Annotated in this window: 49 protein-coding genes, 3 tRNA genes and 1 pseudogene (1 of these 53 running past the window's edge); 34 read left to right on the top strand and 19 right to left on the bottom strand. The window is 51.7% G+C overall.

Going from position 1 to position 57,671, the window contains the following annotated elements; all coding sequences use genetic code 11:
• A protein-coding gene (gene frdA / locus J1781_RS08270; RefSeq protein ID WP_129954232.1) for a fumarate reductase (quinol) flavoprotein subunit crosses the window boundary here: on the bottom strand, window positions 1-378 show its 5' end (the start). The gene continues 1,422 nt to the left of window position 1, outside the view; 378 of the gene's 1,800 nt are visible here — the first part of the coding sequence; its start codon is at window positions 376-378; its stop codon lies beyond the left edge, outside the window.
• A 283-nt stretch (window positions 379-661) separates the two neighbouring features.
• Between frdA and epmA the strand changes: the two genes are divergently transcribed.
• Window positions 662-1,639, top strand: a complete 978-nt coding sequence (epmA, locus tag J1781_RS08265) for an elongation factor P--(R)-beta-lysine ligase (protein ID WP_129954234.1) — start codon at window positions 662-664, stop codon at window positions 1,637-1,639.
• Between the two features lie 97 nt (window positions 1,640-1,736).
• Here the strand turns inward: epmA and mscM are convergent, their stop codons facing one another.
• The 3 genes from mscM to rsgA form a co-directional block, all read right to left on the bottom strand.
• Window positions 1,737-5,105 carry a miniconductance mechanosensitive channel MscM gene (gene mscM, locus J1781_RS08260; RefSeq protein WP_129954236.1) on the bottom strand — a complete coding sequence of 1,123 codons (3,369 nt, stop codon included), beginning with the start codon at window positions 5,103-5,105 and terminating at the stop codon, window positions 1,737-1,739.
• A 46-nt stretch (window positions 5,106-5,151) separates the two neighbouring features.
• Complete coding sequence (asd, locus tag J1781_RS08255) at window positions 5,152-6,120, bottom strand: archaetidylserine decarboxylase (protein ID WP_217138290.1); 969 nt, start codon at window positions 6,118-6,120, stop codon at window positions 5,152-5,154.
• A 181-nt stretch (window positions 6,121-6,301) separates the two neighbouring features.
• Window positions 6,302-7,339 carry a small ribosomal subunit biogenesis GTPase RsgA gene (rsgA, locus tag J1781_RS08250; protein WP_129954240.1) on the bottom strand — a complete coding sequence of 346 codons (1,038 nt, stop codon included), beginning with the start codon at window positions 7,337-7,339 and terminating at the stop codon, window positions 6,302-6,304.
• A gap of 126 nt (window positions 7,340-7,465) precedes the next feature.
• Here rsgA and orn point away from each other — a divergent pair, with 126 nt between their 5' ends.
• The 4 genes from orn to J1781_RS08230 all read left to right on the top strand — a co-directional run bounded on the left by orn (window position 7,466) and on the right by J1781_RS08230 (window position 8,663).
• Window positions 7,466-8,011, top strand: a complete 546-nt coding sequence (orn, locus tag J1781_RS08245) for an oligoribonuclease (RefSeq protein WP_129954242.1) — start codon at window positions 7,466-7,468, stop codon at window positions 8,009-8,011.
• A gap of 304 nt (window positions 8,012-8,315) precedes the next feature.
• Window positions 8,316-8,391, top strand: a tRNA-Gly gene (locus J1781_RS08240).
• Window positions 8,392-8,450: 59 nt separating this feature from the next.
• A tRNA-Gly gene (locus J1781_RS08235) sits at window positions 8,451-8,526 on the top strand.
• A gap of 61 nt (window positions 8,527-8,587) precedes the next feature.
• Window positions 8,588-8,663: transfer RNA gene (locus tag J1781_RS08230), tRNA-Gly, on the top strand.
• 313 nt (window positions 8,664-8,976) lie between these two features.
• On the opposite strand, the gene queG is transcribed toward J1781_RS08230, so the two are convergent.
• Window positions 8,977-10,131, bottom strand: a complete 1,155-nt coding sequence (gene queG / locus J1781_RS08225; RefSeq protein ID WP_129991645.1) for a tRNA epoxyqueuosine(34) reductase QueG — start codon at window positions 10,129-10,131, stop codon at window positions 8,977-8,979.
• On the opposite strand from queG, the gene nnr reads away from it, so the two are divergent.
• The 15 genes and pseudogenes from nnr to J1781_RS08150 all read left to right on the top strand — a co-directional run bounded on the left by nnr (window position 10,130) and on the right by J1781_RS08150 (window position 28,493).
• The gene (gene nnr, locus J1781_RS08220; protein WP_217233426.1) at window positions 10,130-11,644 is read left to right on the top strand and encodes a bifunctional ADP-dependent NAD(P)H-hydrate dehydratase/NAD(P)H-hydrate epimerase; all 1,515 of its coding nucleotides are present in this window, start codon (window positions 10,130-10,132) and stop codon (window positions 11,642-11,644) included. The genes queG and nnr overlap by 2 nt on opposite strands.
• A 10-nt stretch (window positions 11,645-11,654) precedes the next feature.
• Complete coding sequence (tsaE, locus tag J1781_RS08215) at window positions 11,655-12,122, top strand: tRNA (adenosine(37)-N6)-threonylcarbamoyltransferase complex ATPase subunit type 1 TsaE (protein WP_129991643.1); 468 nt, start codon at window positions 11,655-11,657, stop codon at window positions 12,120-12,122.
• A 7-nt stretch (window positions 12,123-12,129) separates the two neighbouring features.
• Window positions 12,130-13,902 carry an N-acetylmuramoyl-L-alanine amidase AmiB gene (gene amiB, locus J1781_RS08210; RefSeq protein ID WP_238483279.1) on the top strand — a complete coding sequence of 591 codons (1,773 nt, stop codon included), beginning with the start codon at window positions 12,130-12,132 and terminating at the stop codon, window positions 13,900-13,902.
• Window positions 13,903-13,933: 31 nt separating this feature from the next.
• Window positions 13,934-15,871, top strand: coding sequence for a DNA mismatch repair endonuclease MutL (gene mutL / locus J1781_RS08205; protein ID WP_217138287.1), 1,938 nt, complete (start codon window positions 13,934-13,936; stop codon window positions 15,869-15,871).
• Window positions 15,864-16,805 (top strand): tRNA (adenosine(37)-N6)-dimethylallyltransferase MiaA, encoded by a 942-nt coding sequence (miaA, locus tag J1781_RS08200; protein WP_129954254.1) that lies wholly within the window; start codon window positions 15,864-15,866, stop codon window positions 16,803-16,805. The genes mutL and miaA overlap by 8 nt, the downstream gene beginning before the upstream one ends.
• A gap of 113 nt (window positions 16,806-16,918) precedes the next feature.
• Entirely contained in the window at window positions 16,919-17,227 is a 309-nt protein-coding gene (gene hfq / locus J1781_RS08195; RefSeq protein ID WP_095923701.1) for an RNA chaperone Hfq, read from the top strand.
• A gap of 98 nt (window positions 17,228-17,325) precedes the next feature.
• A complete protein-coding gene (gene hflX, locus J1781_RS08190) occupies window positions 17,326-18,630 on the top strand; it encodes a ribosome rescue GTPase HflX (RefSeq protein WP_217233425.1) in 1,305 nt (434 codons plus the stop codon).
• A 33-nt stretch (window positions 18,631-18,663) separates the two neighbouring features.
• Window positions 18,664-19,956: an FtsH protease activity modulator HflK gene (gene hflK, locus J1781_RS08185; RefSeq protein WP_217138286.1), complete on the top strand. Its 1,293-nt coding sequence runs from the start codon at window positions 18,664-18,666 to the stop codon at window positions 19,954-19,956.
• A gap of 2 nt (window positions 19,957-19,958) precedes the next feature.
• The gene (gene hflC / locus J1781_RS08180) at window positions 19,959-20,957 is read left to right on the top strand and encodes a protease modulator HflC (protein ID WP_013573766.1); all 999 of its coding nucleotides are present in this window, start codon (window positions 19,959-19,961) and stop codon (window positions 20,955-20,957) included.
• A gap of 94 nt (window positions 20,958-21,051) precedes the next feature.
• Entirely contained in the window at window positions 21,052-21,252 is a 201-nt protein-coding gene (locus J1781_RS08175; RefSeq protein WP_129954259.1) for a DUF2065 domain-containing protein, read from the top strand.
• 144 nt (window positions 21,253-21,396) lie between these two features.
• On the top strand, window positions 21,397-22,695 hold the full coding sequence (locus tag J1781_RS08170; protein WP_013573768.1) for an adenylosuccinate synthase: 1,299 nt from the start codon (window positions 21,397-21,399) through the stop codon (window positions 22,693-22,695).
• 227 nt (window positions 22,696-22,922) lie between these two features.
• On the top strand, window positions 22,923-23,348 hold the full coding sequence (gene nsrR / locus J1781_RS08165) for a nitric oxide-sensing transcriptional repressor NsrR (protein ID WP_129954261.1): 426 nt from the start codon (window positions 22,923-22,925) through the stop codon (window positions 23,346-23,348).
• A gap of 41 nt (window positions 23,349-23,389) precedes the next feature.
• Window positions 23,390-25,888 (top strand): ribonuclease R, encoded by a 2,499-nt coding sequence (gene rnr, locus J1781_RS08160; protein ID WP_217220204.1) that lies wholly within the window; start codon window positions 23,390-23,392, stop codon window positions 25,886-25,888.
• Between the two features lie 96 nt (window positions 25,889-25,984).
• Entirely contained in the window at window positions 25,985-26,728 is a 744-nt protein-coding gene (rlmB, locus tag J1781_RS08155) for a 23S rRNA (guanosine(2251)-2'-O)-methyltransferase RlmB (protein ID WP_014411562.1), read from the top strand.
• A gap of 134 nt (window positions 26,729-26,862) precedes the next feature.
• A pseudogene (locus J1781_RS08150) lies at window positions 26,863-28,493 on the top strand (isovaleryl-CoA dehydrogenase).
• A 7-nt stretch (window positions 28,494-28,500) separates the two neighbouring features.
• Here the strand turns inward: J1781_RS08150 and bsmA are convergent.
• On the bottom strand, window positions 28,501-28,812 hold the full coding sequence (bsmA, locus tag J1781_RS08145; RefSeq protein ID WP_129954269.1) for a biofilm peroxide resistance protein BsmA: 312 nt from the start codon (window positions 28,810-28,812) through the stop codon (window positions 28,501-28,503).
• Between the two features lie 96 nt (window positions 28,813-28,908).
• A complete protein-coding gene (locus tag J1781_RS08140) occupies window positions 28,909-30,858 on the bottom strand; it encodes a methyl-accepting chemotaxis protein (protein WP_217233424.1) in 1,950 nt (649 codons plus the stop codon).
• Window positions 30,859-31,136: 278 nt separating this feature from the next.
• Between J1781_RS08140 and yjfP the strand changes: the two genes are divergently transcribed.
• The 5 genes from yjfP to rplI all read left to right on the top strand — a co-directional run bounded on the left by yjfP (window position 31,137) and on the right by rplI (window position 33,476).
• On the top strand, window positions 31,137-31,886 hold the full coding sequence (gene yjfP, locus J1781_RS08135; RefSeq protein ID WP_129954273.1) for an esterase: 750 nt from the start codon (window positions 31,137-31,139) through the stop codon (window positions 31,884-31,886).
• A 150-nt stretch (window positions 31,887-32,036) separates the two neighbouring features.
• Window positions 32,037-32,429: a 30S ribosomal protein S6 gene (gene rpsF, locus J1781_RS08130; RefSeq protein ID WP_013573776.1), complete on the top strand. Its 393-nt coding sequence runs from the start codon at window positions 32,037-32,039 to the stop codon at window positions 32,427-32,429.
• Window positions 32,430-32,434: 5 nt separating this feature from the next.
• Complete coding sequence (gene priB, locus J1781_RS08125; RefSeq protein WP_013573777.1) at window positions 32,435-32,752, top strand: primosomal replication protein N; 318 nt, start codon at window positions 32,435-32,437, stop codon at window positions 32,750-32,752.
• 4 nt (window positions 32,753-32,756) lie between these two features.
• On the top strand, window positions 32,757-32,984 hold the full coding sequence (gene rpsR / locus J1781_RS08120) for a 30S ribosomal protein S18 (protein ID WP_002210155.1): 228 nt from the start codon (window positions 32,757-32,759) through the stop codon (window positions 32,982-32,984).
• Between the two features lie 39 nt (window positions 32,985-33,023).
• Window positions 33,024-33,476: a 50S ribosomal protein L9 gene (gene rplI / locus J1781_RS08115; protein WP_129954277.1), complete on the top strand. Its 453-nt coding sequence runs from the start codon at window positions 33,024-33,026 to the stop codon at window positions 33,474-33,476.
• 98 nt (window positions 33,477-33,574) lie between these two features.
• On the opposite strand, the gene J1781_RS08110 is transcribed toward rplI, so the two are convergent.
• On the bottom strand, window positions 33,575-34,285 hold the full coding sequence (locus J1781_RS08110; protein WP_217220210.1) for a LysM-like peptidoglycan-binding domain-containing protein: 711 nt from the start codon (window positions 34,283-34,285) through the stop codon (window positions 33,575-33,577).
• A 255-nt stretch (window positions 34,286-34,540) separates the two neighbouring features.
• Here J1781_RS08110 and fklB point away from each other — a divergent pair, with 255 nt between their 5' ends.
• Complete coding sequence (gene fklB, locus J1781_RS08105) at window positions 34,541-35,161, top strand: BamJ family beta-barrel-assembly machinery protein (protein WP_129954281.1); 621 nt, start codon at window positions 34,541-34,543, stop codon at window positions 35,159-35,161.
• A 65-nt stretch (window positions 35,162-35,226) separates the two neighbouring features.
• On the opposite strand, the gene ytfE is transcribed toward fklB, so the two are convergent.
• Entirely contained in the window at window positions 35,227-35,892 is a 666-nt protein-coding gene (gene ytfE / locus J1781_RS08100) for an iron-sulfur cluster repair protein YtfE (protein WP_217138281.1), read from the bottom strand.
• A gap of 124 nt (window positions 35,893-36,016) precedes the next feature.
• Window positions 36,017-37,966 (bottom strand): bifunctional 2',3'-cyclic-nucleotide 2'-phosphodiesterase/3'-nucleotidase, encoded by a 1,950-nt coding sequence (locus J1781_RS08095; RefSeq protein WP_129954285.1) that lies wholly within the window; start codon window positions 37,964-37,966, stop codon window positions 36,017-36,019.
• A 198-nt stretch (window positions 37,967-38,164) separates the two neighbouring features.
• Here J1781_RS08095 and cysQ point away from each other — a divergent pair, with 198 nt between their 5' ends.
• On the top strand, window positions 38,165-38,911 hold the full coding sequence (gene cysQ, locus J1781_RS08090; protein WP_129954287.1) for a 3'(2'),5'-bisphosphate nucleotidase CysQ: 747 nt from the start codon (window positions 38,165-38,167) through the stop codon (window positions 38,909-38,911).
• A gap of 36 nt (window positions 38,912-38,947) precedes the next feature.
• Here cysQ and J1781_RS08085 read toward each other — a convergent pair whose 3' ends face one another.
• Window positions 38,948-39,505: a YtfJ family protein gene (locus J1781_RS08085; RefSeq protein ID WP_217219316.1), complete on the bottom strand. Its 558-nt coding sequence runs from the start codon at window positions 39,503-39,505 to the stop codon at window positions 38,948-38,950.
• 303 nt (window positions 39,506-39,808) lie between these two features.
• Here J1781_RS08085 and J1781_RS08080 point away from each other — a divergent pair, with 303 nt between their 5' ends.
• A complete protein-coding gene (locus tag J1781_RS08080; protein ID WP_014333674.1) occupies window positions 39,809-40,015 on the top strand; it encodes a stringent response modulator YtfK in 207 nt (68 codons plus the stop codon).
• A 113-nt stretch (window positions 40,016-40,128) separates the two neighbouring features.
• Here J1781_RS08080 and J1781_RS08075 read toward each other — a convergent pair whose 3' ends face one another.
• Together J1781_RS08075 and msrA are read right to left on the bottom strand one after the other, a co-directional pair.
• Window positions 40,129-41,478 (bottom strand): polyamine export protein PaeA, encoded by a 1,350-nt coding sequence (locus J1781_RS08075; RefSeq protein ID WP_129954291.1) that lies wholly within the window; start codon window positions 41,476-41,478, stop codon window positions 40,129-40,131.
• A 227-nt stretch (window positions 41,479-41,705) separates the two neighbouring features.
• Entirely contained in the window at window positions 41,706-42,341 is a 636-nt protein-coding gene (gene msrA, locus J1781_RS08070) for a peptide-methionine (S)-S-oxide reductase MsrA (RefSeq protein WP_408004151.1), read from the bottom strand.
• 271 nt (window positions 42,342-42,612) lie between these two features.
• On the opposite strand from msrA, the gene tamA reads away from it, so the two are divergent.
• The 3 genes from tamA to J1781_RS08055 are packed head-to-tail and all read left to right on the top strand — an operon-like array spanning window position 42,613 to window position 48,546.
• Window positions 42,613-44,349, top strand: coding sequence for an autotransporter assembly complex protein TamA (tamA, locus tag J1781_RS08065; RefSeq protein ID WP_129954295.1), 1,737 nt, complete (start codon window positions 42,613-42,615; stop codon window positions 44,347-44,349).
• The gene (gene tamB, locus J1781_RS08060; protein WP_217233423.1) at window positions 44,346-48,161 is read left to right on the top strand and encodes an autotransporter assembly complex protein TamB; all 3,816 of its coding nucleotides are present in this window, start codon (window positions 44,346-44,348) and stop codon (window positions 48,159-48,161) included. The genes tamA and tamB overlap by 4 nt, the downstream gene beginning before the upstream one ends.
• Window positions 48,162-48,192: 31 nt before the next feature.
• Window positions 48,193-48,546, top strand: coding sequence for a gamma-glutamylcyclotransferase family protein (locus J1781_RS08055; protein WP_013573790.1), 354 nt, complete (start codon window positions 48,193-48,195; stop codon window positions 48,544-48,546).
• Between the two features lie 116 nt (window positions 48,547-48,662).
• Here J1781_RS08055 and ppa read toward each other — a convergent pair whose 3' ends face one another.
• Window positions 48,663-49,193, bottom strand: coding sequence for an inorganic diphosphatase (gene ppa, locus J1781_RS08050; RefSeq protein ID WP_129954299.1), 531 nt, complete (start codon window positions 49,191-49,193; stop codon window positions 48,663-48,665).
• Window positions 49,194-49,509: 316 nt separating this feature from the next.
• Between ppa and J1781_RS08045 the strand changes: the two genes are divergently transcribed.
• Window positions 49,510-51,081 carry a methyl-accepting chemotaxis protein gene (locus J1781_RS08045; protein WP_129991637.1) on the top strand — a complete coding sequence of 524 codons (1,572 nt, stop codon included), beginning with the start codon at window positions 49,510-49,512 and terminating at the stop codon, window positions 51,079-51,081.
• A gap of 125 nt (window positions 51,082-51,206) precedes the next feature.
• Here J1781_RS08045 and fbp read toward each other — a convergent pair whose 3' ends face one another.
• Window positions 51,207-52,211: a class 1 fructose-bisphosphatase gene (gene fbp, locus J1781_RS08040; protein ID WP_129954303.1), complete on the bottom strand. Its 1,005-nt coding sequence runs from the start codon at window positions 52,209-52,211 to the stop codon at window positions 51,207-51,209.
• Between the two features lie 167 nt (window positions 52,212-52,378).
• Between fbp and mpl the strand changes: the two genes are divergently transcribed.
• Window positions 52,379-53,764 (top strand): UDP-N-acetylmuramate:L-alanyl-gamma-D-glutamyl-meso-diaminopimelate ligase, encoded by a 1,386-nt coding sequence (mpl, locus tag J1781_RS08035; RefSeq protein ID WP_217218898.1) that lies wholly within the window; start codon window positions 52,379-52,381, stop codon window positions 53,762-53,764.
• Between the two features lie 307 nt (window positions 53,765-54,071).
• Here the strand turns inward: mpl and yhcN (J1781_RS08030) are convergent, their stop codons facing one another.
• From yhcN (J1781_RS08030) to argR, 3 genes are all read right to left on the bottom strand, one after another.
• Window positions 54,072-54,335 (bottom strand): peroxide/acid stress response protein YhcN, encoded by a 264-nt coding sequence (yhcN, locus tag J1781_RS08030; RefSeq protein ID WP_129954307.1) that lies wholly within the window; start codon window positions 54,333-54,335, stop codon window positions 54,072-54,074.
• A 201-nt stretch (window positions 54,336-54,536) separates the two neighbouring features.
• Window positions 54,537-54,800 (bottom strand): peroxide/acid stress response protein YhcN, encoded by a 264-nt coding sequence (gene yhcN, locus J1781_RS08025; RefSeq protein ID WP_129954309.1) that lies wholly within the window; start codon window positions 54,798-54,800, stop codon window positions 54,537-54,539.
• Between the two features lie 452 nt (window positions 54,801-55,252).
• Window positions 55,253-55,723, bottom strand: a complete 471-nt coding sequence (argR, locus tag J1781_RS08020) for a transcriptional regulator ArgR (RefSeq protein WP_095923673.1) — start codon at window positions 55,721-55,723, stop codon at window positions 55,253-55,255.
• Between the two features lie 463 nt (window positions 55,724-56,186).
• On the opposite strand from argR, the gene mdh reads away from it, so the two are divergent.
• The gene (mdh, locus tag J1781_RS08015; RefSeq protein WP_129954311.1) at window positions 56,187-57,125 is read left to right on the top strand and encodes a malate dehydrogenase; all 939 of its coding nucleotides are present in this window, start codon (window positions 56,187-56,189) and stop codon (window positions 57,123-57,125) included.
• Window positions 57,126-57,169: 44 nt separating this feature from the next.
• Here the strand turns inward: mdh and J1781_RS08010 are convergent, their stop codons facing one another.
• A complete protein-coding gene (locus tag J1781_RS08010) occupies window positions 57,170-57,442 on the bottom strand; it encodes a helix-turn-helix domain-containing protein (protein ID WP_129954313.1) in 273 nt (90 codons plus the stop codon).
• Between the last annotated feature and the right edge of the window lie 229 nt (window positions 57,443-57,671).

Below are 57,671 nucleotides of genomic sequence, written 5' to 3'. Positions count from 1 at the left end.
CCACGTACGTTCGATCTTCATCCCGCCGAAGCGGCGGACATTGACGGAACCATCATCTTTACGGCTCCAGGGGCAACCCCACAGTTCTAGCTGGGCCATTTCAGTCGGGCATTGATGCACGAAATGATCCACCACGTCTTGCTCACACAGCCAGTCGCCTCCGGAAACAGTATCCTGGAAGTGAAAATCAAAGCTGTCGTGATCTTGTGTCACTGCGGCAGAACCGCCTTCGGCAGCGACCGTGTGGCTGCGCATTGGGTACACTTTCGAAATCAACGCGATATTCAGGTTGGGATTGGCTTCCGCTGCGGCTATTGCTGCGCGTAAACCCGCCCCACCTGCACCTATAATTGCAATGTCGGCGTTAAAGGTTTGCACTGCATTCCTCCACTATCATCAATGAGATCGGGTTTGAAACACCCGCGAAAAGCTCTTCATATTCGAAGAGTTAGTGAACCCCGATGACATACAGGCGCTGTCCCGATGGCTGATATTCTTATTGTTTGTAAGGGAATTATGATACCAAAGGGGTAGAAGCGGTAATTTGATGTGAATGCAGGTTTGGGCTTTCTCTGCTTTTTGCTTCGCAAAATGAGATAATTGTTTGCCTGCGGGGATGCGGGTAGACTGCATGACTTTTCTGAATTCGGAGTAAATCACCATGAGCGAAACAGCAAGCTGGCAACCCAGTGCTTCTGTCGCCAATTTGTTGAAGCGTGCGGCAATCCTCGCTGAGATCCGACGTTTCTTTGCCGATCGCGGCGTACTGGAAGTTGAAACGCCAGCGATGAGTCAGGCCACGGTGACCGACATTCATCTGGTACCGTTTGAGACGCGTTTTGTCGGGCCGGGTGCGGCTGACGGCATGACGCTGTATCTGATGACCAGCCCGGAATATCACATGAAACGTTTGCTGGCAGCGGGCAGCGGGCCGATTTACCAGATGGGCCGCAGTTTCCGTAATGAAGAAGCCGGACGTCATCACAACCCGGAGTTCACCATGCTGGAATGGTACCGTCCGCGTTATGACATGTACCGCCTGATGAATGAAGTGGATGATCTGCTCCAGCAGGTACTCGATTGCGACAGTGCTGAAACCTTGTCTTATCAGCAGGCATTTACCCGCCATTTAAGTATTGATCCCCTCTCTGCCGATAAAACTGAGCTGCGCGAAGCGGCGGCAAAACTGGATTTATCCAATATTGCCGACACCGAAGAAGACCGCGACACCCTGTTACAGTTGTTATTTACGATGGGCGTGGAGCCGCATATTGGCCGCGATAAGCCGACATTCGTCTATCACTTCCCGGCGACGCAGGCATCTCTGGCAGAAATCAGCACGGAAGATCACCGCGTGGCCGAGCGTTTTGAGGTGTATTACAAAGGCATTGAGCTGGCAAATGGTTTCCGTGAACTGACAGACAGTCGTGAACAACGTCAGCGTTTCGAGCAGGACAACCGTAAACGCGCGGCACGCGGCCTGCCGCAGCATCCCATTGATAACAATCTGCTGGATGCGTTAGCGCACGGCATGCCGGAGTGTTCTGGTGTGGCGCTGGGCGTTGACCGTCTGATTATGATTGCACTGGGTGCCGCCAGCCTGAGCGATGTGCTGGCCTTCCCGGTGACGCGCGCCTGATCCTGATTCTGCTGTTCAGCCCTGACCTCAGGGTCAGGACTTTGTCAGCAATCTGAAAGGGCAGAAGGATCTGCCCTTTTTGCTTTTCTTTTGGCTTTTATAAGTCGCCCGGTGAGCGCGAACTGTTTCCGCTGCGACCACTGCCGCTGCTGCTGGTAAAGGTCGCGTTATTGCCATTTTGCGCGCGGTGCAGTGTTTCCATACGCACCTGGAATGGCGGGAACGGCAGCGTAATGCCATGCTCGCGGAATCCGGACAGGATCAGCTGATGGATTTCATGGCGCAGCGGCATACGGTGTGCCATTTCAGCGGCATGCATACGCAGCTCGAAAATCTGAATCCCCTGCTGGAGATCCACCAGATAGGCTTCCGGCGCAGGCATGTCCAGCACCAGCGAACAGCGGTGCGCGGCACCGAGCAGAATTTCGGTCACTTCTTCACTGTTGGCTTCCGACGGCGCAGGCACAGTCAGCACCACACGGGTAACGGAATCTGACAACGACCAGTTGATGAACTGTTCGGTGATAAAGGCCTTGTTGGGCACAATAATCTCCTTACGGTCCCAGTCGGCGATCGTTGTGGCGCGGGTATTGATCCTGGTGATGCTGCCGGTCAGGTTGCGGATCGTCACGGTATCGCCGATACGGATCGGTTTTTCAAACAGGATAATCAGGCCGGAAATAAAGTTAGCGAAAATTTCCTGCAAACCGAAGCCGAGACCGACACCAAGTGCTGCCACCAGCCATTGTAGTTTTGCCCATTCGATCCCGATCAGCGAGAAACCTGTCAGGCCGCCAATCAGCAGCAACACATATTTGGTCACGGTCAGCACGGCATAACCGGTGCCCGGCGTCAGATCCAGATGTTGCAACAGCGCCAGTTCCAGTAGCGCGGGCAGATTACGCACCAGTTGCGTCGTGATAATCAGCACCAGAATGGCGATCAACACCGATCCCAGTGTGATCGGCTGCATGCTCTCTACGCCCTGAACCGTAGACGCCACCTGCCAGAGATGAATATTTTCCAGGAACGAGAAGGCCGAGTGGATCTCAGACCACAGGAAGATCACCGAGATCAGGGCGATCAATGTCAGCAGGGAACGTACCAGTCGCAGTGATTGCGCGGAGATAGCATCCAGATCCACCACGGGTTCTTCAATCTCAACCGTCCCTTCATTACTGGTACTGACCTGATGGGCATCGTCCTCACCGCGGGCACGCTGATTCAGCATTTCTGCCCGGCGCTGCTTGGCGCGTTCGAACGCAATACGACGGCGCTGGATCAGCATCCAGCGCCGGATAATGTGGTAAATCACCAGTAATACGAACCAGATGGCTACCGAGGTTTCCAGGCGTGCCAGCAGCGCCTGTGAGGTCGCGAGGTAGCCCATCAGCGAAGCCAGTGCGGCCACAACGGGCGCGCCCAGCAGCATCCACCATAAGGCTTTGTTGATGACGTTTTCGCTGTTGCCTTTTTTATCGTGATACAGCGGAATTCCCGCGCGTTTCAGGCTGTGGGTGACCAGCGCGACCACCAGACACAAAATAACAAAGCACAGCCGCCCCAGCGTATTTGAGAACTCCCGATCGTTAAGATTATCGAAGGTAATCAGCGCCATAATTAACGGCACCAGCACCCAGATCGACAGCGCATAGTAGCGAAGGGCACGTGATACCGCACGTTGCGGCCAGCCGAAGTGGGCGACAAATAACCCTTGCGGATGCGCCAGCGCGGCACTGACCATAAATGCCCACAGGATTGGCAGGGTTGCGGTGACACCATCGCCGATCGCAACTGCAATCGGGTACGGCCACGCGCTTTGCAGCCCGAAGCCCAGCGCTGCCCACAGCACCGGCAACGGCATGGCGACCAGAATCGACCAGAACACGGTGCGCAGGGTCAGCGAGAAATGATCCTGTGTGACCTTACCCACTTTACTGCTGGCACGTGCCAGGAACGCGTAATAATGTTTGCGCGAACTGATGCTGATAATCACCAGAATCAGTGCTCCAAATAATGGCAGCAGCGTTTCTTTGCTGGTGACCATCATCATCGACGCACCGCCAAGCTGACTGAGTGAATCCAGTGAAAGCAGACGTTTCAGATCATGCGCGACCTGCACCGGGTAAGAAATGCCGATGGCGCTGACGTCTGCCACCCAGAACAGATAACGGTGGGCGGCATCATGAACATCATTCAGCGCTTCCACCAGCTGGCTGTTCGCCACTTTCAGCTTGGTGAGTTCAAGAATTTGGGTATCGCAACCTGAAAGCAGGGAATTGAGCAAATCACGCTGCGTCCGCAACTGTGCATCCAGAATTTTTTGCTGAGCCGCAGTTAGCGGTTTTCCGTCATCCTGCCTTGCCTGGCGATAAATAGCCTGCTTATCCAGTAAATCTTCATAGTGCAGGCGCTGCACGCGCAACTGGCCCATATCGCGGTCAAGCTGTTGCGGTTTCGGCATATCCGGCAGACGCGCAACCTGCGCCCGCAGTGTTTCGCCAAGTAAATTAGACGCGCCAAGCCACTGTGCCTGTTCGCGAATGGTATTAATCGCCTGACGTACCTGTTGAGTTTGTGCAGCGGCCTGACGCTGCTGAGAGGAGATCAGGTCCATCCGCTGCGCCTGCTGATTCAGTGCCAGCGACAACTCACGGTTGGCCTGCAACTGCTGACTGATAGAGTGCGGCAATTCACCACTCTGTTCGGCCAGCAGCTCGGTTTTTTCCAGCGCCTGTTCAGCTTCCCGCTGGCGTTGGTTATTCAGTGTATTGCGTAAGGCCTGTAATTGCTGATCAAGAAAGTCGGCGCGTTTTTTGTAGAGATCTGTGCGCATTCGTGACAGTTCCTGCCGGTTATTGGCAGAAAGCTGAGCCAGTTCCAGTTCATCAACCTTGGCTTTACGCGCTGCAGATTCGGCCTGAAGTGCGCTGAGCTGGGCCTGTGCCAGCGGTGAGGAGATTGCCGTCGCGGTCGCCGCCTGTATGCGCTGATCGATGTCGCTCAGCGCGTTGCGGGCTTCGGATTGCTGTTGCGGGATCAGACTCAGTGAGTCGCTGATGTCGCGGGAGCGGTCCTGCTCCTGACGCAACTGGCGGGTTTCTTCCAGCTGCTGACTGCTGACTTGCAGAATTTGTTGCTCGAGCTGAGCCGTGGAGATGCTGTCATCCAGCGCGGGCGGCTTGTCAGGCTGATTTTGCAATTCCTGGCGCAGGGCCTGCGTCAGTTTTGGAAAGTCATCAATGACCTTTTGATATTCCGCCGAGCGCCCGGCTGAAACGCTGGCTTCATTCAGCCAGTTGAGTGCGCTTTGCAGCGCCTCAACCACCTGCGTCTGATTGGCCATTTCTTTATTGGCTTCCGCCTGTTTCAACTCTTGTTTGAGCTGATCTTCAGTCGGTGCTGCACCCGCCATCAATGGCAGGGACAGCAATAAACTCATCAGCAAGGCGGGGAACAGGCGCACTCGGTCATATCCTTTTTTCAGTTCTGTATGTCAGTTCAGCGCGAACTTAATAATCTTTCGGAGCCTGCGGTTCAGCGGTTGCGACACCTGCTGGCGCTTCTGTAGTGACAGAGGCTTCTGCTACCACAGGTTCCGCTGCTGCTGCCGGAGCACGCAGAGCTTCGGCGAACGGTTCGCCCATGCGGGTCACCGTGCCATTACTCAGATTCGGCATGAAGCGAACCTGATTAGCGGCAAACAGGTTGATCACCGTGGAACCCAGTTTGAAACGGCCCATTTCCTGACCTTTTTCCAGCGCGATGGCACCTTCTTCACCGGCTGCCGGATAAGTCCAACGCTTGATAATGCCTTCGCGCGGCGGCGTGACGCAGCCTGCCCAGACGGTTTCAATGCTGCCGACAATCGTTGCGCCAACCAGAATCTGTACCATCGGCCCGAATTCAGTATCAAAGACGCAGATGACGCGTTCGTTACGGGCAAAAAGATTGGGTACATTCGCAGCGGTCAGCGGATTGACTGAAAATAAATCTCCCGGGACATAAATCATTTCACGCAGCACGCCGTCGCACGGCATATGCACCCGGTGATAATCACGTGGTGCCAGATAAACAGTGGCAAACTGTCCGTCTTTGAATTGCTCTGCCAGCAAATAGTTACCTGCCAGCAATGCTTCTAAACTGTAGAAATGACCTTTAGCCTGGAACAGTTTGCCCCCGGTAATTGCCCCTAACTGGCTGACTGCACCGTCGGCTGGCAGGCAAAGCATATCCAGACCACTGACCACCGGACGTGCGCCCTCGCGCAGCGGACGCACGAAGAATTCGTTAAACGTGGCATATGATTTGAGATCCGGATTTTGTGCTTCTTTCATGTCGACGTTATAAAAACGGGCAAATGCTCTGATCACCCAATGTGTCAGCGTGGCAGCACGCTTATCTGCGCCCCAGCCAGCCAGACGGGTCAGTCCTTGTTTAGGAAGTAAATATTGAAGTTTGATTTTGATACTGTCCAGCACGGGGAAAACCTCTTGAATGATATGAATGACCGGCGTACCGGCCATTTTGCAGGCGCCCCCGAATGGTATTCAGGGGCATGCAGTGTTGTATGGCGGAGGATTGTAACGGGGTGAAATCAACGGTTCAACTTCCGTTAACGTTACCCGATTGCCATTAACATATTAATTCAACCACTTAGTATTAAAGTGCGTCGAAGTTTTTACGTGTTTTTACGTCTTCCATGCTTTCCAGAATACGGTGGTAATTGTCGAAACGTTCTTCGGCTATTTCACCACGGTCTACGGCATCACGGATTGCACAGCCCGGATCACTGCCATGCTTGCAGTCGCGGAATTTACAGTAGCCGAGGAAAGGGCGGAATTCGACAAAGCCCTGGGTGATCTGTTCTGGCGCAAGGTGCCATAAACCGAATTCACGCACGCCCGGGGAGTCAATAACGTCACCGCCATGCTGGAAGTGATACAAACGCGCCGCTGTCGTGGTGTGCTGACCCAGGCCTGAGTTATCGGACACTTCATTCACCAGAATTTGTTTTTCATCCGGTGGCAGCAGGGCGTTCAGCAGACTGGATTTACCCACGCCGGACTGACCGGCGAAAATACTGATGCGGTCAGTCAGCGCCTTTTCAAACGCAGGCATACCTTCACCGGTCTGGCTCGACACTTCGAGGACGCGGTAATTTATTTTGCGGTAGATATCCATCATGCCCTGAACGAATTGACGGCCTTCGTCGTCGAGCAGATCGATTTTATTGAGCACAATCAGCGGCTCAACTTCAACCGTTTCGCACGCCACCAAGTAGCGATCAATAATATTAAGCGACAGTTCCGGCAGGATGGCGGAGACAATCACGATCTGGTCAATGTTTGCGGCAATGGGTTTGACGCCATCATAGAAATCAGGGCGTGTGAGAACGGAAGTTCGTTCATGGACCGCCTCGACGATACCTTTCACACTGGTATTTTCGCCGGCGCGCCATACCACGCGGTCACCGGTCACCAGAGAACGGATGGTTCGGCGGATATTGCAACGGTGCTGGCTGCCGTCGGCCGCTTCAACGTCCGCATGCATCCCGAAACGGCTGATGACGACGCCGTCCTGCGGTTCGCCATGCAGAGAATCGTCCAGCTCTTTGCGTTTGTCCGTCTGTGTCAGACGACGCTGATGGTTAGTCTGAACGCGACGTTGTTGCCCTTTAGACAGTTTTGATTTAGTCACTGCGCCTCACTTGACTGGCTTTAATCGCTCGGTGCGACCAAAACGACTATGATACCAGCTATTTTATATTAATTGCCCGAATGACGGAGAACTCCGTCAACTCTCTACTTTGTAACAGGACACATCATGGCCGCTAATGACTCGAATTTAATTTGGATTGACCTGGAAATGACCGGTCTGGATCCTGAACGTGACCGTATTATTGAGATTGCGACGCTGGTGACCGACGCGCATCTGAACATTCTGGCCGAAGGCCCGGTCATGGCAGTCCATCAGTCTGACGCGCAGCTGGCGCTGATGGATGACTGGAATGTGCGCACCCACACCGGCAGCGGTCTGGTTGATCGCGTCAAAGCCAGTCCGTTTGATGACAATGCCGCCCAGCAAAAAACTATCGACTTCCTGCGAGAGTGGGTTCCTGCGGGCAAATCGCCGATTTGCGGCAACAGCGTCGGCCAGGACAGACGTTTTCTGTTTAAATATATGCCGGAGCTGGAAGCCTATTTCCATTACCGTTATCTGGACGTCAGCACGCTGAAGGAACTGGCGCGTCGCTGGAAACCGGAAGTACTGGGTGGTTTTAAGAAGCAAAATACTCATCAGGCGCTGGATGATATCCGTGAATCTGTGGCTGAACTGGCGTACTACCGCGAACATTTTATTAATCTTTAATCTCCGTCATCCTTCAGGCTGCAGATGCGTTGGCTGCACTCTCTCACCTGAATCACTGACCGATTTGTTGTGAGTTTGCCGCCTTCCTGCAACCTGAATGATTTAGGCGATTTATTTTAAAAAACGTTAAAAAGGCATACGGAGCACAAAATCATCGCGTTTCGCTGATTAAATCGTCGCTTTGATGGTTTAATCGGCACTTGAACGAAAAAAACGTTTTTTTGCTTTCAGGGGCTTGCGGCAAAAAGGATTTCTCGTATAATGCGCACCCCGTACCGATGAAGAATTTCGTTGAGTGCGCAGAGCGGGAATAGCTCAGTTGGTAGAGCACGACCTTGCCAAGGTCGGGGTCGCGAGTTCGAGTCTCGTTTCCCGCTCCAAATTTTTAAGCTTTTGAGATTTAAAGATTTAAGACGTAAATAATGCAGTGCCATGCGACGCGGGAATAGCTCAGTTGGTAGAGCACGACCTTGCCAAGGTCGGGGTCGCGAGTTCGAGTCTCGTTTCCCGCTCCAAAATTTCAAAGCCTGTACATTTATGGCAAATGCCAGTACAGCAGATGTCAGACATCTCAATGCGGGAATAGCTCAGTTGGTAGAGCACGACCTTGCCAAGGTCGGGGTCGCGAGTTCGAGTCTCGTTTCCCGCTCCAGTTTTCTTCTTCAGTTCAAAATCATTTCTTAATAGTGTCTTCCTGCATTTTCTGTGCATAAATGACCTGATCATTACACGATTTGTAGTAATGTTTTAAACAGACTTATCCACAGGATTAGGCGTTTTTTTAAACTGTCTGTTTTTTGTGCTTGGTATATTGATAAAATTTAATGCCTTGATTTTAAATAAAATTAATTTATAACGAAACGTTATGACGATCACTTGCTCTTTTTTTTGCACTTGATTGGCAAAGCATTTTTATTTTTATGCACAGAAAATATCGCTTTTCCAATTAACGCTTTGGGGAAGGGTTATGCATCCCTTGGCAGACCCTTTTCAACCGCACGGATCAGGCGCTTTTGCTGTGAAGATTGCACTTCCACCTGATGTTCACTTCTTCTTTCAACCTGCTGTGCAATCGCCCAACTGATATGTTCATCCAGCAACGCATTCTCACCTTCCCGCGATTGCAGTGTATTGAGCACCTCCCGGGAGTACGGGGCATTGCCCAACGCCACCGCAATATTGCGCAACCAGCGCAAATGTCCGATACGCCGGATTGGCGAGCCTTCCGTGATGCGCAAAAACTTTTCTTCCGTCCAGCCAAATAATTCAATCAGTTCAGGGGCATGAAGTGCGGCGCGCGGGCTGAAATCGTCTTCTCCGGTCAGTTGTGAATAACGATTCCAGGGGCAGATCAGCTGACAGTCATCGCAGCCGTAGATACGGTTACCCATCAGCGGACGGAATTCTTCCGGAATTGCGCCTTCCAGTTCAATGGTCAGATAGGAAATACAGCGGCGGGCGTCGACAGTATAAGGGGCAACGATCGCACCGGTCGGGCAGGTTGTCATGCAGGCCACGCACTTTCCGCATTTCTCTTCCTGAGGCTGATCCACGGGCAGAGGCAAATCAATCAGCAGTTCGCCGAGAAAGAACCACGAGCCGGATTCACGGTTAAGAATAAGTGAGTGTTTACCAACCCAACCCAGACCGGCTTTCGCCGCCAGCGGGCGTTCCATCACTGGTGCAGAATCTACAAAAGGGCGGAAAGTCACGGTCTGATCAGCATGCTCAGTACAATATGCCTGAATCATATCGCCGAGTTTTTTCAGGCGCTGGCGCAACACTTTGTGATAGTCGCGTCCGAGGGCATAACGGCTGACATAACCCAGCTGCGGATTATTCAGGGTCTTGGCAAAAGCGGCCTTGGCAGGCAAATAGTTCATCCGCACGCTGATCACCCGCAGCGTACCAGGCAGTAATTCATGCGGACGGGCGCGTAACATACCGTGGCGCGCCATCCAGTCCATCTCGCCATGATATTGTTTATTAAGCCAGTCTTGCAGTTTAGGCTCTTCCACAGATAAGTCTGTATCGCAGATACCCACCTGCTGGAAGCCTAGCGATTGGCCCCATTGCTTGATATGTTGAGCCAGTTGAACGAGATCGAGAGGGAGTGTCATGACGAACCAACGTGAAAAACGAAACGAGGCGAGTTTACCACATTCCGTATTTTCTGCTGACTGGCTACGACAGGCTGAGCGACAGGCGGCGCAGGAAACGGGGATTTCTCTGTTTACACTGATGCAACGCGCGGCAAAAGCCGCTTTTTTACTGGCGCAGCGTAAGTTTCCGCAAACCCGTCACTGGCTGATTTTATGTGGTCACGGTAATAACGGTGGCGATGGTTTTGAAGTTGCACGACTGGCGAAAAACGCAGGGCTACGCGTAACACTGCTGGCTGTTCAGGGGAGTAAGAAGCTGCCAGAAGAAGCAGAGACAGCGCGTGAGGGCTGGCTGAAAAGCGGCGGCACGGTTAACCCGGTGGATTCACCATGGCCGCAGGATGCGGATCTGATTATCGATGGTCTGCTCGGTACCGGTTTATCTTCCGCGCCACGCGCGCCTTACGACGCACTGATTGACGCCATCAACTCAGCGTCTTTACCTGTGATCTCTTTAGATATCCCTTCGGGACTGGATGCGCAAACCGGTCAGGCCGCGGGCAAGGCGGTGCATGCTACGCACACGATCAGTTTCATCGCTCTGAAACCCGGTTTGCTGACCGGGCAGGCACGTGACTATACGGGGAAATTACACGGCGATGCGCTGGGACTTGAAAGCTGGCTGGGCGGGCATCTGGCACCCTTACAGAGGCTGGATGCAACTCAGTTGGGCCAATGGTTGCACCCGCGACGTCCCTGTTCCCATAAAGGGGAATATGGCCGTTTGTTGGTGGTGGGTGGCGATACCGGCTTTGCGGGCGCGATCCGTATGGCTTCAGAGGCTGCGCTGCGTACCGGGGCCGGGCTGGTGCGAGTACTTACTCACAAAGAACATGCGGGACCGCTACTGACTGCCAGACCGGAGCTGATGGTGCAGGAACTCACGGCTGCGTCGCTGGATGCAGGGCTTGAGTGGGCAGAGGTAGTCGTTATCGGTCCCGGTCTGGGTCAGAGAGAATGGGGCAAACAGGCCGTGGAACGTGTGGCAGACTGGGATAAACCAGCCTTATGGGACGCCGATGCGCTTAACCTGCTGGCAATCAACCCGCGGAAACGGCAAAATCGTGTACTGACGCCTCATCCGGGCGAAGCGGCAAGATTGCTGGGTTGCAGCGTGAAAGATATTGAGAGTGACCGCTTACTTTCCGCCAGGAAGCTCACTGAGCGATATGGTGGCGTGGTAGTGCTTAAAGGTGCAGGCACGCTGATTGCCAGCGAACGTGGCGAGATGGCGATAGCGGATGTCGGCAATGCCGGAATGGCATCCGGCGGCATGGGCGACGTACTTTCTGGTATTATTGGCGGATTGCTGGCTCAGAAACTTAATGTATATGATGCGGCCTGCGCGGGCTCAGTGCTTCATGGCGCTGCCGCAGACGAAATTGCCCACCGGCAGGGAACGCGCGGTATGCTGGCAACTGATCTTTTAGCGGTGATTGCCCCGTTAGTTAATCCAGACCTGAAGAAATAGATATCACTGAATGAATCAACTTAATATCTCTTTACCCGACGAAGCGGCAACGCTGCAACTAGGTGCTTCACTGGCGAAAGCCTGCGAAGGCTCAGCGGTTATCCATCTTTATGGCGATCTGGGAGCCGGTAAAACGACCTTCAGCCGGGGGTTTCTTCAGGCATTAGGCCATCAGGGTAATGTGAAAAGCCCGACTTACACTCTGGTAGAGCCTTATCAGCTGGATAAGATTGCTGTTTATCATTTTGATTTATATCGCCTTGCTGATCCGGAAGAACTGGAGTTCATGGGGATCCGCGATTATTTCGCACAGGACGCCATTTGCCTGGTGGAATGGCCACAGCAGGGTGCAGGGGTATTGCCTGAACCGGATATTGAACTGACGCTGGATTATTCCCCAACCGGGCGCACCGCAAAGTTGGCGGCGGTTTCTGAATCCGGCATAAAATTGCTGCATCGTGTTCAACAGCAAGGATGATCACGCGATGAACTCACGTTTTACCTCTCTTTATATTTCAGCGACGATGATGACGTTGTTATCGGCGCTGATGTTGTTTGCCGTGCTGGCCTCGCCGGTTTTTGCGGCTGGCATGAAAAACATCAATGTTTCCAACGGTGCCACGCAATCTACCGTCACGATTTCATTTGATGGTTCACCGGATTACTCTTTTTTTCCGCTGCACAACCCTGAACGTGTGGTCATGGATATCCGTCAGGACGGCGTGATGAAAGGCCTGCCGCTGAATTTTAACGGACAGAATCTGGTGACGCGCGTACGTGCCAGTACGCCGCCCAATGCGCAGAGTCAGCGTCTGGTATTTGAACTGAATCAGAAAGTCCGAACCAACGCCACAAAACAGAAAGATGGCAACCAGTACACCGTGGTGCTGACCATGAACGCCGCTGCTCCGGCACGTCGGAGTGCACCGGTTGCCGTGGGGACCAACACGTCCTCGCCAAATGTGGGCAGAATGGTTACGCCTTCCGCGAAATCAAATCCGTTTACCCATGATCAGACCAAAGTCGTCGCGACGACGGTGGCGCCGGATAATTCACGTTCTTCTACCGTGTCGACCAGTGACAGCAGAATTATTGTCGCTATTGACGCCGGTCATGGCGGGCAGGATCCGGGCGCAATCGGCGCTGGCGGGCTAAAAGAAAAAAATGTCACTATCTCAATTGCCCGTAAATTACAGGCGATTCTTAATGCAGACCCGATGTTCCAGCCGGTATTAACCCGTGACGGGGATTACTTTATTTCGGTCATGGGCCGTTCCGATGTAGCGCGTAAGAAAAATGCTAATGTGCTGGTTTCTATTCACGCTGATGCCGCGCCGAGCCGCAGTGCGCGCGGTGCATCAGTCTGGGTGTTATCGAATCGTCGTGCTAACAGTGAAATGGGGAACTGGCTGGAGCAACACGAGAAACAGTCAGAACTGCTCGGCGGCGCTGGGGATGTGCTGGCAAATACCGCTTCAGACCCGTATCTCAGTCAGGCGGTGCTGGATTTACAGTTTGGTCATTCACAGCGCGTGGGCTATGACGTTGCGACCCGTGTATTGCGCGAACTGCGCTCTGTTGGCTCTTTGCATAAAGCGAAGCCGGAACATGCCAGTTTAGGTGTTTTACGTTCGCCTGATATTCCTTCCCTGCTGGTGGAAACCGGCTTTATCAGTAATTCAACTGAGGAGCGGCTGCTGGGCAGCAGCGCGTACCAGGATAAAATTGCGAGGGCTATCCACATCGGCCTGCGTAATTATTTCCAGTCGCATCCGATACAAAATGGCCCAAAGGTCGAAAACCGTCCGCTGCTGGCCTCATCAGCAGCGGCGGCAGACAGTAGCGCGACAGCCAGTACTGCCGCTAACCAGCCTGGCCCGATTGAAGTGACTGCCGGTGCAGCCGGTGCCACGCAGATCCACAAAGTGACCCGGGGTGAAACCCTGACCGGGATCGCGAACAGCTACGGCACGACAAACGCGGCGCTGCGCGATCTTAATAAACTGAAAAAAGACGGTGTCTGGGTCGGTCAGCGATTGAAAGTCCCTGCGGGAACCCGCACATCTTCAACAGCCGCCGCACCTGCTTCGACAACAAAAACGTCGAAGAAGCCCGCGAAACATAAAGTGAAACGCGGCGATACGCTGTCGGCGATCGCCAGCCAATATGGTGTCAGCATGAATGACATCAAAACCGCAAATCATATGAAGTCTGGCGAGGTACAGCTCGGCCAAACCTTAACTATTCCTCAGTCATAGGCGGTAAATGACCGCTGCCACAGGAGCCGCTATGCCAATCAAGGTACTGCCGCCACAACTTGCTAACCAGATAGCAGCGGGTGAAGTTGTCGAAAGACCGGCTTCCGTGGTGAAGGAACTGGTGGAGAACAGCCTTGATGCGGGCGCGACGCGTATTGATATTGATATCGATCGTGGTGGTGCCAAACTTATCCGCATTCGCGATAACGGCTGTGGGATTGGCAAAGACGATCTGGCTTTAGCGCTGGCACGTCATGCCACCAGTAAAATTACCTGTCTTGATGATCTGGAAGCCATTCTGAGCCTCGGATTCCGCGGCGAAGCGCTGGCAAGTATCAGCTCTGTATCGCGCCTGATCCTGACATCACGCACCGCTGAACAGCATGAAGCCTGGCAGGCGTATGCCGAAGGGCGTGATATGGCGGTAACCGTCAAACCGGCGGCACATCCGCAAGGCTCGACGGTTGAAGTGCTGGATCTGTTTTACAACACGCCCGCCCGCCGCAAATTCATGCGTACTGAGAAAACCGAATTTACCCATATCGATGAAGTTGTCCGGCGGATTGCACTGGCGCGCTTTGACGTTTCTGTAAACCTCAGCCACAACGGTAAACTTATTCGTCAGTATCGTGCGGTGAAAGACCCGGCACAGTTCTCCCGTCGTCTGGCCAGTATTTGCAGCCCGACATTTGTCGAGCACGCACTGGCCGTGGAATGGAGTCATGGTGATCTGGCGATCCGTGGCTGGGTGGCGGATCCGGCCGGTTCACGCAGCCTGAGTGATATGCAGTATTGCTATGTGAACAACCGCATGATGAAAGATCGCCTCATTAATCACGCGATCCGCCAGGCGTATCAGGATCAGCTCAAGGACGATCAGCAGCCCGCATATGTGCTTTATCTGGATGTCGATCCGCATCAGGTGGATGTGAATGTGCACCCTGCCAAACACGAAGTGCGTTTCCATCAGTCGCGGCTGGTGCATGATTTTATTTATCAGGCGGTGATGTCCGTATTGCAGCAGACGGGGGCTCCCGTGCTTGATGAACCACAACTTCAGGCAGATACACCGCGCTGGCAGCAGGAAAACCGTCAGGCTGCGGGCGGCAATCATTTCTCGCAACCGGCAGAACATAAAACGCCGGCACCGCGGGAAAATAATCCGCCACGTGAAAACAATCCGCCACGTGAAAATGTATTTCCTGAAACAGCCCGCGTCAGCCAGCCCCGTGAACCTGCTTACCGCAACACGGAGCCCGCTTACAATCCCTCAGAAAGCCAGGCTTACGGACGTTTGTTGCAACCTGCGCCGGCGTCGTTTTCTTTACAGGAACCGGCACCTGCTGCGGCACCGCCCGCTAAGCCAGCCATTCCGGCGGCCCGTACACTGACGGAACCGGCACTGGAATCACACAGCCAGAGTTTCGGGCGTGTGCTGACGGTATGTTCCTCGGAATATGCGTTACTTGAGCGCGGCAAAAATCTGGTATTGCTGGCATTACCGGTTGCTGATCGCTGGCTGAAATGGGCGCAGCTGACACCACCCGAAGAGGGGTTGCGACCACAACCGTTATTAATTCCGCTGAAGCTGACGCTGAAAAAAGAAGAGACGACCGTGCTGGCACGGCATCAGGCGCTATTACAGCATTTTGGTTTAGAAATGCTCAGTGAGTCACAGCGTGTGACGGTTCGCGCGGTACCTTTACCATTACGCCAACAAAATTTACAAAAGTTGATACCTGATCTGTTAGGTTATCTTGCTGTTCAGCAGGAGGTGACTTCTGATGCGGTAGCTATGTGGTTTGCCCGCCACTGCGGCTGCGAGCATGAGGTCTGGACAATTTCACAAGCCATACAATTACTCACGGATGTTGAGCGTCTTTGCCCGCAATTGGTGAAATCGCCTCCGTCCGGCCTTCTGCAACCTCTTGATTTACAGCCCGCACTGGCGGCTTTTAAGCATGACTGATTCTGAAAAACACGCAGTTCCCCCGGCCATCTTTATTATGGGGCCGACCGCATCCGGTAAAACAGCACTGGCGATATCGCTGATGAAACACCTGCCTGTCGAGCTTATCAGCGTCGATTCTGCCCTGATTTATCGGGGGATGGATATTGGTACGGCGAAGCCCACGGCAGAAGAACTGGCGGAGGCGCCGCATCGGCTGATCGATATCCTCGACCCGGCACTGGCTTATTCGGCGGCTGACTTTCGTCAAGACGCATTGCGGGAAATGGCAGAAATAACCTCGCGCAATAAGATCCCGTTATTGGTAGGTGGGACTATGCTTTATTTCAAGGCGTTGCTTGAAGGTCTTTCCCCGTTGCCACCGGCTGATCCTGCCGTGCGCGAACGTATTGAAAAGCAGGCGGCGGAACAGGGCTGGGAGGCGTTACATGACCAGTTGCGTGAAATCGATCCCGTTGCGGCTATGCGAATTCATCCGAATGATCCACAGAGACTGTCCAGAGCACTGGAAGTTTTTTTTATTTCGGGTAAAACTTTAACGGAACTGACTAAAATTTCGGGTGAAACATTACCCTATCGTGTCCATCAGTTTGCGATTGCGCCGACCCGCCGTGAACTTTTACATGCGCGGATCGAGGAACGTTTTAGCCAGATGTTGTCCAATGGTTTTGAAGACGAAGTCAAAACGCTGATAGCCCGGGGCGATTTGCATACAGATTTGCCTTCCATTCGTTGTGTGGGTTATCGCCAGATGTGGTCATATTTGTCTGGTGAATTCGATTACGATGAAATGGTTTATCGTGGTGTTTGCGCGACACGACAGCTGGCCAAACGTCAGATGACCTGGTTACGAAGTTGGGAGGGTGTCGAATGGCTCGATTCTGAGAAGCCAGAAGAAGCCTTAAACCGTGTAATTCAGGTTGTTAGTGCATAGGTTGGGTGATTGTGTACAATTGATCAGTACTCAGCGCGCAATTTTTTATGTGATTTATTTTCGAGCTGATAGGCTCAAAGTTACAAACAACAAACTAATAAGGAAAAGATAGAATGGCTAAGGGGCAATCTTTGCAAGATCCGTTCCTGAACGCATTGCGTCGTGAACGTGTTCCGGTTTCTATTTACTTGGTGAATGGTATTAAGCTGCAAGGCCAGATTGAGTCTTTTGACCAGTTTGTCATTCTGTTAAAAAATACGGTTAGCCAGATGGTGTATAAACACGCTATCTCCACCGTAGTGCCTTCCCGCCCGGTGTCACATCATAGCAATAATCCAGGTACGGGCAGCACCAACAATTATCACCATGGTAGCACTCCGTCTGCGCAACAGCCGCAGCAGGAAAACGATGACGCTGAATAAAGCGCAACGTTGGTCAACCACGAAGGGGTTCATAAGTATTCCGATTATGCTTATGCACCCCCGGCTGGCGAATTTTTTCCCAATGAGAGGTCGCAAGCTTGTTTGACCGTTATGAAGCCGGTGAGCAGGCCGTACTGGTTCATATCTATTTCTCGCAAGACAAAGACACGGAAGACCTGAGCGAATTTGAATCGCTGGTATCTTCTGCAGGTGTAGAGGCGTTGCAAGTCGTCACCGGGAGCCGCAAGGCACCGCACCCAAAATACTTTGTCGGTGAAGGAAAGGCCCAAGAAATCGCAGATGCCGTCAAAGCAACGGGCGCCTCTGTCATCCTGTTTGATCACGCCTTGTCTCCCGGCCAGGAAAGAAACCTGGAAGCCTTATGCGAATGTCGCGTTGTCGACCGCACCGGATTGATATTAGATATTTTTGCCCAGCGGGCCCGGACACACGAAGGTAAGTTACAAGTAGAACTGGCGCAATTACGCCACATCGCTACCCGACTGGTTCGCGGCTGGACCCACCTTGAACGACAGGGCGGCGGCATTGGTGCGCGTGGCCCGGGTGAAACCCAGCTCGAAACTGACCGCCGTTTACTGCGCGACAGAATCACTTTGATCCTCAGCCGGCTTGAAAAAGTGGCTAAGCAGCGTGAACAGGGTCGCCGTTCACGTGTTCGTGCAGATATTCCGACGGTGTCGTTGGTGGGGTATACCAACGCCGGGAAATCTACACTTTTTAATCGTATTACGCAGGCCGATGTTTATGTGGCCAATCAGTTGTTTGCTACGCTCGATCCTACACTGCGCCGTATTATGGTGGCAGATGTCGGGGAAACCGTGTTGGCGGACACCGTAGGGTTTATTCGTCACCTGCCCCATGATTTGGTTGCGGCTTTTAAGGCAACATTGCAGGAAACCCGACAGGCATCTCTGTTACTCCATGTAATTGATGCAGCGGACATCCGGGTTCAAGAAAATATTGACGCGGTGAATACGGTGCTGGCAGAGATCGAAGCAGATGAAATTCCTGCGCTGTTAGTGATGAACAAAATAGATATGCTGGATGACTTTGTCCCGCGTATCGACCGCAACGAGGAGAATTTGCCGGTCAGGGTCTGGCTCTCAGCCGTGACAGATGAAGGTATTCCGTTGCTTTTTCAGGCATTAACGGAGCGACTCTCTGGCGAAATCGCGCAGCATGAATTGTGCTTGCCGCCGGAAGCAGGCCGCCTTCGTAGCCGTTTTTACCAGCTTCAGGCCATTGAAAAAGAATGGATTGAAGAGGATGGCAGTATTGGTCTGGTGGTGCGAATGCCCATCGTTGACTGGCGTCGCCTCTGCAAACAAGAGCAGGAACTGGAAAGCTATGTCCGCAACCAGAGCCTGTCTGATTTAGCCTGAAGAACACCAATCATAGAATAATGGAGCTATAACATGGCGTGGAATCAGCCCGGTAATAACGGACAGGACCGCGACCCCTGGGGCAGCAGCAATAATAGCGGCAACTCTGGTGGAAATTCTGGTGGAAATAACGACAACAAAGGCGGCCGTAATCAGGGGCCACCTGACCTGGATGATATCTTCCGTAAGCTCAGCAAAAAACTGGGTGGTTTCGGCGGAAAAGGTTCAGGTAACAACAATAACAACAACGGTACGCCAACCGGTTCCGGTCATGGAATGAGTGGCACCCGGATTGCTGGCATCGCGGTCGCTGCGGTGGTGGTTATCTGGGCTGCAACGGGTTTCTATACCATCAAAGAAGCTGAGCGTGGCGTGGTAACCCGTTTTGGTAAGTTTAGCCATCTGGTTGAACCGGGCCTGAACTGGAAACCAACCTTCATCGATCAGGTGCGTGCGGTGAACGTAGAATCGGTACGTGAACTGGCTGCGTCTGGTGTAATGCTGACATCCGATGAGAACGTTGTGCGCGTTGAAATGAACGTGCAGTACCGCGTGACGGATCCTGAAGCCTATCTGTTCAGCGTCGCCAACCCTGACGATAGCCTGAGCCAGGCAACGGACAGCGCACTGCGTGGTGTTATCGGCAAATATACGATGGATAAAATCCTGACTGAAGGCCGTACCACCGTGCGTAGTGATACCCAACGCGTACTGGAAGAAACCATTCGTCCGTACAAAATGGGTATCACCATCCAGGACGTCAACTTCCAGACTGCGCGTCCGCCGGAAGAAGTGAAAGCTTCCTTCGATAATGCGATCGCTGCCCGTGAAAGAGAGCAACAGTCTATTCGTGAAGCAGAAGCTTATGCGAACCAGATCCAGCCTCTGGCAAACGGTGAAGCACAGCGCTTGCTGGAAGATGCTAAAGCTTATAAAGATCGTACGGTTCTGGAAGCACAGGGTGAAGTGGCCCGTTTCTCCAAACTGTTACCTGAATATAAAGCTGCGCCTGAAATTACCCGCGAACGTCTGTATATCGAAACCATGGAAAAAGTGCTCAGCCACACCCGTAAAGTGCTGGTGAGTGATAAAGGGAATAACCTGATGGTCTTGCCGTTGGATCAAATGTTGCGCGGAAATAACGCTGCTGCAAATGATACCAGCAAGAATGATGAAACAGGTCTGTTGCCTTCCGTTCCTGGGTTGACCAGCAGTAATAGTAAAAGCAGTGCCGATAACAGCAGTTCCCGTTCGTCTGGCAGTGTCATGGACCAGCGCCGTGCAAATGCACAGCGTGACGATACACTTCGCGTAGGGAGAGAATAACAATGCGTAAGTCATTTTTACTTATCGTCGTTGTGGTGCTGGTGGCGCTTTATGCCTCACTGTTTGTGGTCCAGGAAGGTCAGCGTGGCATCGTGCTGCGTTTTGGCAAAGTTCTGCGCGACAGTGATAACAAACCGCTGGTTTATGCACCGGGCCTGCATTTCAAAGTTCCATTCGTGGAATCCATTAAAATGCTCGACGCGCGTATCCAGACCATGGATAACCAGGCTGATCGCTTCGTGACCAGCGAGAAGAAAGACTTAATCGTCGATTCTTACCTGAAATGGCGTATCAGTGATTTTAGCCGTTACTACCTGGCAACGGGCGGCGGTGATGTGTCTCAGGCAGAAATCCTGCTGAAGCGTAAATTCAGTGACCGTCTGCGTTCTGAAATTGGTCGTCTTGACGTAAAAGACATCGTGACCGATTCCCGTGGTCGTCTGACCCTGGATGTGCGTGATGCATTGAACACCGGTAGCGTAGGCGATGAGCCTGAAGCAACCACTGAAGCCGATGATGCGATTGCCTCTGCAGCAAAACGTGTTGAGCAGGAAACCAAAGGTAAACAACCTGCGGTGAACCCGAACAGCATGGCGGCATTGGGTATTGAAGTGGTGGATGTACGTCTGAAACAAATCAACTTGCCGGAAGAAGTGTCCAGCGCGATTTACGATCGTATGCGTGCTGAACGTAATGCGGTGGCATTGCGTCACATCTCCCAGGGTAAAGAAGAGGCGACTAAAATCCAGGCGGCTGCGGATTACGAGAGAACACGTACCGTTGCTGAAGCAGAACGTACTGCCCGTATCACCCGTGGTGAGGGGGATGCCGAAGCGGCGAAACTGTTTGCTGACGCGTTCAGCCAGGATCCTGACTTCTACGCATTCATCCGTAGCCTGCGTGCTTACGAGGCCAGCTTCAAGAGCGGCAACGACGTCATGGTGTTAAGCCCTGACAGCGATTTCTTCCGCTTCATGAAGTCACCTGAAAAAAATAAATAATTGCTTCTGCAATTTCCAAAAGGTCCCTTAGGGGGCCTTTTGTCTTTTCTGAAACCCTCTCTTTTAAGAAGGGATGTTGCGAGACTGACTCATCATGAATTCGACAATCTGGCTGGCGCTGGCATTAGTTTTGGTTCTTGAAGGCCTGGGACCAATGATTTATCCAAAAACGTGGAGAAAAATGATCCTTTCGCTGGCGAATCTTCCGGACACGGTTTTACGCCGTTTTGGCGGTGGTCTTGTGGTTGCAGGCTTCGTAATTTACTACATGTTGCGTAGTCGTGTGGGAGGGTGAGGTTTTGTTACATGCGGTGTGTCACGTCTCGCTGAGACCGGTAGCACGCAATTAAAATTTTTCCCGCAAACGTGTGCTAAAAGTGCTGGAAAGCACAGAATGAGATGTTAGAATCCTTTTTTAAGCAACCTGGTGATTCTTGAGATGGGTAAGAACGTCGTCGTACTCGGCACTCAATGGGGTGATGAAGGGAAAGGCAAGGTCGTAGACCTGCTTACTGAACGGGCTAAATATGTTGTGCGCTATCAGGGCGGTCACAACGCCGGTCACACTCTGGTTATCAACGGTGAAAAAACCGTTCTTCATTTAATTCCGTCTGGCATTTTGCGTGAAAACGTGACCAGCATCATCGGCAACGGTGTTGTTCTGGCTCCTGACGCCTTAATGAAAGAAATGGGCGAACTTGAAGCTCGTGGCATCCCTGTACGCGAACGTCTGTTACTGTCTGAAGCTTGCCCGCTGATCCTGCCTTACCATGTCGCACTGGACATGGCGCGTGAGAAAGCGCGTGGCGATAAAGCGATCGGTACGACCGGTCGTGGTATTGGCCCGGCTTATGAAGATAAAGTGGCTCGTCGCGGTTTGCGCGTAGGCGATCTCTTCAACAAAGAAACTTTCGCTATCAAGCTGAAAGAAATCATCGAATACCATAACTTCCAGTTGGTTAACTACTACAAAGTAGAAGCCGTTGATTTCCAGAAAACGTTGGATGATGTGATGGCGATTGCCGACATCCTGACGGCTATGGTTGTTGACGTGTCTGAGCTGCTGGACGGCGCGCGTAAGCGTGGTGACCTGATCATGTTCGAAGGCGCGCAAGGCACGCTTCTGGATATCGACCACGGGACTTATCCGTACGTCACCTCTTCCAATACCACTGCTGGCGGCGTTGCCACCGGTTCGGGCATTGGTCCACGTTATGTTGATTATGTGCTGGGCATTGTGAAAGCCTACTCTACCCGCGTGGGTGCAGGTCCGTTCCCGACTGAACTGTTTGATGAAACCGGCGAGTTCCTGCGTAAGCAAGGTAACGAGTTTGGTGCGACCACTGGCCGTAGCCGTCGTTGTGGCTGGCTGGACATCGTAGCGGTGCGTCGTTCTGTGCAGATCAACTCCCTGTCTGGTTTCTGTCTGACCAAACTGGATGTGCTGGACGGTCTGAAAGAAGTGAAGCTGTGTGTCGGTTACCGCATGCCTGATGGCCGCGAAATGACCACCACGCCGCTGGCTGCTGAAGGCTGGGAAGGTATCGAGCCAATCTACGAAATTATGCCAGGCTGGACCGAAACCACCTTTGGCGTGAAAGAAGTGGAAAACCTGCCACAGGCAGCGCTGAATTACATCAAGCGTATCGAAGAACTGACTGAAGTGCCGGTTGATATTATCTCTACTGGCCCGGATCGTAGCGAAACGATGATTCTGCGTGACCCGTTTGATGCATAACAGCCAGAGCTGATTGTGTAAAGACGTCATAACCGGGCAAAATTGCCCGGTTTGTTTTTTTCTGACTCCCTTCGCTTGTTTACTTTCTATAAACCATCCACTATCTAAATGATTAGCTGCAAAGTTCGCGGCTGGTTTATCATCAAAGTGTCATAATAAACAATCATCTTCACCCTGTTGTCATTGCTGACGTGGAAAGACCGGGTAATAGCTACCCAGAGGTATGTGTGCAGTTAACGAGTTTTACTGATTATGGTTTGAGAGCCTTGATTTATATGGCGTCATTGCCGGACGATCAGATGACCAACATTTCGCAGGTCACCGAGGTTTACGGTGTATCGCGTAACCACATGGTGAAAATCATTAATCAGTTGAGCCGTGCTGGTCTGGTCACAGCCGTTCGCGGAAAGAACGGGGGTATCAAGCTGGGCAAGCCCGCAGAGACCATCCGCATTGGCGACGTGGTGCGCGAGCTGGAACCTCTTTCGCTGGTCAACTGTGCCAGTGATTTTTGTCATATCACGCCTGCATGCCGGCTAAAACAAGTCCTGCACACTGCTGTAGAACATTTTCTTGATGAGCTGAATCAGTACACTTTGGCCGATATGGTCAAAGATAACTCAACGCTCTACCAATTATTGCTTGTTGAATGAAAGACTTTCAACAAACTGCTGATGACAACGGAGGAACCGCTATGTCACAAGATCCATTCCTGGAACGAGAAGCAGAAAAATACGAATCACCTATTCCCAGCCGTGAATTTATTCTGGAACACCTCGCCAAACGTGAAACCCCAGCCAGCCGGGAAGAAATTGGTAACGAACTTAATCTCTCCGGAGAAGAAGCACTGGAAGCCCTGCGTCGCCGTCTGCGCGCGATGGAGCGTGACGGGCAGTTAGTCTTTACCCGTCGCCAGTGTTACGCGCTGCCTGAGCGTCTTGACTTGCTGAAAGGCACGGTCATCGGTCATCGCGATGGTTACGGTTTCCTGCGCCTTGAAGGCGTAAAGAAAGACGATGTGTATCTTTCTGCGGAACAAATGAAAATGTGCATCCACGGCGACGTGGTACTGGCACAGCCAGTCGGAACCGACCGTAAAGGCCGCCGTGAAGCTCGCATCGTGCGTGTTCTGGTGCCGAAAACCAGCCAGATTGTGGGTCGCTACTTTACTGACGCTGGCGCCGGTTTTGTGGTGCCTGACGACAGCCGCCTGAGCTTTGATATCCTGATCCCGGCTGACGCCATTAATGGCGCACGCATGGGCTATATGGTGGTCGTTGAGCTGACACAGCGTCCGACCCGACGCACTAAAGCGGTCGGTAAAATCGTTGAGGTCCTCGGGGATAAAATGGGTACCAACATGGCGGTAGATATCGCTCTGCGTACTCATGAAATCCCCCACGTCTGGCCGCCACAGGTGCTGAAACAGGTCGAAGACCTGAGCGAACAGGTGCCGGAAGAAGCGAAAAAAGGCCGTGTCGATTTACGCAGTCTGCCGCTGGTCACCATTGATGGTGAAGATGCGCGCGACTTCGATGATGCCGTATATTGCGAGAAAAAACGCGGCGGTGGCTGGCGCCTGTGGGTGGCCATTGCCGACGTGAGCTATTACGTCCGTCACGGCACGGCGCTGGATGATGAAGCCCGCAGCCGTGCTACGTCGGTGTACTTCCCGTCGCAGGTTGTCCCGATGCTGCCGGAAGTGCTGTCCAACGGCCTGTGTTCCCTGAACCCACAGGTAGACCGCCTGTGCATGGTTTGTGAGATGACGATCTCCGCCCAGGGTAAGCTGACCAGCTCTAAGTTCTACGAAGCGGTAATGAGCTCTCATGCACGTCTGACATACAACAAAGTCTGGCGCATCATCGAAGGCGATCCGGAACTGCGCGAGCAATATTCGCCGCTGGTTAAGCATTTGCTTGAACTGCACACCATGTACAAAATGTTGGATCAGGCGCGTGCAGAGCGCGGCGGTATTGCGTTCGAAACCGAAGAAGCGAAATTTATCTTTAATGCTGAGCGTCGTATCGAACGTGTCGAGCCGACTGTACGTAACGATGCTCATAAACTGATTGAAGAGTGCATGATTCTGGCGAACATCGCTGCCGCACGTTTTGTTGAAAAACATAACGAACCGGCACTGTTCCGTGTGCATGACCGTCCAAGCGATGACCATATCTCCGCGCTGAAAAGCGTGTTGGGTGAACTGGGCCTGGTGATGGGCGGCGGCATGAAGCCTGAGCCGAAGGATTATGCTCAGATCATGGATGAACTGGCCGGCCGTCCTGACCGCGAAATGCTGCAAACCATGCTGTTGCGTTCGATGAAACAGGCGATTTACGATCCGGAAAACCGTGGCCACTTTGGTCTGGCGTTACCGTCTTACGGGCATTTCACTTCGCCAATCCGTCGTTATCCGGATCTGGCATTGCACCGTGCGATCAAGTATCTGCTGGCGAAAGAGCATGGCACGCTGAAAGATCGCTGGACGCCGACCGGTGGCTGGCACAGTGATTACGAAGATATGTTGCAACTCGGTGAGCATTGTTCGATGGCGGAACGCCGCGCGGACGAAGCCACCCGCAACGTGGCTGACTGGCTGAAATGCGATTTCATGCAGGATCATGTGGGTGAAGTCTTCACCGGCATTATCGCCAGTGTCACTGGCTTCGGTTTCTTCGTACGCCTCAACGATCTGTTCATTGACGGTCTGGTGCACGTCTCATCGCTTGACAACGATTATTACCGTTACGATAACATCGGCCAGCGTCTGGTGGGCGAATCCTCCGGTGCGGTTTACCGCCTGGGCGATACGGTAGAAATTCGCGTCGAAGCGGTGCACATGGACGAACGTAAAATCGATTTCGCGCTGGTGTCCAGCACCCGCAAAGCGCGGGGCGAAGGCAAAACCGCGCGTGACCGCGCGAAAAAAGGGGGCGAACGTACCCTGCGTTCTGCTGCGCCAGCCAACGCTGGCCGTCGCCGCAGCGCTAAGAAAAACGTGAACTTTGAACCGGACAGCGCATTCCGCAAAGATGATGCGAAACCGGCAAAACCTAAGAAAGAAAAAGCAGTCAGTGCTGTGGGTAAAGACGGTAAGCCGAAGAAAGCCAAAAAGCCTTCTGACAAAACCGCAAAAATTGCGGCGGCGACCAGAGCCAAACGCGCGAAGAAAAAGCAGTCTGACAGCTAATCCTTTCTGACGATTCTTCTATGATAGAATCGTCTGTAACTATCCTTACTAAATTGCGGACAGCATGCTGTCCGCAAGTCTATTTTAAAGAGCATCATGAGCGAAATTATTTACGGTATTCATTCCGTTAAAGCCTTACTCGACAACGATCCGCAACGCTTTCTGGAAGTTTTTATCCTGAAAGGCCGTGACGATAAACGCCTGAAACCGCTGATCGACGAGCTGGAAGCCAGCGGTATTGTCATCCAGGTGGCGAGCCGCCAGTGGCTGGATGAGAAATCCGAAGGTGCTGTGCATCAGGGGATCATCGCGCGTGTGCGTGAAGGTCGTCAGTATCAGGAAAATGACCTGCCTGCGTTGCTCGAAAGCCTTGATTGTCCGTTCCTGCTGGTGCTTGATGGCGTAACGGACCCGCATAACCTGGGCGCCTGTCTGCGTACTGCGGATGCCGCCGGGGTTCACGCGGTAATTGTTCCGCGTGACCGTTCTGCGAAACTGAATGCCACTGCGAAGAAAGTCGCCAGCGGTGCCGCTGAAAACGTGCCGCTGATCAACGTGACCAATCTGGCGCGTACATTGCGCGTACTGCAGGAACATAATGTCTGGATCGTCGGCACGGCCGGTGAGGCCGATCATGATCTGTTCCAGAGTAAAATGACAGGCCCGATGGCACTGGTGATGGGGGCGGAAGGTGAAGGCATGCGCCGGCTGACCCGCGAACACTGTGACGAGCTGATCAGCATCCCCATGGCGGGGAGTGTCTCTTCCCTGAACGTTTCTGTAGCCACCGGTGTTTGTCTGTTCGAAGCGGTTCGCCAGCGCGGTCTGAAGAAGAGTTGATTGTTATTTTTTGCGCTGATTAAAACGGGAGCCTCAGGGCTCCCGTTTGCATTTCTGCGTTTGTGATCTGTCCGCCTGTTAATTCCCCGATTTTTACCATACTTACGCCATATCCTTTTGACAGGGAGCAGGCGATGGACTGGGAAACACACCGGGTTTTCAATCAACCCAAGCCGCTGAGTAACAGTAATTTATTTCTTTCCGATACGCCGCTGCGTGAAGCGGTTTCCCGCCAGCAGGCGGGCTGGGATGCAGATGTGCTGGCGTCCCTCGGGCAACAATTAGGTTCTGCGGAATCGCTTGAGCTGGGAAGGCTGGCGAATGCTAATCCGCCTGATCTTTTGCGCTATGACGCTACCGGCGAGCGTCTTGATGACGTGCGTTTCCACCCGGCATGGCATCTGCTGATGCAGGGGCTGATCGCCAACCGTGTGCACAATTTACCGTGGCAGGAAGAGGCGCGGGTGGGAGCAGTAGTGGCGCGTGCAGCGCGTTTTATTCTTCACGGCCAGGTTGAAGCGGGGACGCTATGTCCGGTGACAATGACATTTGGTGCGATCCCGCTGCTGCAAAAATATCTTCCGCCGGATTTCAGTGGCTGGATGAAACCCCTGTTATCTGACCGTTATGATCCGCATCTGCAAGCCGGCGATCAGAAGAAAGGCGTGCTGATCGGTATGGGCATGACGGAAAAACAGGGGGCTCGGACGTGCTCAGTAACACCACGCGGGCGACAGCGCTGGAAGGCCGCGGTAGCGGAAAACCTTATCACCTGGTGGGGCACAAATGGTTTTTCTCCGTGCCGCAAAGTGATGCACATCTGGTGTTGGCGCAGGCAGGTGGCGGACTTTCCTGTTTCTTTTTGCCACGGATTTTGCCTGACGGATCACGCAATGCTATCCGCATTGAGCGGCTGAAGGACAAACTCGGTAACCGTTCGAATGCCAGCAGTGAAGTGGAGTTTCAGAACGCCACTGGCTGGTTGCTGGGAGAGGAAGGTGAAGGCATTCGTCATATCCTCAAAATGGGCGGTCATACACGGTTTGACTGTGCGCTGGGCAGCCACGCCATGATGCGCCGGGCATTGTCCGTAGCGTTGTATCATGCGTTCCAGCGACAGGTGTTTGGTAAGCCCTTAACCGAACAGCCTATGATGCGTCAGACACTCAGCCGGATGGCGTTATATCTGGAAGGGCAAACCCTGCTACTGATGCGTCTGGCTACCGCTTGCGGAGAGCGCAATAATCCGGCGGAACAATTGTTATGCCGCCTGCTCACGCCCGCTGCGAAGTTCGAAGTCTGCCGTCAGGGGATGCCGTTTGTAGCCGGGGCGATGGAAGTGCTGGGGGGGATTGGCTATTGCGAAGATAGCGAGTTACCGCGTTTGTATCGCGAAATGCCGGTCAACAGTATCTGGGAAGGGTCGGGAAATATCATGTGTCTTGATGTGTTGCGCACGCTGAAAAAGCTGCCTGCCAGTGCGGAAATGGTTCAGCAGATTTTGCAGCAGGTGCGCGGACAAAACCGCATCTTTGACCGGGTGTCACGCCAGTTTTTACACCGGCTGCATGCGCCGGAAGAAGCGCAAGGGCGCTGGCTGACCGGCCAGCTATGTAACCTGATGACAGCGACGCAAATGCTGGCGTTTGCGTCGCCACCGGTGGCAGATGCGTGGTGTCGCATGGTGCTGGATCCGCGCGGAGAAACACGACTGCCGGAACGGCTATGTCAGTTACTGCTCAACCGCGCCATCGGCGCTGAATAACGAACGTTTAGCGGTAAAGTATGGCCTGAGAATACCAGCGGCCTGGCATGATGGTTTCGCTGTTAAACATAATCACGTAGTAACGGGCACCCGCAGCGTCGGCTTTGCGCTGGATTTCGGCTTCGGCATCCATCGGGCTGCCAATTACGTCAGCAGTAACATTACCAATTTTGGTCAGCGTGGAGGTTTGCGCCCGGGTAATTTCCTGCGCTTTGTCCGTCGGTGCAGGCGGTGCAACCGGTACGGTTTGCGTCAGATGACTGCAACCATTCAGTGCCACCAGTAAAAGCAGCAGGGCAGGGCGTCGGAGAAATGTCATCGTGATTTCCGGTAAAAGGGTAATGATCAAAGTGTAGCCCTTTCACCGGTATGCTGGCGAGTCTGCGTGGCATTTATTGCCGCGCAGACTCGCATTCTATCGTTCGGAAATTTTAAAGACGCTGACCAGTTGTGAGAGATGGCGACCTTGTTCACTGAGTGCCGCCGCAGTTTGCTGGGAATTTTCCACCAGTGTGGCGTTTTCCTGCGTCGCTTTGCCAATCTGCATAATGGCAATATTTACCTGCGAAATACCGGAAGACTGTTCGTGTGCTGCCACATCGATATCGCTCATCAGCACTTTTACCTGATTAATGCCCTGTAAGATATTGCTCATGTTTGCCTGCGTTTTGGCCGCGCTCTGATGGCCGTCTTCGACTTTATTCAGGGAATCTGCGACCAGATTTTCAATCTCTTTCACGGCATTTGAACTGCGCTGCGCCAGTGCCCTGACTTCCGAGGCGACAACCGCAAATCCGCGTCCGTGCTCACCGGCTCTGGCGGCCTCTACGGCGGCATTAAGGGCCAGGATATTAGTCTGGAAGGCAATGCCTTCGATAACGGTTGTGATATCCGCGATGCGCGTTGAAGCGTGTTTAATCGCCTCCATGCTCATGACCGACTGATTCACCGCCTCCGCGCCAACGGTGGCCGCTTTATCGGTCTGTTGCACCAGCTGTGTGGCCTGTGTGGCGTTGTCCGCAGTGTTCTGAACGGTAGCGGTAATCTGCTCCATACTGGCCGATGTTTCTTCAAGACTGCTGGCTTGTGTGCCGATTTGCTGAGTGATCTGATCGCTGTCGTGCGCTAATCCTTGGGTATTCATCATGATTTCAGACGAAACCTGCCGTACCTCGCCGACAATTTTTTCCAGCCCGTGACCAATACCGTCCATGGCATGCATCAGTGCACCAATTTCATCGATGCGCTGCGTCTCAGCGCGCGCGCGCAGGTCCCCGCTGGCATATTGTTGTGCGATACGCACGACCTCGCTCAGCGGGCGGCTGACCAGTTTGCGGGTCAGTCCGATAAACAGAGCCGCAAAACACGCCAGCGCCAGCAGGCTTATCAGCAGAAACTGATTGCGCGTACTGTTGACCTGTTCCATCAGGCTGTTTTTATCTGTGCTGCCCACGACCACCCAATGCCAGGCCGGAACATTCGCATATACCATAAATTGCTGATGTTGGCTGGCCGCATCCATGTATTCGCGCTGGCCTTTTGGCTGCGACATGACCTGTTGTAACTCGCCGTCAGGCCACGCAGGGGTTTTACCTTCCCCGGTCGGATGAACCAGATATTTACCCCGATCTTTCCCCGGTGCACTGTTGAGCACAAAGAAATACCCTTTCTCACCAATACGTTTGGACAGGATTTTCTGGCGCATATCGGCATATTCTGCCGTGATATCGACACCCACGAACAAAATCCCGATCACATTGCCCTGCGCATCGCGCACCGGCTGGTATTTGGTAATGTATTGTTTACCAAATAACGTCGCCAGTCCGTTAAAGGATTGTCCGGCCATGATCTGTGCATAAGCCGGGCTGGTATTGTCGAGCAACGTGCCAATAGCGCGGTTGCCGTCCTGTTTTTTCAGGGACGTGGTTACGCGGATAAAGTCATCGCCGCGTCGGGCAAATATCGTAGAAATTGCGCCGGTGCGTGCCAGAAAATCATCAGGGATTTTACTGTCCAGATTCAGTGGCGTACCACCTGCTTTAATGACCGGTGTGGACTGATTACCCACCATGATCGGGCTGGTAGTGTCCAGTTCGAAATCCGACGGCAGAAAATGACTGAACAGACGCGTATAGCTGTCCACTTCCGCATTCAGGCTGGCGTTGTACATTTCAATCATATCTACCACGCCGGTGACCTGTTCAGAAATGGCGTTAACGGTCAGTTCACTGACCTGCTTTCCGGCAGAATGCGTCAGTGACAAAGTGAAAATAATAAATAAGGTTCCGACGAGCAGAGAGGCGATGCTGGCCAGTTTTGCGCCAATGCTCCACCGTCGAAATGCACGTTTTGATGCTTTTTTCATGGTTTTTTCCCGTTAGCTTCTGATAGCGCACTAACGGCGGATAACGGGAAAGGATTAATGTTCAAATGTAACTATTTATTTCATTTTAAATTGATCTGAATCAATGAAATAAATGCGAATGTGTGAATTTGGATTAAGGCTGGCCCACTGAAAAAGCGGGTTTCGAATAACGGGTTATAAACCATACGAAAAAGGTTGTGGTCGCGATTTTTCAGACCCGTAGAATATCAACACCGACAGAGACCGAAATTTTTTCTAAATACGCAGGGGAAGATACGATGGTTGAGATGTACGAAGAAAATATTGACGGGATCCAGGTGATTCATGCCGTGCCCGCCGGCCAGTATCAGCAGCAACTCCCGACGATTTTTTTCTATCACGGTTTTCTGTCTTCTAAAGAGATTTACTCGTATTTCGGCTACACACTGGCGAAAACGGGTTTTCGAGTGATCCTGCCTGATGCGTTAATGCACGGCGCACGTGCGGAACACAGTGAAGAGCGCTGTCTGGCGAATTTCTGGCATATTTTACAGAACAATATTGATGAGCTGGCCTTGCTAAAAGAAGCGTTTGTCGGACGGGGTCTGGCGGATCCGCAGCGTTTAGGCGTCGGCGGCGTTTCTATGGGCGGCATGACCACCATGGCAGCGCTGATCAAATTCCCGTGGATTAAAGCGGCGGCAAACCTGATGGGTTCTGGTTATTTTGCGCGTTTATCCCACCATCTTTTCCCTGCTTACAATGCCGGTGGCATTGTGCAGCGTGACATATTTGAACGCGAGATTGCGCCTTTACTGCGTCTGGATTTCAGCGGTAAAGCAGCATTAATCGCAGATATTCCTTTGTTTGTCTGGCATGGTGAAGAAGATGATGTGGTGCCGTTTGGCGAAAGCCAGCGTTTGCGGCAGGAGCTGGCTGAAAGTGGCGCGGATACCCATCTGACTTTTATTTCTGAGGCCGGTGCAAAGCATAAAGTCTCGGTTCATGCGCTGGCTGAAGCCACAGCTTTCTTTGCCGAAAAGCTGTAAAGAAATTAATCTGCCTTTCTCCTTGAGTTTCCCACAGGCTGTACATATAATTGCGCGTCATTTTTTCGACCGCACACAAACACGTTCCTTGCTTCCATGGGCCGCGGTTGACCCTGACAGGAGGCTGAATAATCCGTAAGGAGCAATTCGATGCGTCATTACGAAATCGTTTTTATGGTTCACCCTGACCAAAGCGAACAGGTTCCGGGCATGATCGAGCGTTACAGTGCAGTAATCACTAACGCTGCGGGTCAGATTCACCGTCTGGAAGACTGGGGCCGCCGTCAACTGGCTTACCCGATCAACAAACTGCACAAAGCGCACTACGTTCTGCTGAACGTTGAAGCGCCGCAGGAAGCGATCGATGAGCTGGAAACTAACTTCCGCTTCAACGACGCCGTTATCCGTAGCATGGTTATGCGTACTAAACACGCGGTAACTGAAGCATCTCCAATGGTTAAAGCAAAAGACGAACGTCGTGATCGTCGTGAAGATTTTGCTGAAGCTAATGATGATGCTGAAGCTGGGGATTCTGAAGAGTAATTGCCGTGACGGCGAATCGTCTGGTGTTGTCAGGCACTGTGTGCAAGACCCCCATTCGTAAAGTCAGTCCTTCGGGCATTCCGCATTGCCAGTTTGTGCTAGAGCATAAATCATCGCAGCAGGAAGCCGGATTCAACCGACAAGCATGGTGCAGAATGCCCGTGGTTGTCAGTGGACAAGCGTCACAAGCATTAACTCACAGTATAACGGTCGGCACGCAACTCACTGTTACCGGATTCATTAGCTGCCATCAAGGGCGCAATGGTCTGAATAAAGTGGTGTTACATGCCGAGCAGATTGATTTGATAGATTCTGGAGACTAGCCTAATGGCACGTTATTTCCGTCGTCGCAAGTTCTGCCGTTTCACCGCGGAAGGCGTTGTAGAGATTGATTACAAAGACATCGCTACACTGAAAAACTACATTACCGAAAGCGGTAAAATTGTCCCGAGCCGTATTACCGGTACTCGTGCAAAATACCAGCGTCAGCTCGCTCGTTGCATCAAGCGCGCTCGCTACCTTTCATTGTTGCCATACACTGATCGTCATCAGTAATCGGCCACTGTCTATTAACGACTTTGAGAGGATAAAGTAATGCAAGTTATTCTGCTTGATAAAGTAGCAAACCTGGGCAGCCTGGGTGATCAAGTTAACGTTAAAGCGGGCTACGCTCGTAACTTCCTGGTACCACAGGGCAAAGCTGTTCCTGCTACCAAGAAAAACGTTGAATTTTTCGAAGCACGCCGTGCAGAGCTGGAAGCTAAACTGGCTGACGTTCTGTCCGCTGCTGAAGCTCGCGCAACTAAAATCAACGAACTGGGTTCAGTAACCATCGCGTCTAAATCAGGCGACGAAGGCAAACTGTTCGGCTCTATCGGTACCCGCGATATCGCTGATGCAGTAACTGCTGCTGGCGTTGAAGTTGCTAAAAGCGAAGTTCGTTTGCCGAATGGCGTTCTGCGTACCACTGGTGAACACGAAGTTGAGTTCCAGGTACACAGCGACGTATTCGCTAAACTGAACGTAGTTGTGGTTGCTGAAGCGTAATAACGCGTCAGTTAACCCGTGAAACGCCGGCCTTGTGCCGGCGTTTTGCTTTTCTGCGTTCAGGAAAATGTACAGACAGGGAAAGGATAAAAAACGGATCAGTTGCCGCGCTGGAAACTGCCGTCCGGCTGACGGGTAAATGTCACCGTAACATTTTGATCAGTTGTCACTTGCAGGGCCATGACCACTCCCTGTGCATCACGCTGTATCTTCACTTCCTGCCCGGTCTTCAGAGTGCTCAGCGGTTTGTCCGCTCCTTCTACCCGTGCCATCGAAAATACATCATTGACCGCCATATTATTATCGCGGAACAACTGTGCCAGCGTCTGACCCGATTGCACCTGATAACTGCGCCATGTACCGCTGTTGTCATTACTCTGCGGCTGAACAGGCTCAGGCTGCGCCATTTGCGTAGTACGACCCTGATCGTTACGCAAATCGGCCTGCATGGGGATGCTGGTCGGTTGTTGCGATTGCGACGGTGTATAGGTATTTTCTGGCGTATACGGCCACAACAACGCCAGCAGAATCACCAGGACAGCGAGAATAATGCCGCGGCGGTGTGCATATGGCAGGGGCGACAACCAGTGAAAATCGTCACTCATATGCCAGATTTTGCTCAGCAGCGTTTTGCCCCGGGTTGAGGCGGAAGTTCCGGTCTCCGTTTCTGCAGACGTGATTTCACTCTCACTTTCACTCTGCGGCGCTGTGGTGTCGCGCATCGGCCTTTTCATAATGGCAATCCAGGATCTCAACATGGGTTGATAAATACGGATGGCTTTCCTTCTCCTGGGCGGGATTCTGCCCATGACGACCTCTCTTGTTAACTGTCGTAATGTCGACTGCCTGTTGCTGCCTAGTATAGCTGTTTAACTGCTTGATGCGGAAAGGGACAAAGCACAAATATCACCCAAACGATGCCCTGAAGGCTATCAAATGCGAAAAATTTCCCGAAAAGGGGAAGGAACTGCGTCTGCTGTCATGTTGCCTTACAGAGGATTTTACCCAAAAGCCTTGCGCTGCTATGCTGCGCCTTCGATATTTTTAAGAGCTAAGGAAATTTCATGACTACCCCTTCATTTGACAGCGTAGAAGCGCAGGCAAGTTACGGTATCGGCCTGCAGGTCGGTCAACAATTGCAGGAATCAGGTTTGCAGGGCTTAGAGCCTGACGCACTGCTGGCAGGCTTACGCGATGCGCTGGAAGGGAATACGCCAGCCGTTCCTGTTGACGTGGTTCACCGCGCGCTGCGTGAAGTCCACGAACGTGCTGATACTGTTCGTCGTGAACGTCAGGAAGCTCTGGCTGTTCAGGGGCAGGAATTTCTGGCGGCCAATGCACAGCGCGAAGGCGTGAGCAGCACCGAATCCGGTCTGCAATTCTCTGTCATCACTCAGGGCGAAGGTTCAATCCCGGGCCGCCAGGATCGTGTACGTGTTCACTACACCGGTAAACTGATTGACGGCACTGTGTTCGACAGTTCCGTACAGCGTGGTGAACCGGCTGAATTCCCGGTCAATGGTGTTATCGCAGGCTGGATCGAAGCACTGACCCTGATGCCGGTAGGTTCTAAATGGGAATTGTATATCCCACATAACCTGGCTTACGGTGAACGTGGTGCGGGTGCTTCCATCCCTCCATACAGCGCACTGATCTTTGAAGTTGAGCTGCTGGAAATTCTGTAATTCCTCAGGGATAACAGCAACAGAAAAGGGCGCTTATGCGCCCTTTTCTGTTGCTGAAACCTGACTTATTCGCCACGCAGCGCGCGCGGGAACAACAGGTTGTTTTCCAGATGGATATGCTCCATCAGGTCGGTGATAAATTCGTTGATACCGGCGTACAGTGCCCGCCAGGTCACACACGCCCCGTCAGGCGGCGTTACACCATTGGTCAGGCGTTTAATCTCTTCCAGAATCTGTCCCGCATCATCGTGCTCACGTTCCATGACTGAGATCGGACCGGCGGCCTGACGGCCCATTCCGCCGCGTATCATTGGGAACAGGATCTGTTCTTCTTTCATCATGTGGCTGGTCAGCTCTTCCAGAATCAGTTGCAGTTGAACCGCCAGTCCGTGCGGGCAAGGTAATTTGTCACCGTGTACCCGTTCCACTTTGCCGGCCATCAGAATCAGTTCCGGCAACTCCTGACGGTGACGGTCATGGTAGCGTGGAATAATAAAATCGATAATTTGCGCCAGCGGTGCGGTTTTCCAGTCAGTAGAGGTATCCGGCAGTTGGGCAATTTCAGCAATCTGTTGTTCGATGAGATCAATATCCAGCTCTTTTTTGGTAACCGCGCGCAACAGGGTTTGTTTACCACCGCAGCAAAAATCGAGATCGTACTGACGGAACAAACGTGTAGCACGCGGAATGGCAACAGCCAGAGCGCCAAGGGGTTGGTCGCGATAGTCCATGATGAAGCCTCGTTAAATGAAAGAATCTATAACATGCATTATAAATGCATGTTTAAGTCACGGCTATAGCTCAAAGGAAGTACAGGAAGAAAAAACGCCCCAGGCGGGGCGTTTAAAGGGAGCATTATTTTTGCAAATCGACCCGATAAATCTCGAAACCGATGGCATCCGGGCCTGTTGCCGTCATCGGATATTGAGCGTGGGTTTTGATGAAGTTTGCAGCTTTCTCACCAGGCGAGGTTTCGAAACGGATATCCAGAGGCTGCGATGCCTGAATTGGCGCCAGCTTCCAGTTGTTGTCTGCCGTTGGCGTGACTGCGCCCGCTTTTTTGGTTTCGGCGCCGATGTAGGCCGCAACCACAGAACGGTTTTCATCCGGTGACGCAAACGCGATGTGCGTATCGCCGGTACCTGCGAATTTCCCACCGTAAGCCCGGTAGTTATTGGTGGCAACCAGGAAGGTGGCTTTCAGGTCAATCGGCTTACCGTTGTAGGTCAGGTTTTTAATACGTTCCGCATCTTTATTGATCAGCGTGCATTCACCGTCGAATTTCGCCGGCTGGCTGACATCAATCTGGTAATTCACGCCGTCGATGACGTCGAAATTATAAGTACGGAAACCGTCCCAGTTGATCAGCGACTGCGGTTTAGTGTTGTTCACGTCAATCTGATTAAACTGCCCGGCGGAGCATTCCAGCCAGTCTTTCACTTCCTGCCCGGTGACTTTCATCACCACCAGCGTGTTCGGATACAGATACAAATCCGCTGCATTACGGAAAGTCAGTTCGCCTTTTTCCACTTCCACGAAACTGGCCGGATCGTTTTTACGGCCGCCGACTTTAAACGGCGCCGCAGCAGACAGTACCGGCAGACCGGCTAAATCCGGGTCGCCCTGAATGAAATGTTCGGTATAGGCTTTCTGCGCATTATTGACGATTTGTACCGTCGGGTCGTCCTGAACCAGCGCCAGGTAGCTGTACATATTGTCGTTGGATTTGCCGATTGGCTTACTGACAAATTTACGCGTTGCGTCGTGAGAGGAGGCGAGTACTTTCACCAGACCCTGATCTTCCGCCGCCAGCGATTTCTTCTGCTCTTTATCGTAAATCGGGCGCGCTTCGGCTTTGGCGGTTTCGACTTTCCAACTGCCGCTGTCATTGTTCAGTACCATATCCACGACGCCCAAATGGTCGCCCCACATGCCCGGCATGACGGCAGGAACGCCATTCAGCGTGCCTTGTCTGATATCCGCGCCTTTGATGCTCGCGAATTCTTCGCTCGGAAAAACGGCGTGCGCGTGGCCGAACAGGATGGCATCGATGCCTTTTATCTGGCTCAGGTAATAGACCGAGTTTTCTGCCAGGGTTTTATAAGGATCGCCCGACAGGCCGGAGTGCGGAATAGCGACAATAATGTCGGCACCTTGCTTACGCATTTCCGGGATCCACTTTTTAGCGGTTTCGGTGATATCCGCCACGGTGACTTTGCCCTGCAGATTGGCTTTGTCCCAAACCATGATTTGCGGCGGCACGAAACCGATATAGCCGATGCGCAGATTATGGGATTTACCTTCTCTGTCTTTTACCGCGTTTTCGGTGATCAGGAACGGCGTGAACAGGGGCTTACCGGTTTTCACATCAATCACGTTGGCGTTCACATAAGGGAATTTTGCACCTGCAAGCGCTTTTTGCAGATAATCCAGACCGTAATTAAATTCGTGATTGCCGAGATTGCCTACGGCGTAACCGAGTGTGTTCATTGCCAGATATACGGGGTGGACGTCGCCCTGTTTCAGGCCCTTTGCCGCCATATAATCGCCCAGCGGGCTACCCTGAATGATGTCACCGTTGTCGACTAATACTGAGTTGGTTGCTTCGTTACGTGCCGCATGGATCAGGCTCGCAGTGCGCGCCAGTCCAAATTTATCGGTCGGTTTATCTTTGTAATAATCGAAGTCCATCATGTTGCTGTGCAGGTCCGTAGTTTCCATAATGCGCAGATCCACCTGTGACGCCTGAACGGATGCCGCCGTCAGTGCCGCCAGCAGGGATAACGTCAGATGACGCTTATTCATTGCCTTGCCTCCAGAGAAAGGGATGATGCCCGTAAAGAAAAACCGGATATGTATCTCAAAGTTTGATGAGAATGTAATCAGCTGTCATGGATAAATGTGAGATATAACAACTTTATGGGCTGACTACATTACGGGATAGCTATTCGTAGTAAAAAAAACTAGGCTTTAGTCATGAGAATTAATGCCCTGAGGTAAACGATGTTAGAGCAGATTTGTCAGTTAGCGCGCGATGCCGGTGACGCGATCATGGCGGTGTATGACGGTGAACAACCGCTCGACGCACGCCATAAAAAAGATGATTCACCGGTCACGGCAGCCGATATTGCCGCGCACCACGTGATTAAAGCCGGCCTGCAAAGGTTGGATCCACAAACGCCGATGCTGTCGGAGGAAGATCCGCAAAGCTGGAGTGAACGTCAGACCTGGACACGCTACTGGCTGGTTGACCCGCTGGATGGCACCAAAGAATTCCTGAAACGTAACGGTGAATTCACTGTGAATATTGCGCTGATCGAAGACGGTATTCCGGTGTTAGGCGTGGTGTACGTGCCGGTGACCCAAGTGATGTACAGCGCTGCAGAAGGCAAAGCCTGGAAAGAAGAGCAGGGCGTGCGTCAGCAGATTGCCGTGAAAGAAGCACATCCGCCGCTGGTGGTTGTCAGCCGTTCACACTTCAGTAATGACCCTGAATTGCAGGATTATCTGGCACAACTGGGCGAGCATCAGACTGTGGCGATTGGCTCGTCACTGAAGTTTTGTCTGGTGGCTGAAGGGGCTGCGCAGCTTTATCCGCGCTTCGGGCCGACCAATATCTGGGATACCGGTGCCGGGCATGCTGTCGCGCTGGCCGCCGGAGCGCAGGTACATGACTGGAAAGGCCAGACGCTGAACTATGTGCCACGCGAGTCGTTCCTGAATCCGGGCTTCAGAGTGTCTTTATTCTGATATGACACCCCGGTTTGTGGCCGGGGTTTTCACGTTTTATTCTTTTACCAGGCTATCCACCAACGTAATCACCTGCTGAACATCCTGCGGCGACAATTGTCCGTCTTTAGCGAATTTAATCACTCCGTTTTTATCCAGCACCACTACCGCCGAGCTTTCCGGTTGCAGTTGCCACGCCTTTTTCACCACGCCGTTGCTGTCGACAATCACCTGCGACCACGGAAATTCACGTTTGCCACTTTCAATGCTTTTGCGCACAAACAGGCCGGTGCCGATAATAGCATCGTCAGTATTGACGATAGTGGTGGTCTGGTAACGGTCATGCGGTAAGTTTGCTGCTCTGATGGCGCTGATCAATGGCTCATTCAACGCTTTAGCGCTGCTTCTTCCCGCCATGTGCTGCACGATACGCACTTTTCCAGGCAGTTTGGCGCTGTTCCATTTGCTGTAACTGAACACATCATTAATGTCATTAAGTTCGCCTTTATCATCCACCCCGACCGGTGCCAGACGCTGACCCACGGTAAAGTTGTGGGCAGAGGCAAAAAGCGAAAATGTCATAAAACTGATCACAAAAAGACTTCTTAAAAGCATAGATTCTCCGGGGCACAAAAGAACAGTCACGCCAATCATAGGACGCTGTAAGTGGTCTGTCCTGTTGGTATGTTAAATTTGTGTTGCTGGTTACAAAATTGCCACATAAGGCAGGGTTATACTGCATTTGAATGTCAGGGTTTAAGACAATACTGAAAAGCAATGTAAAAGCAGTTAAATCCACTGGCAATGCCTGACTGCCCTGCTATGTTATAGGTCTCTTCACTATATTTTTCTGTCCCGGTATCTGTCGCCCTGCGACGTGGCCGGTACTGTAGTGATTTAACGGAGAACAATAGAAAAATGAGAATTTTCCAGCGTTACAATCCGATGAAAGTCGCAAAGTACGTTAAGACACTGTTTCGTGGACGTTTGTATATCAAGGACGTCGGCGCTTTTGAGTTTGACCATGGCAAGATTTTGTTGCCCAAGGTTCGTGATAAGCGCCATTTTAGCGTGATGTCTGAAGTTAACCGGCAGGTTACGCATTTACAGACAGAAATGGGCTAATGGCCTTGCGTGTTGTCACTGCGATTTCGCAGCGTACGCAAAAAAAAACGGCTCCCTGCAGGAGCCGTTAGTGTTTCTGATATTTGAATTTTCCATGCTTGCAAAAAAACGCCTTACCCCTGCGCTTTCTTCTCGTCTTTAATTTCCTGCGGCGTTTTTGGCAACAGAGGGGTCACCGGTTGATCGACAATACGCGTCACCAGTAACTGATCAATCTTGTAGCTGTCGATGTCGACCACTTCGAATTTATAGCCGGCGAATTTCACAAAGTCTGTGCGTTTCGGGATTTTACGCAGCATGAACATCATAAAGCCGCCGATGGTTTCATAGTTGCCGGATTGCGGGAATTCCTCGATATGCAGTACGCGCATCACGTCTTCGATAGGTGTCCCCCCCTCGATCAGCCATGAATGCTCGTCACGTGCCACAATCTGTTCTTCCATGCCCTGACCGACAAGGTCACCCATCAGGGTTGTCATCACGTCATTAAGCGTGATTATGCCAACTACCAGCGCATATTCATTGAGGATAACGGCAAAGTCTTCACCCGCCGCTTTGAAACTTTCCAGCGCTTCGGAGAGCGTGAGGGTATCCGGCACAATCAGCGCATTGCGAATCTGCACGCCGCTGCTCAGCATTAAACTCTGGTTACCCAGCACGCGGTTCAGTAAATCTTTCGAATCGACATAACCGACAACCTGATCAATATGACCGTCACATACCAGGAATTTGGAATGCGGGTGGGTGGCGATTTTCTCTTTAATGCTTTCTTCGCTTTCACGCAGGTCAAAAAATATCACGCTTTCACGTGATGTCATGGAAGACGGTACAGTGCGGGATTCCAGCTCAAACACGTTTTCAATCAGCTCATGTTCCTGCTTACGCAGCACACCCGCCAGCGCACCAGCCTCTACCACCGCATAAATATCGTCGGAGGTGATGTCGTCGTTGCGCACCATCGGTAGTTTGAAAATGCGAAAGATCGTATTGGCCATTCCGTTGAAGAACCACACCATCGGGCGGCAGATCATCAGACAGAAACGCATCGGGTTGACTATACGGACGGCAACCGACTCAGGTGAAATCATACCGATGCGCTTCGGTGTCAGGTCAGCAAACAGAATAAACAAGCTGGTAACCAACACGAAGGAACAGATAAAGCTGATTTGATCCGCCAGTTCAGGCGACATGAAGCGGATGAAAAACGTCTGGAAAGCAGGGGAGAATGCGGCATCACCCACAATACCACCAAGGATCGCGACGGCATTGAGGCCAATTTGCACAACCGTAAAGAACAAACCAGGCGTCGCCTGTAATTTCATAACATGGGCGGCATTGACGTTTCCTTCGTCTGCCAACTGTTTAAGTTTTATCTTGCGGGAAGCGGCCAGCGATATCTCAGACAGCGAGAAAAAGGCACTGATCGCGATTAATAAGAGAATCAGTAAGATACTGTTTAACATAATCTATCCGTTTAACACCGAACTTAACCGGCAGGGAAAGGCACTCATTATTTTTGTTGCTTAAAGAACACCATTTTAAGAAAACCATTAAAAAGTTGTTCAGAAGAAAAAAGCGTTAAGAATGAAAAACAAAGATAATTGCCAGAAATAGTTTCAAGTGCCACATTTGTGACCCGCATAGTATAGCAGCAGCACTGAGACTGCCGCCAGCGCTTAAAAATGCCGCATTATTGCGGCGGCAGACAGACGCCGATGCCGCCTAATCCGCAGTAGCCTTCCGGGTTTTTAAACAGATATTGCTGATGTTCGTCTTCTGCATAATAGAACGGCAGGGCTTCGGTGATTTCCGTGGTGATGGTGCGTTTATCGTTCGCTTCGTCCATCGCTTGCTGGAAACTCGCCAGGCTTGCCAGCGCCTGATCCTGCTGTTCTGCACTCAGCACATACAGCGCGGAGCGATATTGCGTGCCGATATCGCCGCCCTGACGCATGCCTTGCGCCGGGTCGTGATTCTCCCAAAAAATCTGCAGCAGTTTTGTGTAGCTGATTACCGCCGGGTCAAAGACCACACGCACGACTTCCGCATGGCCTGTCTGGCCAGTGCACACTTCCCGATAGGTCGGGTTCGGTGTGAAACCGCCGCTGTAACCGGCTGCCGTGCTGTAAACCCCTTCCTGTTGCCAGAACAAACGTTCTACACCCCAGAAGCAGCCCATCGCAAAAATCGCGACTTCCATGTTATCAGGGACATGTGTCATTGAATGATCATTTACTGCATGAAGGGTCGCCACCGGCATAGGGGTTGTACGGCCAGGTAACGCTTCTGCCTGAGTGACAGACTGCGTTTTATCGGAAAGTTGCACCACGGGAAACTCCAGTTGTTGCTTTAGTGAACGAGGTTTGTAACAAAAAGTTGGTACGAATAACAACGACCACAGGTCAGTGTTAGTTGTATCTGATTGCGTCTTTGCACACAATACGGAGGACGTTGCTTCGTCGTTGAACATTTTCAGAGGATTAGCACTAAAATGCTTTCATCAGACGTTAAAAAGATGAATCTGCCAAAGACGGGCGGATAATCTCCGGCGGGCATCTGATATTTTAACAGGACAGTAAAATTTAGCAGGAGTGCGTGTGCCACGATATCGTGAACTGGGTTTGTTATTGGTACTGCTGGCCCCCTCACTTTCCATGGCAGCGAAGGTGCGTTTGCAACTGGAAGGCCTGGATGGCGATTTAGAAAGGAACGTCCGCGTTCGTTTATCATCAATTCAAAGCGATGAAGTCGGGGCTAACGGACGGTTCCGTGCCCGTGTGAGTACCGCCATTGAGCAGGGTTTACGGCCACTGGGGTATTATTCGCCGACCATCGATTTTGATTACCGTGAAACGCCGCCGCCGGGGCGTCCGGTTTTGATTGCCAAAGTGACACCGGGAATACCCGTAAAGATCGCTGGCACCCGCGTAGTGATTGAAGGGCAGGCGGAAAAAGATAATGAATTCGAACAGCTCAAACAGCGCGATGTACCTGCGGTAGGGACGATTTTAAACCACGGGACGTACGACAATTTCAAAAGCGCATTGACCGGCATTGCCCTGCGCAAAGGCTATTTTGACGCCACGATGCGCAAAAGCCAGCTGGGTGTCATCGAAGATGAACACAAAGCGTTCTGGGACATTCAGTTCGACAGCGGTGAGCGTTACCGCTTCGGTGACGTCCATTATCAGGGATCGCAGATCCGTGATGAATATCTGCAAAATCTGGTGCCATTCCATCAGGGCGATTATTACACCACCGCGCAACTGGCTGAACTTAACCGTCGCCTGTCTGCTACCGGGTGGTTTAATTCCGTTGTCGTGTCCCCAGATTTTACTGATGCCAAAACCACGAAAACTTTGCCGCTGAATGCCGTGGTGTCACCGCGTACCGAAAATACGATCGAAACCGGTATCGGTTATTCCACGGACATCGGCCCGCGGGTGACGGCCAACTGGAAGAAACCGTGGGTTAACGATCGCGGGCAGAGTTTTGAAACCTCAACCACGCTTTCCGGACCGGAGCAATCTTTAGATCTCAGTTATAAAATTCCGCTGCTGAAATCCCCGCTGGAACAATACTATCTGGTGCAGGGCGGCTTCAAACGTGAAGATCTTAACGATACCAATTCAGATTCCACGACGGTGAACCTGGCGCGTTATTGGGATCTTTCCAGCGGCTGGCAACATGCGGTCAATCTGCGCTGGAGCCTCGATCACTTTACGCAGGGTAGCGTCACCAATACCACCATGTTGATCTACCCGGGCGTCAGTCTCAACCGCACGCGTCAGCGCGGCGGCCTGATGCCAACCTGGGGCGATTCCCAGCGTTATTCTCTTGATGTGTCCAACACCACCTGGGGGTCTGACGTCGATTTTGCAGTCGTTCAGGCGCAAAACGTTTGGATCCGTACGCTGGCTGACAAACATCGTTTCGTATTTCGTGGCAATCTCGGCTGGATTGAAACCAACGATTTTGAGCGTGTGCCGCCGTCCCTGCGCTTCTTCGCCGGGGGTGACCGCAGCATTCGCGGCTACAAATACAAATCCATTTCTCCGCGGGATGACGAAGGCAAACTGACCGGTGCGTCCTATCTGGGCACCGGTTCGGTGGAATATCAGTACAACGTAACCGGAAAATGGTGGGGTGCGGTGTTTGTCGATTCCGGCGAGGCGGTTAATGACATTACACAAAACGATTTCAAAACCGGTGCGGGTGTGGGTGTGCGCTGGGCTTCACCGATCGGCCCGGTGAAACTCGATGTTGCCGCCCCTGTGGGTGACAAAGATGAGCATGGATTGCAGTTTTATATCGGCTTGGGTCCGGAATTATGAGTTTATTTAAAAAGATCTGCCTGGGATTCCTGATTTTCCTGGTGTTGTTAATCAGCCTGGTGGCCTTTCTGGTCGGCACACAAACCGGCCTGCATCTGTTAATCAACGGCGCTAACCGCTTTGTGCCGGGGCTGAACATTGCCAGTACCGAAGGTGGGTGGCGTGACCTGACGCTGAAAGGTGTGCATTACGAAATGCCGGGCGTTGATGTCAAAGCCGGGGAGTTTCACCTCTCCCTTGATTTCTCCTGCCTGAAAAACAGCGCGCTGTGCGTCAATGCGTTGCGGGTTAAAGACGTTAATGTGGTGGTCAATACCCAAAAAATGACACCCGCCGCCGCACAACCTGAGCCCGAAAACAGCGAGCCGCTGACCAATCTCAGCACGCCGTATCCGATCACGTTGCGCTTACTGACGCTGGATAACATTAATATCACGCTGGATGACCGGGCTATTTCTCTGGCGTCATTCCGTACAGGGGCCCGCTGGGAAGGCCGCGCAATCCAACTGATGCCCACGCGCATTGGCGGATTACTGATTGCGCTGCCGAAAACGCCGGTCAGCCCGTTACCGGAAGTGGTGCAGGCCGCGCAGGATAAAGCCGTCGAAAAAGCGACCGGCAAACCAGCGGAACCGGCGGCGGTCGTGCCGGAGAAGCCGCTGGGTGAAACCTTGCAGGCATTGTTCGCCAAACCGCTGCTGCCTGAGCTCCCTGATTTCCGTCTGCCGGTCGATCTGGATATTCAGCAAATTCTCGCCGAAAACCTGCGCCTCACCGGTGACACTGATGTGCTGATCACCCGTTTCGAGCTGAAAGCCAGTACGCAAAATCAGCGTGTGACGCTGGATAAACTGATCGTTCGCTCGCCGCAGGGCTCGGTGGATGGTGTGGGGCAGGCGACACTCAACCAGAACTGGCCGGTTGAAATGACCGTCAATACCGCCGTGAATATCGATCCGCTGAAAGGCGAGAAGATCAAACTGAAAGTGGCGGGCGGGCTGCGCGATAAGCTGGATGTTGGTCTAAATCTTTCCGGCCCGGTCCGTGCTCAGCTTGCGCTGCAAACGCAACTGGCAGAAGCCGGATTGCCGCTGGACCTGAAACTCAGCAGCGATGCGCTGCAATGGCCGCTGACCGGTACACCGCAATATCAGGTGAAAGGTTTCACGTTTAACGTCAGCGGTAAAGCGACCGGTTACGCACTTTCGCTACGTTCCGATTTCAAAGGCGATCAGATCCCGCCTGCCACATTGACGCTTGACGGTACAGGCAATGTTGAGCAGTTCAGGCTGAAGTTACTGCGTCTGGCCGCGCTGGAAGGGAATGCCGACCTGACCGGTGTGGTGGACTGGAGTAAAGCCATCAGCTGGAACAGTGAACTGAAGCTGACCGGCATTAACACAGCCAAACAATATCCGGACTGGCCGTCGAAGTTGCAGGGCAAAATCACCACGCGCGGCAGCCTGTATGGCGGTACGTGGCAGATGCAGATCCCCGTATTGGACCTGACCGGGAATGTTAAGCAAAACGCCGTTAAAGCGCAGGGTAACGTGCGTGGAAACAGTTACGGTCAGTGGGATATTCCACAACTGCACCTGGAACTGGGCCGCAACAATCTGGATGTAAAAGGCACACTCAGCGATACCTGGGATCTGGACGCCAAAGTGGACGCGCCGCATCTTGATGGCGCTTTACCGGGGCTGGGCGGCGTAGTGAAGGGAATGCTGCAACTGCGCGGGGATCTCAAGGCACCGAAGTTGCTGGCGGATCTGACCGCGACGGGTCTGAAATGGCAGGCATTGACGGTGCGCCGCGTGGATATTAAAGGCGATGTCAGCTCTACCGATCAGATCCAGGGCAACCTTGCCGTGCGTGTTCAGCAGCTTAAACAGGATGCGCTGGATATTACCGATATCAATCTCGATGCCAAAGGTGACGAGAAAAAACATGAACTGACGTTAAAAGTTGAGGGCAAACCGGTTTCAGGTCACCTGGCGCTGAACGGTAGTTTTGACCGTGCGACCGAGGAATGGAAAGGCAGTATCACCAATACTTTGTTTGATACCCCGGTCGGACAATGGCGTCTGAACCGTTCGGTTGCACTGGATTATTTCAATAAAGAGCAGCGAATTACCGTTGGCCCGCATTGCTGGCAAAACCCGAACGCGGATTTATGTGTGCCGAAAACAATTGATGCCGGCGCCAGCGGACAGGCGAGTGTGGTACTCAACCGTTTTGACCTGGCGATGATCAAACCTTTCCTGACAGATGACACACAACTGAGTGGTGTTTTCAGTGGGAAAGCCGATGTGAGCTGGAAAGCGGAAGGTGGTCTGCCGCAGGCCAGCGTTTCACTGGTGGGTAAAGGTGTCAAAGTTCAGCAACTGGTACAGGGCAGCCCGCTGCCGGTAGCATTTGATACGCTGAATCTGAACGCCGGGCTGAACAACGGGCGTGCCAGTCTCGACTGGCTGATTAAAATCACTCACAACGGTCAGCTTGACGGCAGCATCCAGATTGCCGATCCGCAGGGAAAACGTAACCTCAGCGGTAATGTGAATATTGCCCGTATCTCAATGGACTTGCTGCAGCCCGCGCTGATGGACGGTGAAAAAGCCTCGGGTATTTTGAATGCCAGTCTGCGTCTCGGCGGCAATGCACAGAAGCCGCTGGTCTTCGGCAAACTGGCACTAACCGATGTGGATTTTGACGCGCAATTTATGCCGTTTGATATCACTGATGCCAATATAGGCATCAATTTCAACGGCATGTCTTCCATCATGGAAGGGGTAATCAAAACGGCACAGGGCCAGCTCGAACTGAACGGTAACGCCGACTGGAGTGAGCTTAACGCCTGGCGCGCCCGGATTGCGGCCCGGGGCAACAAAGTGCGGGTTTCCGTGCCGCCGATGGTCCGTCTGGACGTTTCGCCGGATTTAGTGTTTGATGCCACACCGCAGTTGTTCTCGTTAAACGGAACGGTAGATATTCCCTGGGCGCGCATTACGGTGCAGGAGTTACCGGAAAGCGCTGTAGGCGTATCGTCGGATGAAGTGATGCTCAACGATCAGCGTCAGCCGATCGCACCGGCTTCAGCCTCTATTCCGATCAATAGCAATCTGATGGTGAACATTGGTAAAGATGTCCGCCTCGATGCCTTTGGCCTGAAAGCCCGGCTGGAAGGTGCGCTGAAAGTGGCACAGGACAGCCGAGGTCTGGGACTGAACGGGCAAATTAATATTCCGTCCGGACGCTTCCATGCCTACGGGCAGGATCTTATTGTGCGTAAAGGCCAGTTGCTGTTTTCCGGTCCGGCGGACCAACCGCTACTGAATCTGGAAGCGATCCGCAACCCGGATGCGACAGAAAATGATGTAGTGGCTGGTTTGAGAGTGACCGGTGAGGCTGATGCGCCTAAACTTGAAATATTCTCAGATCCGGCGATGTCGCAGCAGGAAGCCTTGTCCTACCTGCTTCGCGGGCAAGGACTAGACAACTCCGGAGGAGACAGCGGCGCAATGACTTCAGCCCTTATCGGGTTAGGGGTTGCGCAAAGTGGTAAACTTGTGGGTAAAATCGGCGAGGCATTCGGTGTCAGCAATCTGGCGCTGGATACTCAGGGCGTGGGAGACAGCTCTCAGGTCGTGGTCAGTGGTTATGTTTTGCCGGGCTTACAGGTGAAATATGGCGTCGGAATATTCGACTCACTGGCAACGCTCACCCTGCGCTACCGGTTGATGCCCAAACTTTACCTGCAGGCGGTATCGGGCATCGATCAGGCATTGGATTTGCTCTATCAGTTTGAGTTCTAATTCATGTGACTTTTACTATACGAATATAAACATGCGAATAATTGTTTACGGTAGCTTACGACGCAAGCAAGGCAACAGTCATTGGATGACGAATGCTCAATGGTTGGGTGACCATGAGCTGGAAGGGTACGCCCTGTATAATCTGGGTCATTATCCTGCTGTTATACCAGGGGAAGGCAAAGTCTATTGCGAAGTTTACCGCATTAACTCGTCCATTATGGCTGAGTTAGATGAGCTGAAAAGTAATACGAAAGATTATCGTCGTGAGCTGATTTCGACACCTTATGGCAGCGCCTGGATTTACCTCTACATTCGCTCACTGGATGGTGTGCCGAGAATTGAGGGTGGCGACTGGGTTAAGCGTAACGAAGCAGTAAGTGAGTAATCTGAGCAAGGTCGTCTTAAAATAATCGTTGTCTGACAGCGCTTAATACATAAAAAAACACCGCCATCTGGCGGTGTTTTTTTATCCGAACGTTGGTCGTTCAAACGGCAGAAAACTTATTTGTTTTTAGCACGTTCGAAAGAGGTCACGATTTCAGCTTTTGCTGCAGCAGCATCTGCCCAACCGTCAACTTTGACCCATTTGCCTTTTTCCAGCGCTTTATATTGCTCGAAGAAGTGGGTGATCTGGCCGCGCAGCAGTTCTGGCAGGTCATTCACATCTTTAATGTGATCGTATTCTTTGCTCAGTTTGGTGTGCGGAACCGCAACAACTTTCGCATCTTCGCCAGATTCGTCCGTCATTTTCAGAACGCCTACCGGACGGCAACGGATCACAGAACCTGGTTGCAGCGGGTATGGTGTTGGAACCAGAACGTCAACCGGGTCGCCATCCAGAGACAGCGTGTGGTTGATGTAACCGTAGTTGCACGGGTAGAACATCGCAGTAGACATGAAACGGTCTACAAACAGTGCACCGGTGTCTTTGTCTACTTCGTACTTGATTGGGTCTGCGTTTGCAGGGATTTCGATCACTACGTAGATATCTTCTGGCAGTTCTTTGCCTGCCGGCACATTCAGTAAGCTCATTGTTGGTTTCCTTCGTTGAACCAGGAATAGAGTGCTGCACATTATAGCCAACTCTCCCGCGATTTCCCGCCCTTTTCATCGAATCGTATATGCGCATTCCCCGGCATGACCTGCTGTTCAACCCCGGCTGAATCTTCCGTCCTGGCAGTAAAATTTACTTGCCTGACATTTTTCCGCGTAACTGCCTGTTTTTCCATTTCTTATCAAGATATTCAAACTATTGCCGATAACAATATTCAAACAAAAAATCAGGATTAACCTGATCCCTACCCATCTGATGCAACTCCTTTTCACCTGAATGGCTGGATAACACCGTATGTTGAATAAGTTGAGCGTAAAAGCCGGTCTGATTGGCCTGCTGGTAGTTATGACATTGATTCTGTTGCTGGTTAGCGTACTGGGTGCAAATGCCATCCGGCAAAGTGCGATTTCGCTGCAACACATTAACCAGCTTCAGGGCGATGAACTGGGTTCACTGGCCGACAGCTACAGTTTTTCGCTGCGCACGCGTGTTGCCAGCGGTGTGGCGGTGCGTCAGCTGGAAATTGGCATGATGGATGATGCGAAAAATACAGCGAACCGCATTGCCGGTTATATCCAACAAGCCGATGCCGATCTGGCGAAATTTGTCAGCATCCAGGATGATACTCAGCAAGGCAGAGATTTATCCGATGCGGTGAAGAAAACCTATGATGCCTATAAAGCTAACGGATTAATGCCGCTGCTGGCAGCAATCCAGGCGCAAAGTGCAGACGGCTATTACGATGTGCTGGAAAATAAAATCACGCCTTACAGCAATGCTTATGATAAAGCGCTGGCGGATTTCCGTACCTACGCCGTAGATAACACCCGTCAGCGGATCGAACAGGCCCGCGCCAATGCACGTATTCAGCTGACGGTGATTATCACGAGTTTTATCATCGCGCTGATTATCGCTGTGCTGGCGTGGTTCGCGTTGCAAAAAATCATTATGCATCCGCTGAATTTCTCTATCGCGCAGCTTGAATATATCGCCAGGGGCGATCTGACCCACGAAATAGATGATTCCCGTAATAACGAAATGGGGCGTCTGCTGAAAGCGATGAAGCAGATGCAGGATTCACTGGCGTTGTCTGTCGGTCGCGTACGTGATGCCGGAAATCAGATCGATGTCGGCTCGCGCGAGCTGGCTGCCGGTAACGTCCACCTGGCGCAGCGCACCGAAGAATCTGCAGCGTCGCTGGAGGAAACTGCCGCGAGTATGGAACAACTGACTTCAACCGTTCGCATGAATGCGGCAAACTCTGACCAGGCTAATCAGCTGGCGCAAAGTGTGTCATTGATTGCGAATAAAGGCAGTGAGGTCGTCCATCAGGTCATGGATAAAATGCAGGGCATCACAGAGAGCTCAAAACGTATCGGCGATATTATTACGGTCATTGATGGCATTGCCTTCCAGACCAATATTCTGGCGCTGAATGCGGCGGTTGAAGCTGCGCGTGCAGGTGAGCAGGGCCGCGGCTTTGCCGTGGTGGCGGGTGAAGTGCGAAGCCTGGCGCAACGCAGTGCTCAATCTGCCAAAGAGATTAAAGAACTGATCGTGGATTCTGAAAGCCGGGTCGCTGAAGGTTCAGAGATGGTGAAATCCGCTGCAGACACTATGCTGGAAATCTCCGGCGAAGTGACGCGTGTGACCAGCCTGATGCGTGAAATTTCTATCGCGACGACAGAACAAACGCACGGCATCGAACAGGTGAACGTGGCGATTACGCAGATGGATCAGGTGGCGCAGCAAAATGCCGCGCTGGTGGAGCAGGCGACAGCAGCCACGCGTTCACTGGAAGAGCAGGCGCAGTTACTGGCAAAAAGCATGGCGGTATTTAAACTCAATCGCGCCGATCATTTCTGAGAACAGAAATCCTGAACGGTAAACAATAAAAAAGGTGACCCTAAGGTCACCTTTTTACATTCAGGTCAATGCGAAGCTACACAGCGACCACGCTCATGTTGTGATGATTCTGATATGTCGTTCAGTTATTCATCCGGGAACTGGGCGATAAAGCGTTCTGCGTCTTCAACCATCGAACAGTTGCCTACAAAGAAGGGTGCACGCTCATGCAGTTTCTGCGGGATGATATCCAGAATACGGTTTTTACCGTCACTGGCTTTACCGCCTGCCTGCTCGGCCAGGAAAGCCATTGGGTTGCATTCATACAGCAGACGCAGTTTTCCGTTCGGATGGCTGGCCGTGCTTGGATAAATATAGATGCCACCTTTCAGCAGGTTGCGGTGGAAATCTGCCACCAGCGAGCCGATATAGCGTGAGGTATAAGGGCGTTGCGTCGCTTCATCCTGCTCCTGGCAATACTTGATGTATTTTTTAACGCCAAGCGGGAATTTAATGTAGTTGCCTTCGTTGATTGAGTACATATTGCCCTTTTCAGGGAAACAGACTTTTTCATGAGAGAGACAGAAAACACCGAGTGAAGGATCATAGGTAAAGGCATGCACGCCTGCGCCGGTGGTGTAAACGAGCATGGTGGAGGATCCATACACCACATAGCCTGCGGCAACCTGGCGGTTCCCCGGTTGCAGAAAGTCAGCTTCTGTTACCGGCTGGCCCAGCGGGGTAGTACGGCGGTAAATCGAGAAAATTGTTCCGACAGAGACGTTAACATCGATGTTTGAAGAACCATCCAGCGGATCCATCAAAATGACGTATTTTGCGTTTTCAGCGCGTTCACCTTCGAAAATGACAATTTCATCTTCTTCTTCCGATGCGATACCGGCAATTTCACCACGCGCCTTCATTGCGGCTTTTAATTTTTCATTGGCGTACAGATCAAGCTTCATCTGTACTTCACCCTGCACATTCTCTGCACCACTGGTACCCAGAATGTCGACCAGACCCGCTTTGTTGATATCACGGTGAATGATTTTAGCGCCGAGTTTTATTGCTGAAAGTAACGCCGTGAGTTCACCCGTTGCATGTGGAAAATCTTGCTGCTTCTCAACAATAAATTCGCCTAACGTTTTCATGACACTTTCCCTGAATCGAGGATAGATAACGGTACGTTAATAAAAATTTCACAAGAACGTGAGCAGTTTAGCCCAAATATATGGATGAATCATAGGCAAATCCATTTCTTCTGGAGGATTCTGAGCGTTAGAATAGCGGCTGACTTAAAGGCATTAATGGAAAATATATGCGCATTCATATTCTTGGGATTTGCGGCACGTTTATGGGCGGGCTGGCGATGCTGGCACGTGCACAGGGGCATCAGGTAACCGGTTCGGACGATAACGTTTATCCACCGATGAGTACGCTGCTGGAAAATCAGGGAATCGACCTGATCCAGGGGTACGATCCTGCCCAGTTAGATCCTCAACCGGATCTGGTGATCATCGGCAACGCGATGACGCGCGGTAATCCTTGCGTCGAAGCCGTGCTGGAGCAGGGGATCCCTTATGTCTCGGGCCCGCAATGGTTACATGATCATGTCCTGCCAGAGCGCTGGGTCATTGCTGTTGCGGGGACGCACGGTAAAACCACCACTGCCGGCATGGTCACGTGGATCCTGGAGGCTTGTGGTTATGAACCCGGATATGTCATCGGTGGCGTTCCGGGCAATTTTGAGGTGTCCGCGCGTCTGGGCAACAGCCCGTTTATGGTGCTGGAAGCCGACGAATATGACTGTGCGTTCTTCGATAAACGTTCCAAATTCGTTCATTACAGCCCGCGTACGCTGATCCTCAACAACCTTGAGTTCGATCACGCTGACATCTTTGATGATCTGAAAGCGATTCAGAAACAGTTCCACCATCTTGTACGTCTGGTGCCAGGCAAGGGGAAAATCATTCTGCCTGAGCACGACACGCCGCTGAAACAAGTGATGGCAATGGGGTGCTGGAGTGAGCAGGAATTTGTCGGTGATGCCGAAAATTGTGTATGGGATGCGAAAAAACTGACGCCGGATTCCAGCACTTTCGAGGTTTATCTGCATGGCGAAGCCGTCGGGCAGGTGAACTGGAGTTTGGTTGGCGAGCACAACATGCATAACGGTCTGATGGCGATTGCTGCTGCACGCCATGTGGGTGTGAAGCCGGAAGATGCCTGCAGGGCACTTGGCGATTTCATTAATGCCCGCCGTCGCCTTGAATTGCGCGGCGTAGAAAATAACGTCTGCGTGTACGACGATTTTGCTCACCATCCGACGGCTATACTGGCGACGCTTGCTGCATTGCGCAGCAAAGTCGGCGGAACTGCGCGTATTCTGGCGGTGCTGGAGCCCCGTTCAAATACCATGAAAATGGGCATGAGTAAAAATGAACTGGCACCTTCGCTGGGCCGTGCTGATGAAGTTTTCCTTTTACAGCCACAGCACATTCCCTGGCAGGTGGCCGAAGTGGCTGAACATTGTATTCAGCCAGCTCACTGGAGTGCAGATGTCGATTCTCTGGCGGATATGGTGATTAAGGCCTCGCAGCCTGGCGATCATATTCTGGTCATGAGCAATGGCGGATTTGGTGGCATACATGAAAAGCTGTTGGCGGCACTGGCTGTTAAAGCGAAAACCGTCCCGGAGCAATAATCCTGGCGCATTATGAGAGTTAAGCACAGCAGTCGCTGTGCTTTTTTTATGTCTGTGAGTGGCCGGAGCAAGTCATTCAAGTCATTAACGGGCAAAAAAAAGCCCTCGAAAAGTTGAGGGCCAAAGGGTGTCGTCGGACAGGACGACGAGGGTATCGTTAGCAAGAGAGTCAGGCAGTGGCAGTGTCAACTTTCTTTCCAGCCTCAACAGCGCTCATTATCACTGGTTTGTGGCTGTTGAAACCCGGTAACGCTAATTCAATAAATACTCAAACAGTGGTTTTATCTCAGTGAGAAACTCAGAAATCTTATTGATAGATTTCTGCTGTCGCGTGATAAGCGCCGTTGTTATAAGCCTCGATCACACGGAAAGATTTCGCGCCTTTGCTTTCAGCTTTATCAGACAACTGCTGGCGGATATCCATTGGCACGCCGTTGACGCCACTGACGCTAATCGTGCCCATAGGTCGCAGATTTTCTGCTTGCTGGTTTGTGACAAGCTGCGCGGCAGAGGTAGCAAAAGAAACAGCAGACAACAGGCTAAGTGCGGCAATAGTGGTAATAATTTTCATGATATTTTCCTGAATATACAGACGTTGGTGCTTTTCATCAGAGAGCAACGTCAATTGAGGTTTGGATTTATCAGGGCTGTAATATCGGGTTCAGGAGCACGTAAAGCGTGCGGGAACGTAGATGGTGCAGTGACAAATCCTTCTTAGTGCGCATTGCGCGGGCCTGAGTCATTCAGGCCCCTTCGCTTCTTTTACCTGAACTTATTGGTAAATTTCTGCGGTCGCGTGGTAGTTACCTTCCTCACGAACTTCGATAACTCGGAACGCTTTAGCACCTTTGGTATCGGCTTTATCTGACAGCGCCTGACGGATATCTGATGGGGCGCCGGCTACGCCACTGACGCTGATCATGCCTGTTGGCTGCATTGTTGAAGCTTGTTCTTGCGTAACAGGTTGTGCTGCAAAAACACCAAATGACAATGCAGAGAGAATGCTTAATGTTGCGATAGTAGTTTTAACTTTCATGATTTTGACCTCGTCGATTTTATTATGTTTCTAACAACTGGTGCTTCACACCACGGAAATGAGTATACATCTAGTCACGGTATAAATTAATAGCGGGCTAATAGTAATTTGGGTTGTTATATGTCAACTATTTGTATTTTTAATAACAAAAAAGCATAAAAAAAGAGTAAAAAATGGTCTTTTTAGGTTAATTTTTCGTAAAATCAATAAGTTGAATGAATTTGACTATTTGTGCTTATTTTTGCTGTGAATCACATACTGGAAAACTTTATGTGACGGGATGGCGTGGTTTGTGACGGAATTTAACCGAAATGGGGGTGTGCGGGCGGCTGTTTTGATAAACGCAAAGGCAGTAATAAATGAAGGGAAGTGTATTGAATGAGGTCAGAGGGAGTGATCTTCTGACCTCAGGCACAGAATGAGGGCGTCAAAAGGAGCAAAATGTTGCAGCCCTATAGCTCTTGCTCAAACAAACTAAGAATCGCATCGTGTAATTGTTTGACGCTAAATCCGCGGGCCGGTGTCGTGAAGATCGTATCATCGCCGGCAATGGTTCCGAGGATCCCTTCGGATTTCCCCAGGGAGTCAAGTAAACGCGCGATCAGTTGTGCGGCTCCCGGGCTGGTTCGGATCACCACAACGGCATCGTTATAGTCGATATCCAGCACCAGATTTTTCAGAGGGCTGGTCGTTGTCGGCACGCCAATCTCAGCAGGCAGGCAGTACACCATTTCCATCTTCGCATTACGGGTTCTGACGGCACCAAATTTTGTCAGCATCCTTGAGACTTTTGACTGATTGATATTTTCGAAACCATCATCCTGAAGAGCGACAACAATCTCGCCCTGAGAACTGAATTTCTCTTCCTTCAACAGCGCTTTGAAGGCTTTGATCAAATCTTCCTGTTTAGCAGGATTACGCATTTTGCACCCTGGTCTCTGAATCATAGTGGGGCTGATTATGCAGATAATTGAATTTTTATGCAACAGAGGTTAACTGCAAAAATCATTAATTAAGCTTGCGACAAGGAATGTAAGTGACGAATTTCCCACGATGATTTCATGAATATGCCAAAATTTTGCATTACGGCTGAGCTATATTGCACAAGAGTTTACTCTCATGATCTCGATTCAGCTCTCACATTGGACCGAATTTAACCATTTATTAACCTGGCCTATTTTGTGGTGCTACTTTTAATGATGAAGCTTTCCGATAAAAAGTGATTAAAAGCGGAAAAGGTCGACCAGGAGGTGTTTTTTTACTTTCTAAACGACCCACCTCAGATTCTCTGCAGGTAAGCGATTGTTTTTAACGGCGTAAGTGATTAAGGTCACACCCAATTAATTCCACGACACTTATAAGTTAATGATAAAAAAGGAGTATAGGATGAAAGTTGCAGTTCTAGGTGCTGCGGGTGGTATCGGTCAGGCCCTCGCGCTTCTGCTCAAGACCCAGCTACCTTCCGGTTCCGAACTCTCATTATATGATATCGCACCGGTCACTCCGGGTGTCGCCGTCGATCTCAGCCATATCCCTACCGCGGTTAAAATTAAAGGTTTCTGTGGTGAAGATGCTAAACCCGCTCTGGAAGGGGCCGACATCGTCCTGATTTCTGCGGGGGTGGCACGTAAACCGGGTATGGATCGTTCAGATCTGTTTAATGTGAATGCCGGGATTGTGCGCAATCTGATCCAACAAGTTGCCAGTACCTGCCCGAAAGCCTGCATCGGCATTATTACTAACCCGGTAAATACCACAGTCGCGATTGCTGCGGAAGTATTGAAAAATGCTGGTGTCTACGACAAAAACAAACTGTTTGGCGTAACGACCCTGGATACCATCCGCTCCAATACTTTCGTGGCTGAACTGAAGGGTAAGCCACCGGAAGATATCGAAGTGCCGGTTATCGGCGGCCACTCTGGTGTGACGATTCTGCCTTTATTGTCCCAGATCCCTGATATCTCTTTCACTGAAAGCGAGATTGCTTCTCTGACTCAACGTATTCAGAATGCCGGGACTGAAGTGGTGGAAGCTAAAGCCGGTGGCGGATCTGCGACGCTTTCGATGGGGCAGGCGGCTGCACGCTTCGGACTTTCACTGGTACGGGCGATGCAGGGTGAAAATAATGTGGTGGAATGTGCTTATGTGGAAGGTAAAGGCGATCATGCCCGATTTTTCGCACAACCCGTTCTGTTAGGCAAAAATGGTATTGCAGAACTTATCGATGTCGGTCAGCTCAGTGCGTTTGAACAACAATCGTTGGATTCTATGCTGGATATTCTTCGCAAAGATATTGAGCTCGGTGAACAGTTTATTAATAAGTGATCATTGAACAAAGCCGCCGGGTTAACTGGCGGCTTTTGCTTTTCTTAACGCGGTGTTTCATGGGTCGGACGGCAACGGCGTTCGATGATTTGTGAGGTTTTGGGATCAAAATACCGGCTAGGCCAGATCAGCGAGGGATGGACACCCAAAGCACCAGCGATAAGCAATTCTCCTTTTGGCCACGGCCGTGATAAGGCATTAGAAAGTGTCGAAGAGCTCAGGCCTGCTGATCGTGATACTGCTGCGAGTGTGGTGCCCTTCTTTCTCAGTGCTGCAATAATATCTGCCTGATGCCAGTCTTCATTCCTTGTCGTCATGATATTTTCCTTCTGAAAATGACTTTCAATAAATATTTTATTAAACATAGATTTCAATACTGAGTGCACTCATTATATCAACCATATCAATGTTTCCTAAAATCCATTATTTTACTTATTTAGAAAATACATTCTTATTTTGATTTAGACAAACAAGTAAATTCCTTTTGCTTTTTGTGATTTGTATCGGTTTATAATATTTACATTGAATAACATTAAAATGAAAACG

Source organism: Rahnella perminowiae (genome assembly GCF_019049695.1).
GTDB classification, from domain to species: domain Bacteria; phylum Pseudomonadota; class Gammaproteobacteria; order Enterobacterales; family Enterobacteriaceae; genus Rahnella; species Rahnella perminowiae.
This window is presented reverse-complemented; position numbering and strand designations above follow the sequence as displayed.

Excerpts from the sequence above, each read along its gene's own strand:
- epmA (WP_129954234.1), top strand. The coding sequence starts at position 662 with ATGAGCGAAACAGCAAGCTGGCAACCCAGTGCTTCTGTCGCCAATTTG.
- orn (WP_129954242.1), top strand. The coding sequence starts at position 7,466 with ATGGCCGCTAATGACTCGAATTTAATTTGGATTGACCTGGAAATGACC.
- nnr (WP_217233426.1), top strand. The coding sequence starts at position 10,130 with ATGACGAACCAACGTGAAAAACGAAACGAGGCGAGTTTACCACATTCC.
- queG (WP_129991645.1), bottom strand. The coding sequence starts at position 10,131 with ATGACACTCCCTCTCGATCTCGTTCAACTGGCTCAACATATCAAGCAA.
- tsaE (WP_129991643.1), top strand. The coding sequence starts at position 11,655 with ATGAATCAACTTAATATCTCTTTACCCGACGAAGCGGCAACGCTGCAA.
- amiB (WP_238483279.1), top strand. The coding sequence starts at position 12,130 with ATGAACTCACGTTTTACCTCTCTTTATATTTCAGCGACGATGATGACG.
- mutL (WP_217138287.1), top strand. The coding sequence starts at position 13,934 with ATGCCAATCAAGGTACTGCCGCCACAACTTGCTAACCAGATAGCAGCG.
- miaA (WP_129954254.1), top strand. The coding sequence starts at position 15,864 with ATGACTGATTCTGAAAAACACGCAGTTCCCCCGGCCATCTTTATTATG.
- hfq (WP_095923701.1), top strand. The coding sequence starts at position 16,919 with ATGGCTAAGGGGCAATCTTTGCAAGATCCGTTCCTGAACGCATTGCGT.
- hflK (WP_217138286.1), top strand. The coding sequence starts at position 18,664 with ATGGCGTGGAATCAGCCCGGTAATAACGGACAGGACCGCGACCCCTGG.
- hflC (WP_013573766.1), top strand. The coding sequence starts at position 19,959 with ATGCGTAAGTCATTTTTACTTATCGTCGTTGTGGTGCTGGTGGCGCTT.
- J1781_RS08175 (WP_129954259.1), top strand. The coding sequence starts at position 21,052 with ATGAATTCGACAATCTGGCTGGCGCTGGCATTAGTTTTGGTTCTTGAA.
- J1781_RS08170 (WP_013573768.1), top strand. The coding sequence starts at position 21,397 with ATGGGTAAGAACGTCGTCGTACTCGGCACTCAATGGGGTGATGAAGGG.
- rnr (WP_217220204.1), top strand. The coding sequence starts at position 23,390 with ATGTCACAAGATCCATTCCTGGAACGAGAAGCAGAAAAATACGAATCA.
- rlmB (WP_014411562.1), top strand. The coding sequence starts at position 25,985 with ATGAGCGAAATTATTTACGGTATTCATTCCGTTAAAGCCTTACTCGAC.
- bsmA (WP_129954269.1), bottom strand. The coding sequence starts at position 28,812 with ATGACATTTCTCCGACGCCCTGCCCTGCTGCTTTTACTGGTGGCACTG.
- J1781_RS08140 (WP_217233424.1), bottom strand. The coding sequence starts at position 30,858 with ATGAAAAAAGCATCAAAACGTGCATTTCGACGGTGGAGCATTGGCGCA.
- yjfP (WP_129954273.1), top strand. The coding sequence starts at position 31,137 with ATGGTTGAGATGTACGAAGAAAATATTGACGGGATCCAGGTGATTCAT.
- rpsF (WP_013573776.1), top strand. The coding sequence starts at position 32,037 with ATGCGTCATTACGAAATCGTTTTTATGGTTCACCCTGACCAAAGCGAA.
- rpsR (WP_002210155.1), top strand. The coding sequence starts at position 32,757 with ATGGCACGTTATTTCCGTCGTCGCAAGTTCTGCCGTTTCACCGCGGAA.
- rplI (WP_129954277.1), top strand. The coding sequence starts at position 33,024 with ATGCAAGTTATTCTGCTTGATAAAGTAGCAAACCTGGGCAGCCTGGGT.
- J1781_RS08110 (WP_217220210.1), bottom strand. The coding sequence starts at position 34,285 with ATGGGCAGAATCCCGCCCAGGAGAAGGAAAGCCATCCGTATTTATCAA.
- fklB (WP_129954281.1), top strand. The coding sequence starts at position 34,541 with ATGACTACCCCTTCATTTGACAGCGTAGAAGCGCAGGCAAGTTACGGT.
- ytfE (WP_217138281.1), bottom strand. The coding sequence starts at position 35,892 with ATGGACTATCGCGACCAACCCCTTGGCGCTCTGGCTGTTGCCATTCCG.
- J1781_RS08095 (WP_129954285.1), bottom strand. The coding sequence starts at position 37,966 with ATGAATAAGCGTCATCTGACGTTATCCCTGCTGGCGGCACTGACGGCG.
- cysQ (WP_129954287.1), top strand. The coding sequence starts at position 38,165 with ATGTTAGAGCAGATTTGTCAGTTAGCGCGCGATGCCGGTGACGCGATC.
- J1781_RS08085 (WP_217219316.1), bottom strand. The coding sequence starts at position 39,505 with ATGCTTTTAAGAAGTCTTTTTGTGATCAGTTTTATGACATTTTCGCTT.
- J1781_RS08080 (WP_014333674.1), top strand. The coding sequence starts at position 39,809 with ATGAGAATTTTCCAGCGTTACAATCCGATGAAAGTCGCAAAGTACGTT.
- J1781_RS08075 (WP_129954291.1), bottom strand. The coding sequence starts at position 41,478 with ATGTTAAACAGTATCTTACTGATTCTCTTATTAATCGCGATCAGTGCC.
- tamB (WP_217233423.1), top strand. The coding sequence starts at position 44,346 with ATGAGTTTATTTAAAAAGATCTGCCTGGGATTCCTGATTTTCCTGGTG.
- J1781_RS08055 (WP_013573790.1), top strand. The coding sequence starts at position 48,193 with ATGCGAATAATTGTTTACGGTAGCTTACGACGCAAGCAAGGCAACAGT.
- ppa (WP_129954299.1), bottom strand. The coding sequence starts at position 49,193 with ATGAGCTTACTGAATGTGCCGGCAGGCAAAGAACTGCCAGAAGATATC.
- J1781_RS08045 (WP_129991637.1), top strand. The coding sequence starts at position 49,510 with ATGTTGAATAAGTTGAGCGTAAAAGCCGGTCTGATTGGCCTGCTGGTA.
- fbp (WP_129954303.1), bottom strand. The coding sequence starts at position 52,211 with ATGAAAACGTTAGGCGAATTTATTGTTGAGAAGCAGCAAGATTTTCCA.
- mpl (WP_217218898.1), top strand. The coding sequence starts at position 52,379 with ATGCGCATTCATATTCTTGGGATTTGCGGCACGTTTATGGGCGGGCTG.
- yhcN (WP_129954307.1), bottom strand. The coding sequence starts at position 54,335 with ATGAAAATTATTACCACTATTGCCGCACTTAGCCTGTTGTCTGCTGTT.
- yhcN (WP_129954309.1), bottom strand. The coding sequence starts at position 54,800 with ATGAAAGTTAAAACTACTATCGCAACATTAAGCATTCTCTCTGCATTG.
- argR (WP_095923673.1), bottom strand. The coding sequence starts at position 55,723 with ATGCGTAATCCTGCTAAACAGGAAGATTTGATCAAAGCCTTCAAAGCG.
- mdh (WP_129954311.1), top strand. The coding sequence starts at position 56,187 with ATGAAAGTTGCAGTTCTAGGTGCTGCGGGTGGTATCGGTCAGGCCCTC.
- J1781_RS08010 (WP_129954313.1), bottom strand. The coding sequence starts at position 57,442 with ATGACGACAAGGAATGAAGACTGGCATCAGGCAGATATTATTGCAGCA.